The sequence below is a fragment of the Arthrobacter sp. sptzw42 genome, assembly GCF_059089685.1.
The window spans coordinates 1-55,983 of the sequence record NZ_JBNHEX010000018.1 but is presented as its reverse complement, the minus strand read 5'-3'; the positions used below and the strand labels follow the sequence as shown (position 1 = coordinate 55,983).

56 protein-coding genes are annotated in these 55,983 nt (G+C 64.5%); 40 read left to right on the top strand and 16 right to left on the bottom strand.

The window, feature by feature from the left end; translation table 11 throughout:
* Window positions 1–54 precede the first annotated feature (54 nt).
* The 15 genes from AC5RT4_RS17085 to AC5RT4_RS17015 all read left to right on the top strand — a co-directional run bounded on the left by AC5RT4_RS17085 (window position 55) and on the right by AC5RT4_RS17015 (window position 15,763).
* Window positions 55–1,383: an extracellular solute-binding protein gene (locus tag AC5RT4_RS17085; protein WP_494040286.1), complete on the top strand. Its 1,329-nt coding sequence runs from the start codon at window positions 55–57 to the stop codon at window positions 1,381–1,383.
* Complete coding sequence (locus AC5RT4_RS17080) at window positions 1,380–2,318, top strand: carbohydrate ABC transporter permease (protein ID WP_494040285.1); 939 nt, start codon at window positions 1,380–1,382, stop codon at window positions 2,316–2,318. Before AC5RT4_RS17085 ends, AC5RT4_RS17080 begins: the two co-directional genes overlap by 4 nt.
* A 1-nt stretch (window position 2,319) precedes the next feature.
* Window positions 2,320–3,225, top strand: a complete 906-nt coding sequence (locus AC5RT4_RS17075) for a carbohydrate ABC transporter permease (RefSeq protein WP_494040284.1) — start codon at window positions 2,320–2,322, stop codon at window positions 3,223–3,225.
* Between the two features lie 29 nt (window positions 3,226–3,254).
* The gene (locus AC5RT4_RS17070) at window positions 3,255–4,448 is read left to right on the top strand and encodes a Gfo/Idh/MocA family protein (RefSeq protein WP_494106542.1); all 1,194 of its coding nucleotides are present in this window, start codon (window positions 3,255–3,257) and stop codon (window positions 4,446–4,448) included.
* 28 nt (window positions 4,449–4,476) lie between these two features.
* A complete protein-coding gene (locus tag AC5RT4_RS17065; RefSeq protein ID WP_494106541.1) occupies window positions 4,477–5,481 on the top strand; it encodes a sugar phosphate isomerase/epimerase family protein in 1,005 nt (334 codons plus the stop codon).
* 52 nt (window positions 5,482–5,533) lie between these two features.
* A complete protein-coding gene (locus AC5RT4_RS17060) occupies window positions 5,534–6,232 on the top strand; it encodes a ThuA domain-containing protein (RefSeq protein ID WP_494106540.1) in 699 nt (232 codons plus the stop codon).
* Entirely contained in the window at window positions 6,217–7,344 is a 1,128-nt protein-coding gene (locus AC5RT4_RS17055; RefSeq protein ID WP_494106539.1) for a Gfo/Idh/MocA family protein, read from the top strand. Before AC5RT4_RS17060 ends, AC5RT4_RS17055 begins: the two co-directional genes overlap by 16 nt.
* 45 nt (window positions 7,345–7,389) lie before the next feature.
* Window positions 7,390–8,391 carry a sugar phosphate isomerase/epimerase family protein gene (locus tag AC5RT4_RS17050; protein ID WP_494106538.1) on the top strand — a complete coding sequence of 334 codons (1,002 nt, stop codon included), beginning with the start codon at window positions 7,390–7,392 and terminating at the stop codon, window positions 8,389–8,391.
* A gap of 80 nt (window positions 8,392–8,471) precedes the next feature.
* Window positions 8,472–10,256, top strand: a complete 1,785-nt coding sequence (locus AC5RT4_RS17045; RefSeq protein WP_494106537.1) for a dihydroxyacetone kinase family protein — start codon at window positions 8,472–8,474, stop codon at window positions 10,254–10,256.
* Window positions 10,253–10,747: a ribose-5-phosphate isomerase gene (locus AC5RT4_RS17040; protein ID WP_494106536.1), complete on the top strand. Its 495-nt coding sequence runs from the start codon at window positions 10,253–10,255 to the stop codon at window positions 10,745–10,747. The genes AC5RT4_RS17045 and AC5RT4_RS17040 overlap by 4 nt, the downstream gene beginning before the upstream one ends.
* Window positions 10,744–11,736 carry a 3-hydroxyacyl-CoA dehydrogenase family protein gene (locus AC5RT4_RS17035; protein ID WP_494106535.1) on the top strand — a complete coding sequence of 331 codons (993 nt, stop codon included), beginning with the start codon at window positions 10,744–10,746 and terminating at the stop codon, window positions 11,734–11,736. Before AC5RT4_RS17040 ends, AC5RT4_RS17035 begins: the two co-directional genes overlap by 4 nt.
* Before the next feature lie 78 nt (window positions 11,737–11,814).
* Entirely contained in the window at window positions 11,815–12,264 is a 450-nt protein-coding gene (locus tag AC5RT4_RS17030; RefSeq protein WP_494106534.1) for a helix-turn-helix transcriptional regulator, read from the top strand.
* Window positions 12,261–12,680: a VOC family protein gene (locus tag AC5RT4_RS17025; RefSeq protein ID WP_494106533.1), complete on the top strand. Its 420-nt coding sequence runs from the start codon at window positions 12,261–12,263 to the stop codon at window positions 12,678–12,680. Before AC5RT4_RS17030 ends, AC5RT4_RS17025 begins: the two co-directional genes overlap by 4 nt.
* An 83-nt stretch (window positions 12,681–12,763) precedes the next feature.
* On the top strand, window positions 12,764–15,166 hold the full coding sequence (locus tag AC5RT4_RS17020) for an ATP-binding cassette domain-containing protein (RefSeq protein ID WP_494040273.1): 2,403 nt from the start codon (window positions 12,764–12,766) through the stop codon (window positions 15,164–15,166).
* A 24-nt stretch (window positions 15,167–15,190) separates the two neighbouring features.
* Window positions 15,191–15,763, top strand: coding sequence for an MOSC domain-containing protein (locus AC5RT4_RS17015; protein ID WP_494106532.1), 573 nt, complete (start codon window positions 15,191–15,193; stop codon window positions 15,761–15,763).
* 72 nt (window positions 15,764–15,835) lie between these two features.
* Here AC5RT4_RS17015 and AC5RT4_RS17010 read toward each other — a convergent pair whose 3' ends face one another.
* Entirely contained in the window at window positions 15,836–16,321 is a 486-nt protein-coding gene (locus AC5RT4_RS17010) for a hypothetical protein (protein ID WP_494106531.1), read from the bottom strand.
* Between the two features lie 118 nt (window positions 16,322–16,439).
* On the opposite strand from AC5RT4_RS17010, the gene AC5RT4_RS17005 reads away from it, so the two are divergent.
* From AC5RT4_RS17005 to AC5RT4_RS16990, 4 genes are all read left to right on the top strand, one after another.
* Window positions 16,440–17,087, top strand: coding sequence for a class I SAM-dependent methyltransferase (locus tag AC5RT4_RS17005; RefSeq protein ID WP_494106530.1), 648 nt, complete (start codon window positions 16,440–16,442; stop codon window positions 17,085–17,087).
* Window positions 17,088–17,205: 118 nt separating this feature from the next.
* Window positions 17,206–17,610 (top strand): VOC family protein, encoded by a 405-nt coding sequence (locus AC5RT4_RS17000; protein ID WP_494040269.1) that lies wholly within the window; start codon window positions 17,206–17,208, stop codon window positions 17,608–17,610.
* 14 nt (window positions 17,611–17,624) lie between these two features.
* Window positions 17,625–17,861: an SDR family NAD(P)-dependent oxidoreductase gene (locus tag AC5RT4_RS16995; protein WP_494106529.1), complete on the top strand. Its 237-nt coding sequence runs from the start codon at window positions 17,625–17,627 to the stop codon at window positions 17,859–17,861.
* A 44-nt stretch (window positions 17,862–17,905) separates the two neighbouring features.
* On the top strand, window positions 17,906–18,163 hold the full coding sequence (locus AC5RT4_RS16990) for a DUF3072 domain-containing protein (RefSeq protein WP_494040267.1): 258 nt from the start codon (window positions 17,906–17,908) through the stop codon (window positions 18,161–18,163).
* Between the two features lie 52 nt (window positions 18,164–18,215).
* Here AC5RT4_RS16990 and AC5RT4_RS16985 read toward each other — a convergent pair whose 3' ends face one another.
* Window positions 18,216–18,428, bottom strand: coding sequence for a hypothetical protein (locus tag AC5RT4_RS16985; RefSeq protein WP_494040266.1), 213 nt, complete (start codon window positions 18,426–18,428; stop codon window positions 18,216–18,218).
* Between the two features lie 307 nt (window positions 18,429–18,735).
* On the opposite strand from AC5RT4_RS16985, the gene AC5RT4_RS16980 reads away from it, so the two are divergent.
* Window positions 18,736–20,070, top strand: a complete 1,335-nt coding sequence (locus AC5RT4_RS16980; RefSeq protein WP_494040265.1) for a glycosyltransferase 87 family protein — start codon at window positions 18,736–18,738, stop codon at window positions 20,068–20,070.
* A 61-nt stretch (window positions 20,071–20,131) separates the two neighbouring features.
* Window positions 20,132–21,355 carry a glycosyltransferase 87 family protein gene (locus AC5RT4_RS16975; protein WP_494106528.1) on the top strand — a complete coding sequence of 408 codons (1,224 nt, stop codon included), beginning with the start codon at window positions 20,132–20,134 and terminating at the stop codon, window positions 21,353–21,355.
* Window positions 21,356–21,368: 13 nt separating this feature from the next.
* Here AC5RT4_RS16975 and mptB read toward each other — a convergent pair whose 3' ends face one another.
* A complete protein-coding gene (gene mptB / locus AC5RT4_RS16970) occupies window positions 21,369–22,991 on the bottom strand; it encodes a polyprenol phosphomannose-dependent alpha 1,6 mannosyltransferase MptB (protein WP_494106527.1) in 1,623 nt (540 codons plus the stop codon).
* A gap of 319 nt (window positions 22,992–23,310) precedes the next feature.
* On the opposite strand from mptB, the gene AC5RT4_RS16965 reads away from it, so the two are divergent.
* Window positions 23,311–24,843, top strand: coding sequence for a SulP family inorganic anion transporter (locus AC5RT4_RS16965; RefSeq protein ID WP_494040262.1), 1,533 nt, complete (start codon window positions 23,311–23,313; stop codon window positions 24,841–24,843).
* Between the two features lie 23 nt (window positions 24,844–24,866).
* Here AC5RT4_RS16965 and AC5RT4_RS16960 read toward each other — a convergent pair whose 3' ends face one another.
* A complete protein-coding gene (locus AC5RT4_RS16960) occupies window positions 24,867–26,018 on the bottom strand; it encodes a GGDEF domain-containing protein (protein ID WP_494040261.1) in 1,152 nt (383 codons plus the stop codon).
* 143 nt (window positions 26,019–26,161) lie between these two features.
* Between AC5RT4_RS16960 and AC5RT4_RS16955 the strand changes: the two genes are divergently transcribed.
* A complete protein-coding gene (locus AC5RT4_RS16955; protein WP_104045598.1) occupies window positions 26,162–26,398 on the top strand; it encodes a zinc-ribbon domain-containing protein in 237 nt (78 codons plus the stop codon).
* A 365-nt stretch (window positions 26,399–26,763) separates the two neighbouring features.
* Window positions 26,764–27,903: a ribosome small subunit-dependent GTPase A gene (rsgA, locus tag AC5RT4_RS16950; RefSeq protein WP_494106526.1), complete on the top strand. Its 1,140-nt coding sequence runs from the start codon at window positions 26,764–26,766 to the stop codon at window positions 27,901–27,903.
* A 34-nt stretch (window positions 27,904–27,937) separates the two neighbouring features.
* Here rsgA and AC5RT4_RS16945 read toward each other — a convergent pair whose 3' ends face one another.
* Entirely contained in the window at window positions 27,938–28,075 is a 138-nt protein-coding gene (locus tag AC5RT4_RS16945; RefSeq protein ID WP_494106525.1) for a methionine/alanine import family NSS transporter small subunit, read from the bottom strand.
* The gene (locus AC5RT4_RS16940; protein WP_494106524.1) at window positions 28,072–29,640 is read right to left on the bottom strand and encodes a sodium-dependent transporter; all 1,569 of its coding nucleotides are present in this window, start codon (window positions 29,638–29,640) and stop codon (window positions 28,072–28,074) included. Before AC5RT4_RS16940 ends, AC5RT4_RS16945 begins: the two co-directional genes overlap by 4 nt.
* Before the next feature lie 160 nt (window positions 29,641–29,800).
* Between AC5RT4_RS16940 and AC5RT4_RS16935 the strand changes: the two genes are divergently transcribed.
* The 3 genes from AC5RT4_RS16935 to AC5RT4_RS16925 all read left to right on the top strand — a co-directional run bounded on the left by AC5RT4_RS16935 (window position 29,801) and on the right by AC5RT4_RS16925 (window position 32,318).
* Window positions 29,801–30,505, top strand: a complete 705-nt coding sequence (locus AC5RT4_RS16935) for an alpha/beta fold hydrolase (RefSeq protein ID WP_494106523.1) — start codon at window positions 29,801–29,803, stop codon at window positions 30,503–30,505.
* 73 nt (window positions 30,506–30,578) lie between these two features.
* Window positions 30,579–31,010, top strand: a complete 432-nt coding sequence (locus AC5RT4_RS16930) for a LexA family protein (protein WP_494040255.1) — start codon at window positions 30,579–30,581, stop codon at window positions 31,008–31,010.
* A 9-nt stretch (window positions 31,011–31,019) separates the two neighbouring features.
* Window positions 31,020–32,318, top strand: coding sequence for a Y-family DNA polymerase (locus AC5RT4_RS16925; RefSeq protein ID WP_494106522.1), 1,299 nt, complete (start codon window positions 31,020–31,022; stop codon window positions 32,316–32,318).
* A gap of 75 nt (window positions 32,319–32,393) precedes the next feature.
* On the opposite strand, the gene treS is transcribed toward AC5RT4_RS16925, so the two are convergent.
* A complete protein-coding gene (treS, locus tag AC5RT4_RS16920) occupies window positions 32,394–34,592 on the bottom strand; it encodes a maltose alpha-D-glucosyltransferase (protein ID WP_494106545.1) in 2,199 nt (732 codons plus the stop codon).
* 373 nt (window positions 34,593–34,965) lie between these two features.
* Between treS and AC5RT4_RS16915 the strand changes: the two genes are divergently transcribed.
* On the top strand, window positions 34,966–36,222 hold the full coding sequence (locus AC5RT4_RS16915) for a D-arabinono-1,4-lactone oxidase (protein WP_494106521.1): 1,257 nt from the start codon (window positions 34,966–34,968) through the stop codon (window positions 36,220–36,222).
* A 49-nt stretch (window positions 36,223–36,271) separates the two neighbouring features.
* On the opposite strand, the gene AC5RT4_RS16910 is transcribed toward AC5RT4_RS16915, so the two are convergent.
* Entirely contained in the window at window positions 36,272–37,108 is an 837-nt protein-coding gene (locus AC5RT4_RS16910) for an alpha/beta fold hydrolase (protein WP_494106520.1), read from the bottom strand.
* Window positions 37,109–37,142: 34 nt separating this feature from the next.
* Window positions 37,143–38,804: a 5-oxoprolinase subunit B/C family protein gene (locus AC5RT4_RS16905; RefSeq protein WP_494106519.1), complete on the bottom strand. Its 1,662-nt coding sequence runs from the start codon at window positions 38,802–38,804 to the stop codon at window positions 37,143–37,145.
* 53 nt (window positions 38,805–38,857) lie between these two features.
* Here AC5RT4_RS16905 and AC5RT4_RS16900 point away from each other — a divergent pair, with 53 nt between their 5' ends.
* The 3 genes from AC5RT4_RS16900 (at window position 38,858) to AC5RT4_RS16890 (ending at window position 40,853) form a co-directional block, all read left to right on the top strand.
* Entirely contained in the window at window positions 38,858–39,193 is a 336-nt protein-coding gene (locus AC5RT4_RS16900) for a hypothetical protein (protein ID WP_494106518.1), read from the top strand.
* A gap of 187 nt (window positions 39,194–39,380) precedes the next feature.
* Window positions 39,381–40,517, top strand: coding sequence for a baeRF2 domain-containing protein (locus AC5RT4_RS16895; RefSeq protein ID WP_494106517.1), 1,137 nt, complete (start codon window positions 39,381–39,383; stop codon window positions 40,515–40,517).
* A 33-nt stretch (window positions 40,518–40,550) separates the two neighbouring features.
* The gene (locus tag AC5RT4_RS16890; RefSeq protein WP_494040248.1) at window positions 40,551–40,853 is read left to right on the top strand and encodes a hypothetical protein; all 303 of its coding nucleotides are present in this window, start codon (window positions 40,551–40,553) and stop codon (window positions 40,851–40,853) included.
* Window positions 40,854–40,902: 49 nt separating this feature from the next.
* On the opposite strand, the gene AC5RT4_RS16885 is transcribed toward AC5RT4_RS16890, so the two are convergent.
* Window positions 40,903–41,433 carry a MarR family winged helix-turn-helix transcriptional regulator gene (locus tag AC5RT4_RS16885; RefSeq protein WP_494040247.1) on the bottom strand — a complete coding sequence of 177 codons (531 nt, stop codon included), beginning with the start codon at window positions 41,431–41,433 and terminating at the stop codon, window positions 40,903–40,905.
* A 270-nt stretch (window positions 41,434–41,703) separates the two neighbouring features.
* On the opposite strand from AC5RT4_RS16885, the gene AC5RT4_RS16880 reads away from it, so the two are divergent.
* Genes AC5RT4_RS16880 through AC5RT4_RS16870 form a run of 3 tightly spaced genes read left to right on the top strand, consistent with a single transcriptional unit; the run spans window position 41,704 to window position 43,690 of the window.
* Window positions 41,704–42,525, top strand: a complete 822-nt coding sequence (locus AC5RT4_RS16880) for a hypothetical protein (protein WP_494040246.1) — start codon at window positions 41,704–41,706, stop codon at window positions 42,523–42,525.
* Window positions 42,522–42,953, top strand: coding sequence for a phage holin family protein (locus AC5RT4_RS16875; protein WP_494040245.1), 432 nt, complete (start codon window positions 42,522–42,524; stop codon window positions 42,951–42,953). Before AC5RT4_RS16880 ends, AC5RT4_RS16875 begins: the two co-directional genes overlap by 4 nt.
* Window positions 42,950–43,690 carry a DUF3618 domain-containing protein gene (locus tag AC5RT4_RS16870; protein WP_494106516.1) on the top strand — a complete coding sequence of 247 codons (741 nt, stop codon included), beginning with the start codon at window positions 42,950–42,952 and terminating at the stop codon, window positions 43,688–43,690. Before AC5RT4_RS16875 ends, AC5RT4_RS16870 begins: the two co-directional genes overlap by 4 nt.
* A 67-nt stretch (window positions 43,691–43,757) precedes the next feature.
* On the opposite strand, the gene AC5RT4_RS16865 is transcribed toward AC5RT4_RS16870, so the two are convergent.
* Window positions 43,758–44,594, bottom strand: a complete 837-nt coding sequence (locus tag AC5RT4_RS16865) for a LysR substrate-binding domain-containing protein (RefSeq protein ID WP_494106515.1) — start codon at window positions 44,592–44,594, stop codon at window positions 43,758–43,760.
* Between AC5RT4_RS16865 and AC5RT4_RS16860 the strand changes: the two genes are divergently transcribed.
* Window positions 44,557–44,961: a DUF5997 family protein gene (locus AC5RT4_RS16860; RefSeq protein WP_494106514.1), complete on the top strand. Its 405-nt coding sequence runs from the start codon at window positions 44,557–44,559 to the stop codon at window positions 44,959–44,961. The genes AC5RT4_RS16865 and AC5RT4_RS16860 overlap by 38 nt on opposite strands.
* Window positions 44,962–44,973: 12 nt before the next feature.
* Here the strand turns inward: AC5RT4_RS16860 and AC5RT4_RS16855 are convergent, their stop codons facing one another.
* On the bottom strand, window positions 44,974–45,354 hold the full coding sequence (locus AC5RT4_RS16855) for a VOC family protein (protein WP_494106513.1): 381 nt from the start codon (window positions 45,352–45,354) through the stop codon (window positions 44,974–44,976).
* A 153-nt stretch (window positions 45,355–45,507) separates the two neighbouring features.
* Between AC5RT4_RS16855 and AC5RT4_RS16850 the strand changes: the two genes are divergently transcribed.
* Window positions 45,508–46,107: a hypothetical protein gene (locus AC5RT4_RS16850; RefSeq protein ID WP_494040240.1), complete on the top strand. Its 600-nt coding sequence runs from the start codon at window positions 45,508–45,510 to the stop codon at window positions 46,105–46,107.
* Window positions 46,108–46,180: 73 nt separating this feature from the next.
* Window positions 46,181–46,780 carry a DUF6919 domain-containing protein gene (locus AC5RT4_RS16845; RefSeq protein ID WP_494106512.1) on the top strand — a complete coding sequence of 200 codons (600 nt, stop codon included), beginning with the start codon at window positions 46,181–46,183 and terminating at the stop codon, window positions 46,778–46,780.
* On the opposite strand, the gene AC5RT4_RS16840 is transcribed toward AC5RT4_RS16845, so the two are convergent.
* On the bottom strand, window positions 46,781–47,263 hold the full coding sequence (locus AC5RT4_RS16840) for a pyridoxamine 5'-phosphate oxidase family protein (RefSeq protein WP_494106511.1): 483 nt from the start codon (window positions 47,261–47,263) through the stop codon (window positions 46,781–46,783).
* Between the two features lie 108 nt (window positions 47,264–47,371).
* On the bottom strand, window positions 47,372–48,757 hold the full coding sequence (locus AC5RT4_RS16835; RefSeq protein ID WP_494106510.1) for a flavin monoamine oxidase family protein: 1,386 nt from the start codon (window positions 48,755–48,757) through the stop codon (window positions 47,372–47,374).
* Window positions 48,758–48,895: 138 nt separating this feature from the next.
* Here AC5RT4_RS16835 and AC5RT4_RS16830 point away from each other — a divergent pair, with 138 nt between their 5' ends.
* On the top strand, window positions 48,896–49,576 hold the full coding sequence (locus AC5RT4_RS16830) for a TetR/AcrR family transcriptional regulator (protein ID WP_494106509.1): 681 nt from the start codon (window positions 48,896–48,898) through the stop codon (window positions 49,574–49,576).
* A gap of 210 nt (window positions 49,577–49,786) precedes the next feature.
* Entirely contained in the window at window positions 49,787–50,998 is a 1,212-nt protein-coding gene (locus AC5RT4_RS16825) for an NAD-dependent epimerase/dehydratase family protein (protein WP_494106508.1), read from the top strand.
* Between the two features lie 73 nt (window positions 50,999–51,071).
* Here AC5RT4_RS16825 and AC5RT4_RS16820 read toward each other — a convergent pair whose 3' ends face one another.
* Window positions 51,072–52,247 (bottom strand): aminotransferase class V-fold PLP-dependent enzyme, encoded by a 1,176-nt coding sequence (locus AC5RT4_RS16820; RefSeq protein ID WP_494106507.1) that lies wholly within the window; start codon window positions 52,245–52,247, stop codon window positions 51,072–51,074.
* A gap of 473 nt (window positions 52,248–52,720) precedes the next feature.
* On the opposite strand from AC5RT4_RS16820, the gene AC5RT4_RS16815 reads away from it, so the two are divergent.
* Window positions 52,721–54,640 (top strand): fibronectin type III domain-containing protein, encoded by a 1,920-nt coding sequence (locus AC5RT4_RS16815; protein WP_494040233.1) that lies wholly within the window; start codon window positions 52,721–52,723, stop codon window positions 54,638–54,640.
* Window positions 54,641–54,810: 170 nt separating this feature from the next.
* On the opposite strand, the gene AC5RT4_RS16810 is transcribed toward AC5RT4_RS16815, so the two are convergent.
* On the bottom strand, window positions 54,811–55,635 hold the full coding sequence (locus AC5RT4_RS16810) for an alpha/beta fold hydrolase (protein WP_494106506.1): 825 nt from the start codon (window positions 55,633–55,635) through the stop codon (window positions 54,811–54,813).
* Window positions 55,636–55,983 lie beyond the last annotated feature (348 nt).

The window sequence follows — 55,983 nt, the reverse complement described above, 5'->3', positions numbered from 1 at the left end:
GCGGAGCAGTGGCTCCGATACTTGCAAAGAAGCAAATTTCCAGATGGAGAAGCAATGAAGCAGCCCCAGACCTCCCGCCGTTCTTTCCTTGCCCTTGCTGCCCTGACCCCCTTCGCGGCCATGACGGCCACTGCCTGCGGGACGTCGGGACCAGGTACCTCCAGCGGAGGCGGGGGCGCCAGCATGTGGTACCTGTCGGGTGAACCGAACCAGACCACCATGCAGAAAGCTGTCGACGCCTTCGGTTCGGCGAACCCGGACAACAAGATCGCAGTTACGTATTTCCAGAACGACGCCTACAAAACAAAGATCAAAACCGCCATCGGCGCCGGCCAGGCACCCACCATCATCTACGGCTGGGGCGGCGGCACCCTGAAGACGTATGCAGAGGCAAACCAGGTGGAGGATCTGACCAGCTGGTTTGAAGAGAATCCGGAACTGAAGGACAAGTTCTTCCCGTCGGTATTCGGTGCAGCCACGGTCAATGACAAGATCTATGCCCTGCCCAACCAGTACGTCGCCCCGATTGTCCTGTTTTACAACAAGGAACTGTTCGAGAAGGCAGGCGCCCAGCCGCCGAAGACCTGGGACGACGTTATGTCGCTGGTGAAGACATTCAACGACATGGGCGTGGCACCCTTCGCCCTCGGTGGACAGTCCCGCTGGACCTCCATGATGTGGCTGGAATACCTGCTCGACCGGATCGGCGGATCCGAGGTGTTCACGGCCATCTTCGAAGGCAAACCCAATGCGTGGATGGACCCGGCAGTCATCGAGACCGGCACAAAGATCCAGGAGCTCGTCTCCGCAGAGGGCTTCATCAAGGGTTTCTCCTCCATTGCCGCGGACTCCAACGCGGACCAGGCGCTCCTGTTCACGGGCAAGGCAGCCATGATGCTGCATGGTTCCTGGACTTACGGCGCCATGAAGAAGGGCGGCCAGAACTTCGTCCAGGACGGCAAACTCGGCTTCATCCAGTTCCCCACCGTTGCCGGCGGCAAGGGCGACCCCAAGAACGGCGTGGGAAACCCCGCCCAGTACATGTCGATCTCCTCAAAAGCCACGGACCAGGAAAAGGAGACCGCTAAGAAGTTCTTCAAGGACGGCATCCTGACCGAAACGGTGATTGACACCTATATCAATTCCGGGTCGGTTCCCATCGTCAACGGCATCGAGGACAAGCTCGACGCCTCTCCTGACAAGGACTTCCTGAACTTCGTCTACGACCTGGCCAAGAACGCCCCGAACTTCCAGCAGTCCTGGGACCAGGCGCTGAGCCCCACCGCCGCCGAAGCACTGTTGAACAACATCGACCAGCTGTTCCTGAAGTCGATCACGCCGCAGCAGTTCGCCGAGAACATGAATGCCACCCTCGGAAAATGAGTAACGCCGTCTCCACCGCTCCCAAGACTGCCGCCCGCGGCAAGGTCGAAGGCGGGCAAAGCGGGCAGCGGAATGCCGCACTCGCGTGGCTGACTCTGCCGGCTCTGGTCTTCTTCCTCGTCTTCGCTGTTGTGCCCCTGGCGGGTGTCCTCATCCTCAGCTTCTCCAGCTGGGACGGCATCGGCGCCATCGGGGCAGCGGGCACTGACAACTGGTTCTCCGTGCTCGCCGACCCGGGCCTGTACAACGCTCTGGGACTGACCTTCCTGATCATGATCGCCTCCTGGCTCGTCCAGACTCCGATCAGCCTCCTCCTCGGAGTCTTCACGGCGGGAAGCCAGCGCTACCGGGCCGCCCTCGCGGTGCTGTACTTCCTGCCTCTGCTGCTCTCCTCGGCAGCAGTCGCCATCGCCTTCAAGGCCCTGCTGGACCCCAACTTCGGGCTGGCCACCGGGCTGGGACTGCCTTTCCTTGCCCAGGACTGGCTCGGTGTACCGCATCTGGCCCTCGGTTTGGTCATCTTCGTCATTGCCTGGCAGTTCGTGCCGTTCCATACGCTCATTTACCAGGGCGGCGTTCGCCAGATCCCCAAATCGCTCTATGAAGCGGCAGAGATCGACGGAGCAGGAACCATCAAGCAGTTCTTCCACATCACGCTCCCCCAGCTGAAGTACACCATCATCACGTCCTCCACCCTGATGGTGGTTGGATCGCTGACGTACTTCGACCTGATCTTCGTCCTGACCGGCGGCGGTCCGGGAAACTCCACCCGGATCCTGGCCCTTGACATGTATCTGCGGGGGTTCCGGGCCAACCTGATGGGTCCGGCAAGCGTGATCGCCGTCATTCTCGTACTCATCGGCCTTGCTCTTGCCTTGCTCCTCCAGCGCCTTGGAGGCAAGGACAAGCAGGGCAGCCAATTGGAAGGTATGTAGGGTGAGCACCGTCCTGAAAAGCAGCACGGAGGAAACTCCCGCCGGCTCCCCGGCCAACCCCGCCCCCGCCAAGCGCGGCTTCGGTTCCCGGATGAGGCGGCTGAACATCCCCGCAGGCCTGGGCGGCTGGATCTGGCTCGCCGTTATCATCATTCCGGTCTACTACGTGGTCATTACCAGCCTGAAGACGCAGGAAGGCTACTTCGGCCAGAATCCGCTGGCGCTTCCCACCTCACCCACGCTGGAAAACTATCAACTGGTCCTTGAGGCCGACTTTACGAAGTACTTCATGAACAGCACTATCGTCACCCTCGGTGCTGTCATCCCCACGGTACTGGTTTCCTTCATGGCCGCATTCGCCATTGTCCGGGGCCAGGGCAGGTTCCTCAAGCTGGTCAACGGCATGTTCCTGATGGGGCTGGCGATCCCGCTCCAGGCGACGATCATCCCGATCTACCTGATGATCATCCGCCTCAACCTGTATGACAGCCTGCTGGCGCTCATGCTGCCGTCCATTGCCTTTGCCATCCCGCTGACCGTACTGATCCTGTCCAACTTCATTCGGGACGTTCCAAACGAGTTGTTCGAGTCGATGCGGCTGGACGGCTGCAGCGAGTGGCAAACAATGTGGCGGCTTGCCTTGCCGCTGACCCGCCCTGCGATCGTGACCGTTGCCATCTATAACGGCCTGCACGTCTGGAACGGGTTCCTGCTTCCGCTGGTCCTCACCCAGAGCCCCGGCCTGCGCGTACTGCCCCTGGCTCTGTGGACCTTCCAGGGCGAATACAGCGTCAACATCCCTGCCGTTCTCGCCTCGGTGGTGCTCAGCACCCTGCCGATCCTCGTGCTCTACGTCATCGGCCGACGCCAGTTGCTTGCCGGCCTCACCGCGGGCTTCAGCAAGTAACGCCAGGATCTCCACGAAAGGACACTCGCATGACCACCGCAAAACCCCTGCGGGTCGGCATGGTCGGCTACGCATTTATGGGCGCCGCCCACTCCCACGCCTGGCGCACCGCACCACGGTTCTTCGACCTGCCGCTGCAACCCCTGCTCACCGCCGTCGCCGGCCGGAACGCCGACGGCGTGCAGGCCGCAGCAGCCAGATTTGGCTGGGATTCGACAGAGACCGACTGGCACCGGCTGATCGAGCGCGACGACATCGACCTGATCGACATTTGCACCCCGGGCGACACCCACGCCGACATCGCGATCGCCGCCCTTGAGGCCGGAAAGCATGTGCTGTGCGAAAAACCCCTCGCGAATTCCGTGGAGGAAGCGGAACGGATGACCCTCGCCGCGGATACCGCCGCCAAGCAGGGCGTCTTCTCGATGTGCGGCTTCAGTTACCGCCGGACTCCGGCCCTCGCCCTGGCCAAGCGGTTCGTGGAACAGGGCCGGCTGGGCAACCTCCGGCACGTCCGGGCACAGTATCTGCAGGACTGGCTCTCCGACGAGAACGCCCCCATGACCTGGCGGCTGGACAAGGACAAGTCCGGGTCCGGCTCCCTTGGCGACATCGGGGCGCACAGCATCGATGCCGCCCAGTGGGTCACCGGGCAGAGCATCACCGGCGTCTCCGCGCTGCTCGAAACCTTTGTCCCGGAACGCCCGCTGGCCGGTGACATGATCGGCCTCGGTGGACATGGTGACCTCAGCAGCGACGCACCCCGCGGTACGGTCACAGTTGACGACGCGGCGATCTTCAGCGCAAAGTTCGACGGCGGCGGTACCTCCAGCGGCGCCGTCGGGGTCTTCGAGGCCACCCGCTACGCGCTGGGACGGAAAAACGCCATGCGCCTGGAAATCAACGGCACCAAAGGCTCCCTCGCCTTCGACTTCGAGGACATGAACGTCCTGTCCTTTTACGACGCAGCCGAGTCCCCTGACGCCGGCTTCCGCCGGATCTTTGTCACCGAGCCGGAGCACCCTTACGTCGGCAACTGGTGGCCAACCGGCCACGGCCTGGGCTACGAGCACGGCTTCACCCACCAAGTAGTGGACCTCGTGACCGCGATCGGCGCAGGCCGCCAGCCGGAACCTTCCTTCGCGGACGCACTGCAGGTCCAGCGGGTACTGGCCGCCGTGGAGTCCAGTGCCTCGAACTCCAGCCAATGGCAGAAGGTCTAGGAACGTGCGCACAGGACAAGGAACCCCAATGACACGACCCATCACCCTTTTTACCGGCCAGTGGGCTGACCTTCCCTTTGAGGAGGTGGCCCGGCTCGCCGGAGAGTGGGGCTTCGACGGGCTGGAGATCGCCTGCTGGGGCGACCACCTGGACCCGCGCCGCGCCGCGGAGGACGATAACTACCTCCAGGGCCGGCTGGACATCCTGGAAAAGAACCACCTCCAGGTCTTCGCGATCGCCAACCACCTCACCGGGCAGGCTGTGTGCGATGACCCCATCGACGAACGCCACCAGGGCATCCTGTCAGCGGAAATCTGGGGCGACGGTGAAGCAGAAGGAGTGCGCCGCCGGGCCGCCGAATCGATGAAGGACACCGCGCGGGCTGCGGCCCGCCTCGGGGTGAAGACCGTGACAGGTTTTACCGGCTCTTCCATTTGGAAGGCGGTCGCCATGTTCCCGCCCGCCCCCGAGTCAATGATCGACGCCGGCTACCAGGACTTCGCCGACCGCTGGAACCCGATTCTGGACGTCTTTGAGCAGGAAGGCGTCCGTTTCGCCCTGGAGGTCCACCCGTCCGAAATCGCCTACGACTACTGGACTGCCAAGCGCACCCTGGAGGCCATCGGGCACCGCAAGAGTTTTGGCCTGAACTTTGACCCGTCCCACTTCATTTGGCAGGACCTGGACCCAGTGATGTTCCTGCAGGACTTCGCGGAGCACATCCTCCACGTCCACGTAAAGGAATCCGTCCGGCAGCTTGACGGCCGCAACGGACGCCTGGGTTCCCACCTTGCCTGGGCAGATCCCCGCCGCGGCTGGGACTTCGTCACCGCAGGGCACGGCGACGTGCAGTGGAACCGGATCTTCCGGACCCTGAACGCCATCGGCTACAGCGGCCCCACCAGCATTGAGTGGGAGGACGCCGGAATGGACCGCCTCATTGGCGCACCGCAGGCCCTCGCGATGGTGCAGGAACTTGCCCGGATCGCCCCGCCCGCAGCCGCCTTCGATGCGGCCTTCGCCAGCCACTGACCCAGATTTTCCGGCCCCTACCGGCCGGCAGCCAAACAAAAGGAAAGCTCACATGACAGAACGCAAGAACGCCCTGGTGGTCCGCGGCGGCTGGGACGGGCACCAACCGTACGAGGCCACCGAACTCTTCATCCCCTACCTCACGGACAACGGCTACGACGTCCGCGTGGAGGAGTCCCCCAAGGTGTACGCCGACGCCGAATACATGGCAGGGGTGGACCTGATCATGCAGTGCATGACCATGACCACCATTGAAAAGGACGAATTCGCCGGGCTGCGCACGGCAGTTGAAAACGGTACCGGCCTGGCGGGCTGGCACGGGGGCATCGCCGATTCCTATCGGAACAACTCTGACTACCTGCACCTGATCGGCGGCCAGTTCGCCTGCCACCCGGGCAAGCACCCGGACGAGTGCACCGGCGAACAGTCGGATAACTACGTGCCTTACACGGTGAACATGCTGCCTGCCGCGGCCGGGCATCCCATCACCAAGGGCCTCTCCGACTTTGACCTCGTGACCGAGCAGTACTGGGTCCTCTCTGACGACTACATCGACGTGCTGGCCACCACCACCCAGAAGGTCCGCGAGTGGGACCCGTGGAACCGCGAAGTCACCTCTCCCGCCATTTGGACCCGTCAGTGGGGCAAAGGCCGCATCTTCGTCGCGACCCCCGGCCACCGGGTGGAAATCCTCCAGGACGGGAACGTCCGCACCATCATTGAAAGGGGCCTGCTGTGGGCAAGCCGTTGAAAGTAGGCATCGTTGGCTGCGGAGCCATCATTGCGCAGTACCTCACCAATTTCCGCAAGCTCATTGACATCGAACTGGTGGCCGTGGCGGACCTCGATCCGGCGCGTGCCCAGGCCGTCGCCGAGCAGTACGAGGGCGTCCGCGCCGTCAGTGTAGAAGAGCTCCTCACCGCCGACGACGTCGAACTGGTCCTGAACCTCACTATCCCGGCCGCACACGCCGAAGTGGCGCTTAAGGCAATCGCCGCGGGCAAAAGCGTCTACGGCGAGAAGCCCCTTGCCGCCACAACTGCCGAGGCACGCCAGGTGCTGGAGGCAGCACGGGAGGCAGGAGTCGCCGTCGGCTGCGCGCCCGACACTGTCCTGGGCACCGGCATTCAAACCGCCCGCAAAGCCATTGACGACGGACTGATCGGGGCACCAATCTCTGCCTCCGCCACCATGGTGACGCCCGGACACGAGCGCTGGCACCCGAATCCGGACTTCTACTACCAGCCCGGCGGGGGCCCGCTCCTGGACATGGGCCCTTATTACGTCACCGCCCTCGTTACCCTGCTGGGCCCGGTGGTCTCGGTCATCGGCGCCGCAAGCCACACCCGTAGCGAACGCACCATCGGCTCCGGACCCCGGCAAGGCGAAAAGGTTCCCGTAGGCATCGATTCCCACGTCACCGGCGTCCTTGTCCACGCCTCCGGCGCGTTCTCCACCCTCTTCATGAGCTTCGACGCCGTCAAGTCCAAGTCCCCCAACATCGAGATCCACGGCGAACGCGGGTCACTGGTAGTGCCGGACCCCAACCACTTCGACGGCGAGGTCCAGCTGTTCTCCCTGGGTGCGGACGACTGGGAGACCCTTCCCGTGTCGGCCGGTTATGTCGACGCCGGCCGCGGTTTCGGCATCGCCGACCTTGCCTCCACCGCCCCGGGCGCCGAGCCGCGCGCGGGCGGCACCCTGGCCTACCACGCGCTTGAGGTCATGGAATCAGTCCTCGAATCGGCACGCACAGGCGCTGCGGTGGCAATCAGCAGCACGGCAGAGCGGCCGGAGAGCGTGGAGCTGACCGTCCTGACCGGCGACCTGGACGAGCTCCAGGCCCAGGAAGCCGCGTCCTAGGCGCCGCTGCATAAGGCGTTTCCCTCTTCAGACATCGGAGCATCTATGGCCTACACAGCCGCCAATTGGCCCATCGCTGCGGCGATGCTGCCATTCCCGGGCACCACCGGCCAAGGAACGCACACCAATGACGCGGAACCGTCCGCCTGGGCCGAGGCACTTACCGAGGTCAGGGACGCCGGTTTCGCGAACGCGGACCTGACGGACAGCTGGGTTCGTCCCGGTGACCTCAGCAAGTATCGCCTCGCCGAATTCAAGCAGACCGCGGAGGACGTTGGAATTGGCCTTCCGGCCATCTCCGCCATTCGCCGCAGCATCATCGATGAAGCCAACTGGGAAGCCAACCTGGCCTACAGCCACCGCACCATTGACGCGGCTGCAGAGCTCGGCTGCGAGGTCGTCTCCGTCGGCCTGCACCAGGCCATCACGCCCGAGCAGCAAAAACAGCTGTGGTTCTGGACCGTCGAGGGCCACAAGGACCCGGCGGCTGACAAGGACACGTGGGGCAACGCCGTGGCCCGCCTGCGTGAACTCGGCAGGCATGCCGCAGAGGTGGGGGTCCTGCTCTCGCTCGAAATGTACGAGGACACCTACCTCGGCACCGCCGAATCCTCGGTGAGGCTGGTCCAGGACATCGGACTGTCGAACGTGGGACTCAACCCGGATCTCGGGAACCTGATCCGGCTCCACCGGCCAGTTGAGGACTGGCGTGAGCTCGTAGCCAGGACCCTGCCCTTCTCCAACTACTGGCACATGAAGAACTACTACCGCGACGAGGACGTGGCCCGGGATATGTACGCCACCATGCCGGCTCCGATGCAAAGCGGCCTCATCAATTACCGGGAGGCGTTCAAAGTGGCCCTGTCAGTGGGCTTCCAGGGCATTCTTTGCACCGAGCACTACGGCGGAGACGGGCTGAGCGTTGCAGCCGGCAACCAGGATTACCTTCGCCGGCACGTCCTTCCCAAGAGGGAGGGCTACGCGCTCGGCGAGAGCCAGGTTGCACAGGGGCGGCAACAGCCGACGGCGGATCTCGCCAGGGTGTAACGGCGCCAACGGCGTCAGGCAACAGGGCGCGCCCGCTGAGGGCACGACTTTTCCAGCAGCAAGGATGCATTGAGGAAACCATGACCCAGATCTTCGACAATCCGGCCGACTTCGTGGACGAGGCGCTGGACGGCTTTGTGGCCGTCAACCGCGCCCACGTTGCCCGGGTGGACGGCGGGGTAGTCCGTTCCACCGAGTTGCCCGCAGGCCAGGTGGCGGTGGTGGTGGGTGGCGGCTCCGGCCACTATCCCGCCTTCGCCGGCCTGGTGGGTCCGGGCCTGGCTGCCGGTGCCGTCTGCGGCAACATCTTCACCTCGCCGTCCGCCGGGCAGGTGTACCGGGTGGCCAAGGCCGCGAGCGCCGGCGGCGGGGTCCTGCTGAGCTACGGCAACTACGCCGGGGACGTAATCCATTTCGGCGAGGCACAGCAGCGGCTCAACGCCGAAGGCATTCAGACCCGCACTGTCCTGGCCACGGACGACATCGCGAGCGCTCCCCTCGATGAAATCGATAAGCGCCGCGGGATTGCCGGCGACCTGACGGTCTTCAAGGTCGCCGGCGCAGCGGCCGAAGCGGGACTGGAACTGGACGACGTCGAACGGCTGGCTGTCCTCGCCAACTACCGGACCCGCACCCTCGGTGTGGCCTTCGACGGCTGCACCCTTCCCGGCGCCGCCGAGCCGCTGTTCCACGTCCCGGCCGGCCAGATGTCCCTGGGACTGGGCATCCATGGCGAGCCGGGAATTTCCATGCATCCTCTGCCCACGGCGTCCGAACTCGCCGATCTGCTCGTCTCCCGCCTGCTGAAGGACAAGCCCGATGATGCCGGGGACCGGGTGGCGGTAATCCTCAACGGCCTGGGGAGGGTGAAGTATGAAGAACTGTTCCTGCTGTTCGGCAAGGTGGAGAAGCTCCTCACCGCAGCTGGCCTGACCATCGTGGAACCGGAATGCGGGGAACTGGTCACCAGCCTGGACATGTCCGGTCTGTCCCTCACGCTGCTGTGGCTGGACACCGAACTGGAACGGTACTGGTGCGCCCCGGCGGATGCTCCCGGATACCGCAAAGGCAGCATGGCCGGGCGTGAACGCCGGGCACGACGGGCCCTGGATCCGGCAGAACCCGAGGGCGCGCCGCCTGCTGAAGCGGAAGAAACGACGGCGGCAGCGGCTGATTTGGGCCGGCTGGCAGCCGCGGTCCTCGCCCAGGTGCGGGGCGCCGTCGTCCATCACGAAACCGAGTTGGGCAGGCTGGACGCCATAGCCGGCGACGGCGACCACGGCATCGGCATGCGGCGCGGCGCGGAAGCGGCAGCGGCAGCCGCCCGGGACGCCACGGCTGCCGACGCTTCCGTGCAGCGGGTGCTGGCCGCAGCCGGGGAAGCCTGGAGCGAACGCGCAGGCGGAACGTCCGGGGCACTCTGGGGATCCGCGCTGCAGGCAGCCGGGCGGGCGCTCGGCAACAAACACGCATACAACGGTGGGGACGCGGCGGCCGCCGTGACCGCCTTCGTGGACGCCGTCACCAGCCTGGGCAAGGCTGATATGGGCGACAAGACAATGGTGGATGCGTTGCTTCCCTTCCGGGACGCCTTCGTGGCGGCAGTGGACGACGGGGCAACGGCGACCGGGGCCATGGCCTCCGCCGTGACCGCCGCCCGCCAGGCAGCCGATGCCACCGCATCCCTGCGCCCGCGGAAGGGGAGGGCTCGGCCGCTGGCCGAAAAGAGCCTGGGCCACCCGGATCCCGGAGCGGTGTCCTTTGCCCTCATCGCGACGCGGGTTTCTGATTACTTCGATTCCTCAGGGCCCCTGCCCTATCCCAGGGTGGCTGCATTGGTGGCCGGAAATGGAGCACAGTCATGACCACGGTTACCGGAGCAGGATGGCGCATCGTCATCGGAAACGACGAGGCCGGCGTCGAATACAAGGAAGCGCTCAAGGCGCTGCTCGAAGCTGACAGCCGCGTTGTATCCGTTGTGGATGTCGGTGTTGGTGCCGGCGACACTACCGCCTACCCGCACGTCGCCGTCGACGCCGCCCGCAAAGTAGCCGAGGGCCAGGCCGACCGGGCCCTGCTGATCTGCGGCACGGGACTGGGCGTGGCCATCGCGGCCAACAAGGTCCCCGGCATCCGTGCAGTCACAGCCCACGACGCCTACTCCGTGGAGCGCTCGGTGCTGAGCAACAACGCGCAGGTCCTCACCCTGGGCCAGCGCGTCATCGGCCTGGAACTGGCCAAGAAACTGGTGGGCGACTGGCTCGGCTACCGGTTTGACGAAAACTCGGCGTCCGCCGCGAAGGTGGACGCCATCTGCTCCTACGAGCCCGACTACACGAAGGCAGCCTCATCATGACCGGACCAGCAAGCACCTCCAACCCTGTGGACGCCAACGGCGGCAGGAAGATTGCCGTCGTCGGCTCCGGCTACATGGGCGGCGGGATCGCCCAGGTCCTCGCCCTGGGCGGAGCGCGCGTGGCTCTCGCCGACGTGTCCGCGGAGGTAGCCGAAAGCAACTATGACCGCCTCCTCGTGGAGTCCGACCAGTTCGTGGCCGACGGCCTGTTTCCCGCCGGCTCCACGGAAATCCTGAAGCAGAACCTCTGGGCCGCCAAGGACATCGAGGAAGCTGTGGCAGACGCGGACTTCATCGAGGAGGCCGTTCCCGAGGTCATCACCATCAAGCACCAGACGCTGGCCCGCATCAGCGCCGCCGCCCGGCCGGGCGCCATCATCGGCTCCAACACCTCCACCATCTCCATCGCAGAATTGTCCGGGCCGGTCTCCAACCCTGAACGGTTCCTCGGTGTCCACTTCTCCAACCCCTCGCCGTTCATCCCCGGCGTGGAAATCATTCCCCACGCCGGCACATCGGCCGCCACCGTGGGCACTGTCCGCGAACTGGTCCACGCGGCAGGCAAACAAACCGCCGTGGTGAAGGACGTCACCGGGTTCGTGCTCAACCGCCTGCAGTACGCGCTCTTCCACGAAGCCGCGCAGCTTGTGGAGCAGGGAATCGTGACGGCGGACGACGTGGACACCCTGGTCCGCACCACCTTTGGCTTCCGGCTGCCGTTCTTCGGGCCGTTCGCCATCGCGGACATGGCCGGGCTGGACGTGTACAACTTCTGCTACACGTCCCTGCAAAAGGATTTCCCCGAAAGGTTCGCCACCCCGAAGATCCTCAGCGACCTGGTGGATGCCGGAAAGCTCGGCACCAAGACGGGCGCCGGCTTCCTCAACGTCCCGGCCGACCGCACACCCGAGCTGATCGCCTACCGCAACAAGGCCTACGTGGCCATGCAGAAACTCCTCGATGAGCTCGGCCCCGCGCCGATCAGCTGAGGACGCTTCCACCGATGCTTCCAGAGACGGGATACCCGCCTCTGGACAACTTCCCCGCCAAGTAGCACCATCGGAAAGGTGACCTCCAGCCCCGTCTCCGATGCGCGCCTGCGCGAGTTGAAGGAACTTCGCCGGGTCAAGGACCGGATCGACCGGGACTACGCGCAGCCGCTGGACGTCGAGTCCCTGGCCCGGGGCGTCCACATGTCCGCCGGGCACCTCAGCCGCAGGTTCCGGCTCGCCTACCAGGAATCGCCCTACAGCTACCTCATGACCCGGCGCATTGAAAGGGCCATGGCGCTGCTTCGCCGCGGCGACCTTTCCGTCACGGAGGTGTGCTTCGCCGTCGGCTGCTCCTCCCTGGGGACGTTCAGCACCCGCTTCACCGAGCTGGTGGGCATGCCGCCCAGCACCTACAAACAGGAGGCGGCGGTGTCGACGGCGGGCATTCCCGCCTGTGTAGCCAAACAGGTGACAAGACCGGTCAGGAATCGAGAAGCACCGGTTCCGGAACCGCAACTAGCATGACTGCCATGGACATCAGCATCAGCTCAAGTTTCCTCCCGCACACCGATCCTGACGCCTCCCTGGCGTTCTACCGCGACGCCCTTGGCTTCGAGGTCCGCAACGATGTTGGCCGCGGCACCATGCGCTGGATCACCGTAGGTCCCGCCGGACAGCCGGACGTCTCCATCGTCCTGTACCCGCCGGCCGTGGATCCCGGAATCACCGACGACGAACGCCGCGTCATTGCCGAAATGATGGCCAAGGGCACCTACGCCACCGTCATCCTCTCCGCCCCGGACGTCGACGCCGCCTTCGCCCACGTGGAAGCGTCGGGGGCCGACGTCGTCCAGGAACCGGTGGACCAGCCCTACGGTATCCGCGACTGCGCCTTCCGGGACCCGGCAGGCAACACCGTCCGGATCAACCAGCAGCCCTGAACTGGGAGGATGTAAGCCAGCGACGCCCGGGAGGCTGCGAGCGTGGTCCCCCCGGGCAAGGAAGCCCAACAGATGGAGACCCGATGAGCACGGACACCAGCACCGCCACGAGCACCGGCCCCCGGGCCAACGGGTTGCACCCTGCCGACACGCACGACCTCATCCGCGTGCAGGGTGCTCGGGAGAACAACCTCAAGGACGTCAGCGTTGAGCTGCCGAAGCGCCGGCTTACCGTGTTTACGGGCGTGTCAGGCTCGGGCAAGAGCTCGCTGGTATTCGCCACCATCGCCGCAGAGTCACAGCGGATGATCAACGAGACCTACAGCGCGTTCGTCCAGGGGTTCATGCCCTCGCTGGCCCGTCCCGAGGTGGACTTCCTGGAAGGGCTGACGACCGCGATCATCGTGGACCAGGAGCGCATGGGAGCCAACCCGCGCTCCACCGTGGGCACCGCCACTGACGCGAACGCCATGCTCCGCATCCTCTTCAGCCGCCTGGGCTCCCCCTACGTCGGCCCGCCCACGGCATACTCCTTCAACGTTCCCACCCGCAAGGCCAGCGGCGTCATGTCCACGGAAAAGGGCGGGCGGGTGGAGAAGGCCGTTGTCCAGCAGGCCGTCTATCTAGGCGGGATGTGCCCGCGGTGCGAGGGCATGGGTGCCGTCAGCGACATCGACCGGACAGCGCTGTACGACGACGGCAAGTCCCTTGGCGAGGGTGCGCTGCTTGTACCGGGCTACTCCATGGACGGCTGGTACGGGCGGCTGTTCGAGGGCATGGGGCTGCCCATGGACAAGCCAATTTCGAAGTTCACCGCGAAGCAATTGGACACGATGCTGTACGCGGAGCCCACCAAGATCAAGGTGGAGGGCGTCAACCTGACCTTCGAGGGGATCATCCCGAAAATCCAGAAATCCATGCTGTCCAAGGACCCCGAGGCGATGCAGCCGCACGTGCGCCGGTTCGTGGAGCGGGCCGTGACCTTCCAGACCTGCCCCGAATGCGCAGGTACCCGGTTGACCCGGCAGGCCCTGTCCTCCCGGATCAACGGCAAGAACATCGCGGAGCTGTGCCAGATGCAGATCAGCGATCTCGCGGGGTGGGTACGGGACCTCAAGGACCCGTCCGTGGCTCCCCTGCTCAAGGGCCTCCAGCACCTGCTGGACTCGTTCTCGGACATCGGCCTCGGCTACCTCAGCCTCGACCGGCCCGCCGGCACCCTCTCCGGCGGCGAGGCCCAGCGCACCAAGATGATCCGCCACCTCGGGTCCTCCCTCACCGACGTCACCTACGTCTTTGACGAACCGACCATTGGGCTGCACCCGCACGACATCGAGCGCATGAACCAGTTGCTGCTGCAGCTGCGGGACAAGGGCAACACCGTTCTCGTGGTGGAGCACAAGCCGGAAACCATCGCCATTGCCGACCACGTCGTTGACCTCGGTCCCGGGGCGGGCAGCGCGGGTGGCACGGTCTGCTACGAAGGCAGCGTCGAGGGCCTTCGCGCCAGTGACACCATCACCGGACGCCACCTCGGCGACCGTGCAGCTCTAAAGGACTCGGTCAGGAAGGCCTCCGGCGCGCTGGAGGTCCGGGGCGCGGCCACGCACAACCTGCAGGGGGTCGACGTCGACATTCCCTTGGGTGTCCTCACGGTGGTCACCGGGGTGGCCGGCTCGGGCAAGAGCTCCCTGATCCACGGCTCGGTGGCCCAGCGCGACGGTGTGGTGGTCATCGACCAGGGCGCCATCCGTGGATCCCGCCGCAGCAACCCCGCCACCTACACCGGCCTGTTGGAGCCCATCCGCAAGGCATTCGCCAAGGCCAACGGCGTCAAGCCGGCGCTGTTCAGCTCGAACTCCGAGGGCGCCTGCCCCACCTGCAACGGTGCCGGCGTCATCTTCACGGAACTGGGCGTGATGGCCACCGTGGAGTCCCCGTGCGAGGACTGCGAGGGCCGCCGCTTCCAGGCGTCGGTGCTGGAATACACCCTGGGCGGCAAGAACATTGCCGACGTGCTGGCAATGTCCGTCACGGAGGCGGCCGCCTTCTTCGCCGACGGCGATGCCAGGACACCGGCCGCCCGGACTGTCCTGGACCGGCTTGAAGACGTGGGTTTGGGCTACCTGAGTCTGGGCCAGCCACTGACCACGCTTTCGGGCGGCGAGCGCCAACGCCTCAAGCTCGCCACCCAGATGGCCGAGAAGGGCGACGTGTACGTCCTCGATGAGCCCACTACCGGCCTGCACCTGGCGGATGTGGAGAACCTGCTGGGCCTGCTGGACCGGCTGGTGGACTCGGGCAAGTCCGTGATCGTCATCGAGCACCACCAGGCGGTGATGGCGCACGCCGACTGGGTCATCGACCTGGGTCCGGGAGCAGGGCACGACGGCGGACGGATCGTTTTCGAGGGCACGCCGGCTGATCTTGTGGCCGGCGCCTCAACCCTCACCGGCAAGCACCTTGGTGCCTACGTCAGTGCCTGAGCCTGCCTGCCCTACGGTGGGGGTATGAGCGAAAGCTACCGCTACGACGTCGAGATCCTGCACCTGCTCGTATCCCCGGCGCACGCCTACTTTGGCCGGGCACGGGACGGTGCTGCTGCTGTGCCCACTTCCGATGCCGAAACGGCGGAAGTGGTGGCGGGCAAGGGCATTGCGGGCGACCGCTTCTTTGGCAAAGCCGCCCACATGGACGCTGCGGTGACCCTGTTCGCCGTCGAGGCTTTAGAGGCGATGGCTGCGGAACTGGGTGCCGGACCGTTTGATCCGTTGGCGACCCGGCGGAATGTCATCCTTCGGGGAGCACACCTGGCTCCACTGCTGGGCCAGGACTTCGTGCTGGAATCCGGCGGCTCGCGGGTGGAGTTCCACGGCGGGCGCCCCGCACACCCGTGTGCGTGGATGAACGAGGTGCTCGCCCCGGGAGGCCACGCCGCGATGCGGGGCAGGGGCGGAATCCGCTGCCGGGCAGTCTCCGGCGGCATCCTTCACCGCGGCCCGGCAGTGCTGGTCAGTCCCGTTGCGCTGGATCCCGCGCAGGCGGGCGTGCCAACCCTGCTAAGGCCGGGCAGGCTGCCGTAAGCGGAGGTACGGTGACATGACATGGCGTTTCAGGGCAACAAGCCGGTTGTGGGTTACGCCTTTTGCGTGCGCCTATATCCGGCCTGCGGCAAGGTCTGCTGCGTCGGCTGCGGGATCGGCGCCGGCACGTTCCGGTGCCGATACCGACGGCGCCGGCTCTTCGACGGCCGCCTGCAACGAGCGCCGAACCGCAACTCCTGCTGCAAGGATGCCCAGCAGCGCGCCTGCCCACCACCATTTCCGTGGGGCCGGGCGCGGGGCTTCCACCCGATCCAGGGTCCCTGCCGCGGCTCTCGGTGCAACACGCTTCAATTGCTCCTGGACCCGTGGAGAAAGTGTTTCCACACCACCGGCAACCTCGTCGGCAAGCCGGCGCAGGACCGCCTGTAGCCGTGGGGAGGCGGTTTCTTTTCCGGTATCCAGCCCGGCCACCGCTCTTTGCAGCGCGGCCTGTACGCCAGGTGTTGCCCATTCCTTACCCCGGGCAAAATGTGCCGTGAGGTTTTCGGAAAAACGGTGGACCTGCTCGGTTTCGGTGGTGGATCCTGCCGTGCGCATGGTGCCTCCTTGGTGTGATGGTGCTCATAGCCTACGGCGGGCAGCACCTCAGCAATAGGCCGCACTTCGCCGTCTGTCTACGGTTACGATCAACGAACAGGTTTTCCGGGAGGTCGACATGCGCGGAACCAGCAACGAAGACATCAAAAAGGCGTTCAATAAGAACGCCGGCATCTATGACCGCTGGATGGGCCTCTTTGAGCGCCATGTCGCCGTCGGCGCCCGCGACTGGGCCGTGTCGATGGCACGCGGGGCTGTCACGGAGATAGGTGTGGGTTCGGGGCTCAACCTGCCGCTGTACGGCCCGGACGTGGAACACGTGACCGGGATAGAACTTTCCGAGGAGATGCTCGCCATCGCCCGCAGGCGGGCAGCCGAACAACGGATCGAAAGCGTCGAGTTGCGTTACGGCGACGCACAGGCTTTGGACCTGCCGACCCAAAGCGCCGACACGGTAGTCTCCACGTTCACGTTCTGCACCATCCCGGACCCGGCGGCGGCCAGCCGCGAGGCCTACCGCGTCCTCCGGCCCGGCGGGGTATTCGTCCTGGCTGAACACGGGCGCTCCACGCACCCGGCGGCGCGGGCTGTCATGCGCGCACTTGAACCACTGTGCGTCCGCCTCAGCGCAGACCACATCACCCGCGATCCTTTGCCATACCTGACCGGCGCGGGCTTCGGCATTACGGAATTGCACCGGGAAGGCCCGGGCGGCATCATTTTTCGGATACTTGCCCGGAAGCACGGCTCTGACGGAAACCAGTGAGAGTTTCTGGTGGCGGCCGAGGCCAGCGCGGATGACTTCGGTGCAGGCCGTTCCGCGGCGTTCTCCGGCAGCAGATCACGGCCGTTGCGGGCGGGCCAGATGAAGGTACTGTGGGCGCATGGAGATGCGCCTTGAAGTTGTGCAGGTACCTGTGTCCGATGTGGACAGGTCGAAGTCTTTTTACACGGAGAGGCTCGGGTTCGTGCTTGACCATGATGTTGAGCACATCCCGGGAATGAGGGTCGTGCAGCTGACACCGCCGGGCTCTGCCGCTTCAATCGTCATCGGAACGGGGATGACCTCCATGGCGCCCGGAAGCCTGGAAGGCCTGCAGCTCGTGGTCCCGGATATGGGCGTCGCGCGCGCTGAGCTCCTCCGCCGCGGCGCTGAGGTCAGTGACGTCCAGGATCTGGGAGGCGTGGAGTTTGCCTTCTTTGCGGACCCGGATGGCAACCGCTGGGTTCTGCAGGGTGCTACGCCGTCCAGTGTGAGGCAGTCACATCAGGATGGGCAGCCCGCGTAGCTCCGGGGCCGGCAGTGGCGCGGATCTTCATCACGGGCTCAGCGGACGGGCTGGGACGGGCTGTGGCGCAGTCCCTGCTCAGTGACGGCCACCAGGTGATTGTCCATGCGCGCAGCGCCTCCCGCCTGGCTGCCCTGCAGGATCTACCCTTACCGGCGAGCACCTGGCCTGACTCCCCCGAAGGTGCCGGCCGGCGGAAACCCCTCCCAACCAGGCGGCGCTTCAGGAATGCCTGGATCGGCGGCATCTGAGCGGGTGGTTCATCCTGTCAGTCCCTGCACCTAGACTTTCTGGCATGGACAACAACCAGGAAACACTTGGCAGCCCCACTCCTGAGCCGGATGCCGGCCTCAACCGGGATCCCGAAGACTGGGTAACGGGCGACGAGCCCATGACGGCAGCGCAGCGCAGCTACCTTGACACCCTTGCCCGGGAAGCAGGAGAAGAGCTCCCGGCGGACCTCAGCAAGGCGGAGGCTTCAAAGCACATCGACCGGCTGCAGCAGCGCAGCGGCAGGGTTTCAGGAAACGACTCCGGCAACACCGAAGGCTGAAGCGCCGCCACGGGCAGTGAGCGGCGCTGAACCGAAACAGGGGTAGGTGCGCTTACCAGGCCTGGTGTTCGCGTGTCAGCCCGAAGGGCACGGTTTCACTCAGATCCACGGTGAACTTGTCCATGCTGTGCCGCGTGACCAGGATGCCGTGGCGCTTTTCCGCGAGCGCATGGGCCTTTGCGGCGGTGACGGCGGCATCGATAGCGCTGTCCATGCTGTGGCGGTCGGCGACGGTCAACGTCAAGGGAAAGTTAGCAGCGGTCATGGTAAAGCCTCGAGAATTTCAGTTCAGGTGGTGGGTAGGCGGCCTTAATTTTCCGATTGGAAAGCCCGCCGGACATCTTAGTGCCTGGATCATGGTCCCCCAACACTGAACCGCCAGCAACTTGAGAAACCTACTGGGAAGTAGCCGCAGGTCAGCGGGGAGGGCCGCCGCCGCAGCTGACCATAATTACGGGGCCTGATCCGCAACACTTAGAGTTAAGCCCGGGCGAAAGCCGTTTCCAGGCGCTGCAATGCGCTTGCACGCCCGCCCCGGCATAACCCCGCACCACACCGCAACGACACTTCGTATGCCACGACCCGACAAGGATCCCGCCATTTCCACGGACGCTATTTTCGGCAATCTCACCCGGATCCGCAACGTCATTCTTCCCGCCGCCGCCCGGACCCGCCTGAACAGCGGGCGTGGACTGCTGGCCGGGTTCATCGTGGTGCACCTGGTCTTCCTCATCTTCGCCGCCTCGCTCTCAATGCGCGGTGACGCGTTCAGCGACACGTTCATTTACCGTGAGTGGGCCGTGGCCGGCTTCGACGAAGCCATCCTCGCGGGCCGCGTCAGTCCCTGGGTCTACCCAATCCTCGCGCTGGTCCCCATCGCGCTTGCCGGCCTAGCCGGTCCCGCGCCCTTCTTCTTCCTGTGGGTCCTGATGACCACCCTGCTTAACGCCTGGGCCCTCCTGAAGCTCACCGAACGGGGCCGCAACCGCGCCGCCATCCCCGCCGCCTGGTGGTGGCTGGTCTTCACCTTCCTGATGGGCTGGCTCGGGTTCGCGCGGGTGGACGGCCTCACCGCCCCGCTGGTCCTCGTAGCCCTTGCGTACGGAGTGGGCCGGCCGTTCATCGCCTCCGTCCTCCTGGCCATCGGCACCTGGGTGAAGGTCTGGCCCGCCGCCGTCATGCTGGCCCTGTTCGCGGTGGTGAAAAACCGGATGCTGGTGGTACTCGCCGGAATCGTGACGTCGGCGGGCGTGGTTGCGCTGGCCGCTGCGGTGGGCAGCCTCCCGAAACTCCTGAACTTCCTCACCCAGCAGGGCGACCGCGGCATGCAGCTCGAAGCCACCTTCACCACCCCCTGGCTTTGGCTGTCCGTCCTGAACATCGGCGATTCCCGGATGTACATGAACACGGAGATCAACTCGATGCAGGTGGACGGCCCCGGCACGGCCGTGATGTCCGTGCTGATGCAGCCCCTCCTGATCCTGGCTGCCCTGCTCGTGGCCGGCCTGACGTTCTGGGCACTGCACAACGGAAAAATCAGCGGCGGCGTGGACCGCACCGAGCTGCTCCTGGCAGGCGCCCTGACCCTGGCAACCGCGTTTGTGGTGTTCAACAAGGTGGGCTCACCACAGTTCATGGTGTGGCTGGCCCCGGCCGTCGCCGTCGGACTGGCCCACAGCTGGCGTGAGTGGCGGGTCCCGGCCGCCATGCTGATCGTGATCGCAGTGGCCACGTACTTCGTCTATCCGCTGTTCTACGACGCCCTCAGCCACAACAATCCCTGGATGGCGCTGGTGCTGACCATCCGCAACGTCCTCCTGGTGGTCCTGTTCCTGTGGAGTGTCCGCCGGCTCTACCTGCTGGGCAGGAAGACGGCCGCACCCGCTCCCGCGCTGAAGGAGTCCTAAGATTTCCACGAGCTTCTTCGACCGGCTGGTCAGCATCCGCACCAAAGTCCTACCGGCGAAGGTGGTGGATTGGTTCGCGCGCCCTTCCAGCGTGTGGTGGGGCTTCGCCGTCGTGCACCTCTACTTCCTGGGCTGGATGGCCTCCTTCTTCCTGCACGGCGATACCTTCAGCGATACCGAGCAGTACCGCCAGTGGGCGATGGACGGCTACAACCCCCAGGACCTCGAGGGAAAAATCAGTCCGTGGGTCTATCCCGTGCTCGCCCAAATTCCCATATTCCTTGCGAACATTGCCGGCCCGGGCCTGTACCTGCTGGTCTGGTTCCTGATCATCACAGCCCTCAACGCCGTCGGCCTGCTCTTCCTCACCCGGGGTCCGCGGAAAGCCAGCGGCGTCGCCCCTGCCTGGTGGTGGCTGTTTTTCACAGTATTCATGGGCTACCTCAGTTTCGCCCGGGTTGAAGGCATCACCGCTCCCATCGTGCTGATCGCGCTGCTGTATGCGGCGCAGCGGCCGGTGGTGGCGGGGATCCTGCTCAGCGTCGCAACCTGGATCAAGGTATGGCCGGCCGCCGTGCTGGCGCCGATTGTGATTGCCAGCGGGAAGCGCGTCCAGGTGGTCCTGTCCGGCGTTGCCGTAACGGCGGCTGTGGCGTTGGGAACGTGGCTGTCCGGCGGGCTGCAGCACATCATGGATTTCCTCACCAACCAGGGCGAGCGCGGGATGCAGCTCGAGGCCACCTTCTCCACGCCGTGGGTGTGGCTGAGCGTCTTCAACATCGCGGGCTCAAAGATGGCCGACAACACCGCCATCAACTCCACGGAGGTGTACGGTCCCGGCGCCGGCACCGCAGCTTTCCTGATGCAGCCGCTGCTGATCCTGGCCGCGGTGGGCGCTGCGGTCCTGCTGGTCCGCGCATTGAACCGCGGCGCGGAGAGGGAGGAACTATTCCTCGAGGGTGCCCTGATGATGACCACCGCCTTTATCGTGTTCAACAAGGTGGGTTCGCCGCAGTTCATCATCTGGCTGGCCCCGGTGATCATCGCCGGCCTCACGCACGACTGGAACCGGTGGAAGGTCCCGGCAGCACTGCTGATGGGGATCGCCATCACCACGTTCGTGATCTATCCGCTGTTCTACACACCGCTGATCCATGCCCATCCAGTGATGGCGGCGATCCTCACCACCCGCAATGTGCTCCTGGTGGTGCTGCTCTGGTGGTCCGTGAAGCGGACGGCAGAACTGGGCCGGAAAGCCCCTGCTGCAGTACCGGCCGGCGCCTAGTCCGACAACTGCCTCAGCGGCTGCCCAGCTGCTGGCGGCCGGGTTCTTCCGCGCGAAGGCGGCGGGCTTTCCGCCGGGCGAGCACCCAGTTCCAACCCCGCTTTGCCAGGTCCACAGGCTTGCCTTCAAAGAGCAGCTTCCGTGTATGCACATCGAGGAATAAAAGGTAGAACGTAAACGCCAGTGCGGTCACGAACGCCAGGGAGGACGCATCGATGGGCAGCTCCACAAAGGACCATACCGAGAGCTGATCCTGCGCCCCGAACACCACAAAGAACGTCACGCCCACGTACAGTGACCGGATCTGCCAGTCGTCCCGGATGCCGGTGACAGCCAGGAACGGCAGGAACCACAGGATGTACCAGGGCTGGATGATGGGCGAGAGCATCACGACGGCGGTGAACGCCAGCGCCATCCGGCGCACCGCGCGGGAGTAATCGCCGCGGAACATCAGCAGCAGGACCAGTCCGATGGCGGCATATTTCATGCCGGCCCGAAGCCAGGTGGCGAGCGTCCCGCCCGGGAGTCCCAGCGCGTTGGCAAGCATCTCCACCTGCTGGCCCAGGAAGCCGGACGGCGAATAGCCTGTGTAACCGGGCGTGGGGTCCATGATGGCCCAGGTCCAGCCGATGCCGAGGTTGTACGGGATGCCGCTGAGGGCCAGCGTGGCGAAACTGATGCCCGCCGTCGCACCCCAGATCAGGAACCTGCGCGGCCAGGACGCCGAGGGGCCCGCCCACATGACACCGATAAACGGCAGCAGAAGCACGGTGATGGGTTTGATGCCGATGGACGCGGTGACCAGGAGGATCCCGAGGACGTAGCGGCGGGTAGCGGCGAAATAGACGCCGGCGACGGCGAGCCCCACCATGAGGGCGTCATTGTGGGCGCTGGCGATGAAGCTGATCAGGAACAGGGGGTTGGCCACGGAGACCCAAAGCGCCCGTGCTCCGTTGATGCCGTGCAGCTCGGCCAGTTTTGGCACGTAGATGACGCAGAGCAGCACCCCGGCCCCGGCCAGGAGGCGGAAGAGCAGCACGGAGATGTCGGGCTGGGCCCCCGTCACGCCCACCACGGCGCGCGCCAGCCACAGAAAGTATGGGCCGTACGGGGTCCTGTTTTCCGCCCAGGCAGGGTCTGCGCCCAGGGAGAACCAGTTGCTGAGGGTGGAGATGCCCACCTCGTAGGGGTTCTGGCCCTCCTGGACCAGACGGCCCTGCCCGGTGTACGCATACACGTCGCGGGAAAAGACTGGCACGCAGAAAAGCAGCGGCAGGGACCAGGCAGAGATCGCGATGACAACGGACCGGAGTGAGGATTTGCCCCAATCAGACAGCCGCTGCCCCAAGCGCAGCCACGAACGCATCAGCACCATGGCGCCCACTGTCAGCAGCACCGTGGAAATGGCAACACCCCAGCCTTCGGTGCGGAGGGCGATGACCACTGGCTGGCGGATCATGGGCGAGCCGTTGGCGATCCAGCCGGTGCCGATGGAGCCGACGAACATCATGAGGGCACCGACGAACCCCTCAACGATTGCTACATAGGCGCGGCGTTTTGCGGGTTCGGCGGCAGCGGCTACCTGCCGGCCAAGCCGGCTTTCCGACGTTCCAAGGTGTGCACCGCCTGCCGTCATGATTGTTGGTCCCCTACTTCGTTACGGCGCTGGTTGCACCAGCGAAAAGCCGCCCTGCAACCCGGCTATTTTACCAGCAGGCCTTCCTGCCACTCCCGGATGACGGACCACCGGAAGGCACGGTTTCGCAACAGGCGCCGGTGTGGATTCACGTGGGGCTGCGGGTAATGTTGGAGAATCCGCCCGCGGCAGTTCGCCCGCACCCGGCCGGCCTTTTACTCCGGCGCAAGGAAGCGCCCTTCTTCCTGACTACGCACTTTCCTGCGAAGGCGCGAACCTTCCTGCTGCCGCCCCTTCGACGCCCGATTGGAGCCGGACCATGGCTGTTTCCACCGCCGAAAACAAGGCGCCGTCACCCCTGCAACTGCAGTCCGTGCGGGCCACCCTGCGTTCCCCACGCAGGCTGAAGACGGAAGCCCTGGCCGGGCTGGTGGTGGCACTGGCCCTCATTCCCGAGGCCATCGCCTTCTCCGTCATAGCGGGCGTGGATCCGCGGATTGGCCTCTTTGCCTCGTTCACCATGGCGGTGACCATCTCCTTCGTGGGCGGCCGGCCCGCCATGATCTCCGCCGCCACGGGGGCCGTGGCGCTGGTCATTGCTCCCCTGATGCGCAGCCACGGGCTGGACCACCTGATTGCGGCCGTCATCCTTGCCGGCGTCTTCCAGATCCTCCTGGCCCTGGCCGGTGTCACCCGCCTGATGCGGTTCATCCCGCGGTCCGTCATGGTGGGCTTCGTCAACGCCCTGGCCATCCTGGTTTTTATGGCCCAGCTCCCGGAACTGATCGGCGTTCCCTGGCTGGTCTACCCCCTCGTGGTTGCCGGTCTGGTGATAGTGGTGGGACTGCCGAGGATTACGACGGCGGTGCCCTCGCCTCTGGTTGCCATCGTGGTCCTCACCGTGGTTGCCGTCCTGGCAGGACTGGACGTGCCCACCGTCAATGACAAGGGCCAGTTGCCGGAGAGCCTGCCGAACTTCTTCCTTCCCAATGTTCCCCTGACCTGGGAGACCTTTGAGGTCCTGGCCCCGTTTTCGCTCTCCATGGCGCTGGTGGGCCTGCTCGAATCCCTGATGACCGCCAAGCTGGTGGACGACATCACTGACACCCGTTCCAATAAAACCCGGGAATCATGGGGGCAGGGCGTTGCCAACATCGTCACCGGCTTTCTCGGCGGCATGGGTGGCTGCGCGGTGATCGGCCAGACCATGATCAACGTCAAGGGATCCGGGGCGCGCAGCCGCGTCTCCACCTTCCTGGCCGGCGTCTTCCTGCTGCTCCTCGTGGTGGTGCTCGGTGACGTGGTTGGCCTCATCCCCATGGCAGCGCTCGTCGCCGTCATGATTTTCGTCTCCGCCATCACCTTCGAATGGCACTCCATTGCCCCCCGGACGCTGCGGCGGATGCCCAAGTCTGAAACCGCCGTCATGCTGATCACGGTGGGCGTAGTGGTGGCGACGCACAACCTGGCCATCGGCGTCGGCGTCGGAGTACTGGCGGCGATGGCCATGTTTGCCCGGCGGGTGGCCCACTTCGTCACCGTTGAGAGGACGGTCCTCGAGGTCAATGGTAAAAACGTTGCCACGTACACCGTGGACGGCGAGCTGTTTTTTGCCTCGTCCAACGATCTGTACATGCAGTTCGAGTACGCCCTGGACGCCGAGCCCGGGATCAGCCGCGTGGTGGTGGACCTGCACGCCTCGCACCTGTGGGACGCCTCCACCATCGCCGTGCTGGACGCCGTGACGGAGAAGTACCGCCGGCACGGCCGCGAGGTGGAGCTGCTGGGCCTGAACTCGGCCAGCGTCCAGATGCGGGAACGGCTGGCCGGAAAGCTCACCGCCGGCAGCTGAAACCCTGCAGCCGGCCGGCAGTGCTAAAGCATCCGGTCGCTGCGGGCCACACGGTTCCGGCCCAACGACTTCGCTGTGTACAAAGCAGCGTCCGCCGCGGCGATGAGGCTGTCCACATCGGTTGTGCCGGTGTCGTACGTGGAGATCCCGTAACTGACTGTCGGCATTTCCATTGCCTCCCCCGCCGGCGCTGCCGCCAGCCGCCTGCTGATTTCTTCAGCGATCATCTCTGCCCGCTCAACACTGGTACCGGGCAAAAGCAGGACAAATTCCTCCCCGCCGTACCGTCCTACTAAATCGGTGGAGCGGACGGTACCGGTGCAGGCCTCGGCGAAGGCCTGCAGGGCGCGGTCCCCTGCTGCGTGGCCGTAGGTATCATTCACGGATTTGAAGTGGTCCAGGTCGGCCAGGATCAGGGCGCCGGAGCCACGGGTGATGGCCCGGTCCGCCAACTGCTCCGCCGCCAGTTCAAGGAACGCCTTGCGGTTGAGCAGACCGGTGAGGTCGTCCCGGGAAGCCACCACCCGGAGGGCCCTGGTCTGCTGTTCGCTGCTGAGCGCGGCCATGCTGAATGAGACCACTACCAAGAGCACCATTGTCACCATAGTGGTGACGGCAGACCCGAAAACGGTGACGAACGTGGGTCCGTCCTGGCCCTCCAGCAGGAAGGCAACCCAGCGCAGGAAGTAGAAGACCGACATGCCGCCGGCAGCCACGGCCATCGGAATCCGCACGCGCGAATAACCCGGCTCCAGCCGCCAGAGCTCGTGGGAGGCCAAGCCGATGGTCAGGGTCATGGCTCCCAGGAACACCGGCCCGCCGGACCACGTGTTGGTGGCCGGGCTGTCCAGGGCCGAGGCGACCAGGGTGACCAGCGGTATGCCTGTGAAGGCCCACTTCGGCGGCGGTATGGTCCGCAAGGAACGTGCACCTGCCCAGACCGCAACGCCGCCGTGAACGAGCAGCACGTTGCCCAGCGGGTTTGCCCATACCTGATGCGGGGTACGGTCCAGCAGGAAGCACGCGGAGCCGGCGAGGAAGAATATCAGCGCCAGGCACCACCATCCGCTGTACGGCGAGCGTGTGATCCGGTAGGCGGAAAAGTAGAAAAGGAGGACCAGAACCAAGGCCATCAGGCCAAACGCGATTCTTAGAGTCGCGGTATCCAGAACCATGTAACCGTCGTCCCCCCGATGCCGAAGTCATGCCGATCCCCAGTATTGCACCGGTCAGGGTGCCTGTCAGGGTAACGGCATCGGCATGTGCAGGGCCTACAGTTGCCAGACAGCCCGCAGGACAACCCCGAAAGGCACACCACATGCTCCTTCTTTTTGGTTTCAAGACAGTGCTTAAGGCCCTCCCCGGCAAGGCGGCCACCTGCCAGTACTGCCGCTCGTTCGTGCACCACCACCTTGAGGAGCGTGCCACCAAGTTCACGCTGTTCTTTATTCCGGTGTTCACCACGTCGCGGTCCTACCAGATCACGTGCACAAACTGCGGCTATGTTTCGAAGATCTCCGCGCGGGAAAAGCGGGCGCTGGAGCTGCAGCGCTGACCAACCGGGACGCCGGGCCGCAGGCGGCCGGGCACTGGTTTCCAGAGTTCCCGGTGCCAGCGGAATGTCCCAAAGCTCTGGTGGAAGCCGCCGCCTGCAATTACAGTAGGACCGGATCCGCACCCCGAAACGGGAGGTGCCGGACAGAGCCGGAAGCCATGGGGCCGCAAACCTCGGGACCTGAACCGGCGCCATGCGGGAAGGGAGGTGTTTTTGATGACTGTCACAGCCGTGCGCCCATTGCGCTCCGCGACCATCATCCAAACGCTTCCCCTGTACCGCACCGGCCCCGCCTGACCTCGGCGGAGCGCACAACACCCAGGCCTGGACCGGCAGTGGGCAGGGGCTTTCCCCGAGGTACCACAGTGAACATATCTTCAGGCACCGCCCTGGACAGCACCTGCACCCCAGTCAACGGCCCGCTCCTCTACGGCTACACCCCCGCCGTCGCCCGGCACTTTCAAAACCATCCCCTCCCGGACGCAACTGAAGCGGGCCGGGTGGTCCGCGTGGACCGCAACCTGCTGCTCGTGGCGGCCGGCACGGACCTGCTGCACCTGCCCTATCCGTTGACGGGGGAAACGGCAGTCACGGGTGACTGGGTCTGGATCGGACCCAACCGCGCCGGTGAACGCCAGATCCTGGGGGTCCTTCCACGCCGTTCGGAGCTCAGCCGCAAGCGGGCTTTCGAGGACTCCTCGGCGGCGCAGGTCCTGGCCGCGAACATGGACATGGTGGGGGTGGTGGTGCCGGTGGACCGGCCGCTCACGCACAACCGCCTGGAGCGCACCCTCGTCGCGGCGTGGGACTCAGGTGCCACTCCCCTGGTCATCATCACCAAGGCGGACCTCGCCCAGGTGGCGGACGACGTCGTCGGCAAAGTCATTTTGCAGGCGGCGGGCGTGGACGTGGTCACCACGTCGGCCGGGAACGGTGACGGCATCGACGCGGTGCTGGCGCACATTCCGGCAGGCGGCACCATCGTCCTGCTTGGCCCCCCCGGCGTCGGAAAATCCACGCTCATCAACGCCATGGTGGGCCGCGACGTCCAACACACCGGTGAGGTGCGCTCCGGCGACTTCAAGGGGAAGCACACCACCACGGCGCGGGAACTCGTGCCGCTGCCGAACGGAAGGGTCCTGATGGACACTCCAGGGGTGCGGGGCTTCGGATTGTTCGACGCCGAGGACGGCATTGGCGAGATGTTCGGCGACGTGGAAGTACTGGCGGGCCAGTGCAGGTTTGCGGACTGCGCCCACCAAAGCGAGCCCGGCTGCGCGGTGCAGCAAGCCCTTGCCGACGGCGGGCTGGATGAACGCCGCTGGCACAACTACCTGAAGCTGCAGCGCGAGCTGGCCGCCCTGGCCCGCCGCAGCGACGCCGCCGCCCAGCGCGCCCATCAGCGGGAGTGGCATCAAAAGGTGGTGACGGCGGGCAAGTCCCAGCGGTGGGCGGAACGTGAGACGGCCGAGCGGAAGGACAGGTCGGGACGCAAACGCCGCTGAACAGCCGGCCGGTAAGGTGCCGTCCGCCGGGCAGTTACAGCTCCGGGGCATGCTCCCCGGGCAGCGCGCCCTCGTCTTCCGGGTGCCGCTTCAGGTTCAGCAGCGCCAGCGCCAGGCCGCCCCATACCGAGAGGATGGCGATGATCATCATTGTGATGGCGATGGGAGTCATCGTGACGTCTCCTCCTTCTCCTCGGCCACCATGGATTGGTACTCCGGGTCGTGGTGCGCTTTCGAACTCCGGCTCCAGGGAATGAAGGTCAGGACCAGCGCCAAGACCACCAGTCCACCGGCCATGCCCCAGCCGAACAAGCCCACGAACCACTCGGGATAACCCTCATAGGTGGCCGATATCTTGCTGATGAATTCGTTTGACACCATGTAGATCAACGCGAGCGGCACCACACCGGCCACCAGTCCCATCCACGTCCGGCGCATCTTGATGGTTGATACAGCGTTGAGGTGGGCTGACAGCAGCGGCAACTTTCGCAGGAACCATGCCAGTACCACCACGGTCACCAACGCGCCGAGTGTGATGCCGAAGCTGTTGACGAACGCATCGGAGGTGTCGAGGAGGTACAGGCCCGTTGCGGTGGGGAAAAGCGCCAGGGAAACGGCAGCTACGAGGCCGCTGACAACCACTGAAGCTTTGACCCGCCCCCACCCGAGCTTGTCCTGAACCGCTGCGACAATAACCTCCAGCACCGAAATGAGCGACGTAACTCCCGCGAACACCAAAGATCCGAAGAACAGCACGCCCATGGCAGCGCCGAAAGGAGCCTGGGAAACAATGGTTGGAAAGGCGACAAATGCCAGGCCGATGCCTTGGGTCACGACGTCGTTGACCCCCGCCCTGGCGGCCTGGGCCATGAACCCCAGGGCGGCGAACACGCCGATGCCTGCCAGAATCTCGAATCCCGAATTTGCGAAGGCAACCACCATGCCCGAACCCGTAAGGTCCGTCCTGCGCTTCAGGTAGGAGGAATAGGTGACCATGATGCCGTAGCCCACCGAAAGTGAAAAGAAGATGTGGCCGTACGCCGCAGCCCAGACGGACGGATCGGCCAGGGCAGACCAGTCCGGGGTGAAGAATGCGTTTAGTCCTTGTGCGGCGCCCGGGAGAAACAGTGATTGGACCACAAGCAGTACAAACATCACCACCAACAGCGGGAGCAGGATCGAGTTCGCACGTGAGATGCCCTTACGGATTCCGGCCACCATGATGATGATGACTGCCATCCAGATCAGCAGCAGCGGGAAGAACACGGACGGCACGTAGCTGAACCCGACTCCCGGCGCGTCGGCTACCTGAAGGAAGCTTCCGAAAAAGTAACCCTCGGCGTCGTCGCCCCATGCCTCCGTAAAGGAAAAGAAGGTGTACATCAGGGACCACGCGATGATCACCGCGTAATACGCCGCGATGACAAAGCACACCAGAACCTGCCACCATCCCAGCGGCTCGGCAACGCGGTGGAGCCGGCGATAGGCAAGGGGTGCTGAGCCGCGGAACTTATGGCCCACGGCATAGTCGAGGAACAGCAACGGGATGCCTGCGGTCAGCAAGGCCACAAGGTACGGGATGAGGAAGGCGCCGCCGCCGTTGTCGTAGGCAATATACGGAAACCGCCAAATGTTGCCTAGTCCCACTGCTGATCCGATGGCAGAGAGGATAAAGAGTCTCCGGGTTGAAAAGGTCTCGCGCTTCGCTGGTTCGGCGGAGGTTTCTGGCCGGTTCATGGAAAGCTCTCTCTCACGTGGAGGTGGATGTCCGGTTCAGTGGGCTATGCGGGGACTTTACTGCGGATGTCTCCCTCCGGGAAGCCCCTGCGCAAGTCCCACCCGGAAGGGGGGAAACGGCGGCGGGACCTTGGTCCTGCCCGGGGAGTAGGGTTCCGTCATGGACATCATCCTGGTACCCGGTTTCTGGTTGGACGCCTCATCCTGGGAGGAGGTAACGCCGATCCTGGACGCTGCCGGCCACCGGACGCATTCGCTCACCCTTCCCGGCCTCGAATCCGTGGAAGCCAACCGGGCCGGGGTGGGGTTGCAGGACCATATCGACGCCGTGGTGTCCGCCATCGATGCCCTGGAGGGCAAGGTTGTCCTCGTGGGGCATTCCGGCGGCGGTGCCATCATCCACGGTGCCCTTGATGCGCGGCCGGACAAGGTGGCGCGCGCCATCTACGTGGACAGCGGCCCGCTTGGCGAAGGGGGCGTTATCAACGACGAACTGCCTGCCGACGGCGACGACGTGCCACTTCCGCCGTGGGACAGCTTCGAGGAGGCGGACCTCGTGGACCTTGATGACGGGCTGCGCGACGCCTTCCGTGCCCGTGCCATCCCCCAGCCCAAAGGCGTCGCCTGCGACCAGCAGCACCTGGGCGACGAGCGCCGGTACGGCGTTCCCGCCACTGTGATCGCCTGCGAGTTTCCTTCCTCAATGCTGCAGGAATGGATCGACGCGGGGCACCCCTTCGTTGCTGAACTGGCCCGGATGCGGGACGTTGAGTATGTGGACCTCCCCACCGGACACTGGCCCCAGTTCACAAAACCGGCGGAACTGGGCCGTGCCATCCTGGCGGCGGTGGAGCGGACCCGGTAACGACGCCGTCGTTATTGTCGCCCCGCCGCTGTACACTCGAAGCATCGAACGTATATTCGAATAAGGGTGTGTTGTGGGCGTTATTGTCGGTCCCCGCGTGATAGACGCGGGCCTTTCTTTGCAGCTGGCATGGGTGTCCCCGGTGCCCGTGGCGGCGGGCTATCCCTCGCCCGCCCAGGATTACTTTGACGGCCGAATAGACCTGAACGAGCACTTGATCAAGGACATCACCAGCACCTTCGTGGTCCGGGTCACCGGCGACTCCATGGAGCGCGCCGGCATCAGCGACGGCGACGAACTCATCGTCAACAGGGCCCTTGAGCCGAAAGACGGCTGCGTGGTGATCGCCGTCCTTGACGGGGAACTGACGGTCAAGCGGCTCCGCGTCACGGCAACGGGCGTGGTGCTGCAGGCCGAGAACCCTAAATACCCGGACATCAAGGTTTCCGCGCTGAGTGAGCTGACCATCTGGGGCGTCGCAACCCGATGCCTGCACCATGTCTGAGGGGCATCAATGACCAGGCCAGCCATCATGCGGCAGATGCCGGAGATTGCGCACGTGGACGTGAACTGCTTTTACGCCAGCGCCGAGCGCGCCTTTGATCCCTCCCTCGAGGGAAAACCGCTGATCGTACTCTCCAACAATGACGGCTGCGCCGTCACCCGCTCCCCTGAAGCCAAGGCCCTCGGCATCGCGACCGGCGAGCCCTGGTTCAAGCTCGCCCCGCGTGCGAAGGAATGGGGCCTGATTGCGAAGTCCAGCAATTACGAGCTCTATGGCGACATCAGCGCACGCGTCATGGAACTGCTGGGCCGGTACTCCGCCTGGCTGGAGGTTTACAGCATCGACGAAGCCTTCCTGGGGGTCAAAGGAACCCCGGAATACCTGCTGGAGCTTGGCCGGACCGTAAAGGCTGCCGTTGCCCGGAATATCGGTGTCCCCGTCTGTGTAGGCATCGCCCGCACCAAAACGCTGGCCAAGCTGGCTAACCAGTGGGCCAAGCACAACCCCGCGTTCGGCGGCGTCTGCCGTTGGGATTCAGTGCCCGCGGAGCAGCAGGAGGCACTGATGGCGAGGCTCTCCGTGGTGGAGATCTGGGGTGTGGCGGCGCGGATCACCAGGCGCCTGAACACCATGGGCATCCATTCCATCCTGGACCTCAAGCGCGCCGATCCCGTCCTGATCCGCGATCGTTTCTCGGTGGTGATGATGCGTACAGTGCTGGAACTGCAGGGGACACCGTGCATCCCCATGGAAGAAGCACGGGTGGGCCGTGACCAGCTGATTTTCTCCCGCTCGTTCTCGACCCCCATCACCAAAGCCCAGGATCTGCGGCAGGTGCTCAGCATCTACGCCCAGATGGCCAGCGGCCGGCTTGCCAAACATGGTCTGCAAGCGAAGATACTCACCGCGTTCGCCGGAACGTCCCAATTCAATCCACAGGGTACGTCCTTTCCCTCGGTGTGCGTTCCGCTTCCCATGCCGACGGCGGATCCCGTCATCCTCACGAAGGCTGCCCACGCACTGCTGCCCGCCGTCATCGACGGCACCAAGTACGCGCGCGCCGGAATCATGGTCACGGACCTGCGGCCAAGCGGCAACCAAAAACCGCTCGAACCCTTCGAGAACCCGCACGAGGAAAGGCACATCGGGCCGCTGCTGGAGGACATCACCCGCCGGTACGGCCGGGGCTCCATCGGGCTGGGCCACGCCGGAATCCGCGGCGGACCGGACTGGGCCATGAAGAGGGGCATGCGCTCCCCCAGGTACACCACCCACTGGGACGAGCTCCCACTCGTTAAAGCTGCCTAGCGGCGCATACGCCTTCGGTTGATGCTGATGCCTGGTGCGCGCCACCCGGGAACCACTCCGGGTGGCGCATAAACCCTACGCGTCGTCCTCTGCGCTGACCGGATCCTCGATCAACAGGGCGGTGCCCTGGTACGCACCAAGTTCGATGAAGAAACTGTGCAGGTCATCCACCTGGCCCACCGTCTCCTCGGTGAAGAGGTCCTGCACCTGGGCGCCGGCCTCCAGGTGGGTGGAGTGGACGCTGCCGGTGATGCTTTCGCCGGAGAAGTTCAGGACGGTCACCTGAATCTGCCCGGATGCCAGGCGGTGCACCATCACCAGCAGACCGCGGTGTGAAACGTCCGGAACATCCAGGAGCAGGCTGGTGGCAATCCCCCACTCCTCACGCACTTTGAGGATTTTTTGGAGCCGCCGGGCGAAGGACTGGTCGTCCTTAAGCTGCTCCGGAAGCGGGCCGTACAGGCTGCGGGCCCGCGGCATTCCCGACGCCGAGACGGTGGCTTCGGCGTTGGTGCCCATCAGGTCGTGCGCACCCCGGTTGATCCACCGAGTATCGCCTTGGGCCGTAAGTTCTGCGACCTGCGCCCGGTCAAGCGTAGTCATGCCCACCATGTCCCAGCCGGAGAGCGCGAAGACCCCAGGCTGGAGCGCGTTATACATGGCCAGGAGCAGGTGGGCTTCCCGCACCGTCTCAATCTGCTCGTCGGTAAGCGCGGAAATGTCCTTGATGCCCAGGGCCGCTGTGATGACGCTGACGGTTGTGCAGGCGATGCCGTTGGTGGTGAACACGGCGTTGTACGGGCCGTTCTCCCCCGTGAGCGCGTTCCGCAGCGTCTCCTGGACATGTTCGGTCAGCTCCGTGCCGGTCAACTCGGAACCACCCAGCTCAAAGACGTCATCCTTGTGCCGGGTAGCAAAGTGCACCAGCTCGTAGGTCAGTTCGTCGTGGTTCTGCAGCGCGTGCACCAAAGACGCCTGGTCCACGCCGATCTCCATCGCCAGCTTCAGGGTCAGGCGCAGGAATTCGGTGTCCTGCGTGACCAGGGCGTAGTGGTAACCGGGCCGGGTGATGAAGTCGTAGGACAGATCCGGGCCGGTTTCCGAGGTCGCCTTGATGTCGTCGATGGTGAGGTTCAGCTCCTGGAACGTGAACCCTCCCACCTTGCGCACCATGCTGCCGATGAGCTGGTTGGCTGCCTCGGAGAGCGGGTGTCCTTCAGACCAGCCGGGCTGTTCCTCGGCGCTCTTCTCCACGCCAAGGAAGCCGTTGGCATCCAGCCGCAGCGCACCGGTGCCCAGGTCCAGCAGCGAGTGCAGCGCGTCGCCCACCACCAGGCGCATGCCGGAGAACGTTGGATCCAGCCAGTTGATGGAGGGCTGCCCCGCCTTGAAGTAGTGCAGGTATACCCACCGGCGCTTCTGCCCGGTGGTATCCACGATGGCCCGGGTGGCGCTCCAGTTGGTTTCCTTCACGCCGGGCTCGTAGAAGATGACACGCTGCAGCTTCCCGATGATGTACCCGGCCTTCTGCAGGGCCTGCTCAGCGTCAGGGCTGATGTTCACCGAGTCCTCGCCGGGCGGAACGTCCGGCAGCAGGTGCCAGTCCGATTCGGGAATGTCGATCATGTGGTAAATCCCGGGATAGTCCCGGTAGTTCATCTCGGCGAGGCGGAAGTCTGCGCCCTTGCCGGTGTGTCCCGGAACGATGTCATCGATGATGGTGCCGTCATGTTCGCCGGCCACCTCGCACATCCGGCGGAACTCGTCCTCCGAGCCGAACAGCGGGTCGATGGCCATGCTGATGCGGTCGAAGTGGCCGTCTACGCTGGGCGTCTCTGCCCACCCCTGCAGCCCGCCGGCCTTTTTCACCGGCCCGGTGTGGATGGCGCGGATGCCGATCTCACGGAAGGTCTTCCACAGTTCCGGGTCGCCGAGCGCCCCCAGGAAGGATTGTCCCGGCGTCGTCATGAAGGACAGCGGATAGGCTGTGAACCAGACCGAGGCGCGTTCGACGGCGGACCGGGGGTTGGGGTGCGCGAAGGAGTGCTGCCACATGCTCGCCTGCCCTGACAGCTGCCGCGCCATGACGTTGGCGTCGCCAAGCATGGCCTGGTTCCGCAGCCACTCCACATACGTCTTGTTGAGACCGTCGAGTTCCAGCGACGGCGCATTGGCAAAGTACTGCCGGCGGCGGGCCACAGGCCGCAGCGCCTTGGGACGTGCAGGGTAGAACTTCTCATCGAAGGTGATTTCCGGCGCCTCGTGGGCCTCCATGAGCTCTGCAGCTTCGGCCGCCTCCAATTCAGTCACACCGCCGGCCTCCTCCGCTGGCTCCACTGCATCCCCCTCAGAGACACTGGCGGTAGCTTTTCCCAGTTCAGACACTGAGTTCCTCCCTCAACTCGACTTCATTCCACTCTGCCATGATTCAACCCCCGGCCGAACGGCGGCGGGCGATGAATTTCGGTGAGCGGCGGCTTAGGGAGTCCGTACCCGGGAAGGCCCATGGACATGCACCGGACGCAACGGAACCGTCAAACGTGTTGCACGGGCCTGCGCACAGCCGGCGGCGAGCGTCTTGACTTGCCGGTTGTGAGCGCTGACAGTTGAGGAGGCCGTCACCCATCCCCACCGGAAGTTGATTTAGTTGAAGAACTGGGCAGGAAACCTCGAATACTCCTCCGCCGCCGTTGAACGGCCGGAGTCTGTGGCGGAGCTGGCACGTATTGTGCAGCGGGCGGGCCGGGTCAAGGCTTTGGGATCACGCCACTCCTTCAACCGCGTGGGCGACACTGACGGCGTGCACGTGCTGCTTGATGCCCTGCCCCGTGACATCAGGCTGAATCCCGGGAACAACACCGTGAAGGTCAGTGGAGGCGTCAGCTACGGCACCCTGTGCCGCACCCTTGAGCAGTCGGGGTTCGCCATTCACAACCTGGCATCACTGCCTCATATCTCCGTGGCAGGTGCCGTGCAGACGGGAACCCACGGCTCGGGAGTAAACAATCCGTCGCTGGCCGAAGCGGTGCAGTCCCTGGATCTGGTCCGGCCCTCGGGCGAATCGGTCACGCTTTCGCGCGGGGACGGCGACGAGTTCCTGGCCAGTGTGGTGGGACTGGGCGCGTTGGGGATTGTTACCGGGCTCGAATTGGCCGTGCAACCCAGTTTTTGCATGCGCCAGCGGGTCCTGGAGAACCTGCCGTGGGACCGGGCGCTGGCGGACTTCCCGGAACTCATGTCCAGCGCGTACAGCGTGAGCCTTTTTACGGACTACGCCGGTGACACGATCAGCCAGGTGTGGCTCAAGGCGCTGGACTCGCAGCCCGCGTTGGAAGAACTGTACGGCGCCACTGCCGCCCGGCGGGCCAGGCACCCGCTGCCTGACATGTCAGCCGAGAACTGCACCATCCAGCTTGATGAGCCGGGGCAGTGGCTGGACCGGTTGCCGCACTTCCGGCACGAGTTCACCCCGAGCAAGGGCGAGGAACTCCAGAGCGAATTCATCCTGCCGCTGAAGCACGCGCCGGCAGCCCTGCAAGCGGTCCGCACCCTTGCGGACCGGCTCGCACCGCTGCTGTTTGTCTCGGAAATCCGAACCGGAGCCGCGGACGAATTCTGGCTGAGCCCCTTCTACCAGCAGCAAAGCGTTGCCCTGCACTTCACCTGGAAGCCCCTGCAGGCCGAGGTGGAAGCTGTCCTCCCGGAACTCGAGAACCTGCTCAAGCCCTTTGGCGCCCGTCCGCACTGGGGCAAGCTCTTCTCCCCCGACGGCCACGACTGGGAGACGCTGTACCCCCGCTTCGCCGACTTCCGCACAATCGCCGCCGGGCATGATCCCGAGGGCAAGTTCCGCAACGGCCTGCTCGATACGATCCTCAGCGTCCCGGCTGCTAGCGCCCGCTGACAAAGGGTCCGACGGCGGGCGTCCACCCGCCGTCGGGCCCTTGGGTTGATTACTGGTCCTGCCAGCCCGCAGGCAGCGGCCCGTCCAGGAACGTGGTGACTACGTCCAGCACCAAAGCCGTCCTGGAGAGCCCGAAAAAATGTGTCGTACCGGGAAAAACCGCCAGCTGGGACGCCGGCACGCCCTCAAAGTCGCCGTTCACATCTCCCCCGCGCAGCTGCAGGAACCGCACAGCGTGCTCGAGCTTAACCATGTCGCAATCACCAACCGTGATCAGGGTCGGAGCGGTGATGCCGCGGATCTCGTCGTCACTCCATCCGCTGGCGCCGGCATCGTAGCCACCGAGCTTGTCCAACAGCCCCTGCAGGTGCTCGCGGTCCGGATGGGGAGAAACGGCCAGGTAGCGTTGTTCCATCGGGGTGCCGGCGATCATGTCGACCGTCATCGAGGACACTTCTCCGGCGTTTTCCCCCCTGTCGCCCTCGGGCCGGAAGGACACGGACGATGCGATAAGTTTGCGGACGCGTTCCGGGTGGTTAACCGCCAGGTGCAGCGCCACCGCTCCCCCGACGCTGAAGCCGAAAACGTCCACCTGCGGGACGTCCAGGTAATCCAGGAGTCCGAGGACATCGGAGGCCAGGTCGCGGGTGTTCAGTGGTCGGTCGGTGTCGTTGGTCCGGCCGTGACCCTGAAAGTCCGTGGCGATAACCCTGCGGCCTTCCGATAAGCCCGGCAGCAACGCACCGAATTGCTGCTCGATGTCGAACAGCCCGCCGTGCAGGAGCAGCAGCGGCGTGCCGCCGGCCCCGTGCAGCTCGTAGTACAACTGCAGTCCGTTGACCGGGGCAAACCCTGTATCGGGCGCTGCCGTCACTTGCTCAGACATCTGGTCCTCCGTCCGTTGTCGGGCCATCCCAGCCTCAGGTTTCCACCCGGCGGAACCGGATGCGGGCACCGATGGGGACCTGCCCCGCGAGATCCAGCTGGTGGTCCACCACCACGCCAATGACGGGGTATCCCCCGCTGACAGGGTGATCGGCAAGGAACAGGACCGGCATGCCCTCCGGCGGAACCTGGAGGGCGCCGGACACGGTACCTTCGCTGGGCAGCTCTCCCTCCCGGCTCCGTTGAAGCGCATTGCCCGCCAGCCGCATCCCCACCCTGTTGGACCGCGGAGTGACCTCCCACTCCTGGCTATAGAACGATTCCACCTCGGCGGCGTCGAACCAGTCCTCCCGCGGCCCGGGCACCACATCGAGCACGGTCACACCCTGACCCGGGAAATCGGGTTGCAGCTCCGGACTGCTGACGGCCTGGGACACGGTGGCGTTGCCGGCAGGGACGACGTCTCCTGCCCTCAGCGGAGCGGGACCGAGGCCGGACAATGTGTCGGTGGAACGGCTACCAAGGACTTGCTCCACCTCGATGCCACCACGGACGGCAAGGTAGCTTCGGAATCCCCGTTCCGGTGGGCCGATCACCAGTTCTTCACCGTCAAGCAACGCAAAAGGTTCCGCGACGGTTATATTCCTTTGCACGTACAAATTCTCTTCCTGGGAGTCCTCATTGGCCCGGCGCCCAGTGACAGAGATTTGCCCGGGCGCTCCTGTAACACCCATGATCAGGTCGCCGACAGCCTGCACCGCCAACCCCCCTGCCACGGTTTCCACCACCGCGGCCGACGGCAGGTTACCCACCAAGCGGTTGGCGCGGCGCAAGGAGGAACGGTCCAGGGCGCCGGAAGCACCAACCCCCAAGCCGGCACGCCCGGGGCGGCCGAGGTCCTGGACAAGGCTTTGCAGCCCCGGTGACAGAATGCGCAGCCCTGAGGTCGTGGCCTTCCCGGCAGCGTCCCCGCCCCAGGCAGCAGCGGTGGGGGCAGCAGCCCAAGCCGCCACCTCAATCAGGTCCCGGACGGGCCGGAACTGGACCCGGTTCCCCGGAGCGGCAAGCGCGGGCTGTTCCCGGCCCAGGTCCCACATGCGGGCAGATGTTCGGCCGATCAGCTGCCAGCCGCCGGGTGACTGCCGCGGATACACCGCGGAATAGATTCCGGCCAGCGCCACCGAGCCCGCCGGGACAGCCGTCCGGGGCGAGGGTTGCCGCGGGACCTCAAGCACCTGGTTTTCGCCCACCATGTACCCGAAACCGGGAGCGAAACCACCAAAGGCCACTGTCCATACCTGTCCGCTGTGCGCGGCAACAACCCCGTCCGGTCCCAGCCCGGTCAGCGTGCCCACCTCGGCGAGGTCTTCACCGTCGTACACAGTATCGATGTCCACCAGCCTGCCCTCCGCCCGGGCCTCCACCGCCAGATCCAAGGCCAGCAGGAGCGCCGGCATAGCCCGGGCCATGCATGCAGATTCCGCCGTCACCAGCACTGTTTCGGCGGCTGCCAGGACATCCACCTGGCCTGGCAGCGGCTGCTTCAGCAGTAATGCCTGCAGGGCCAGCACCGCCGGAAGTTCGGAAAGCTCGGCGAGGACCGCGGCCGTGCCCACGGCCCGCACGGACAGCACCTTCAGTCCCGTGGACTGGGCGGGGAAAGCCGGTGGACCGGAAGCAGACGGCGATGGCTCCATAGGAACCTCATAGTACGCGGAACGCCGGCGATGGCGATTGCTAGGCTGGAGGCATGAACCGCCGCCTTGCCGCCCTGTCCGCCGTCCCCTTCTTGCTGCTGCTTGCCGGCTGCGGTGCCGTAGAGGAAGCCGCCGGCAATGCTGCCAGCGACGCCGCCTCAAAGGTGGCTACGGCTGCCGCCGACGAGGTAAACCGGCAGGTTTGCGAGGTGATCCAGGACGGTGTTGTCAGCGTGGAGGACAAGAGGGTGCTCGGCGGCCTGGTGTCAGCTGCCCGTACGGCCGGTGTCCCGGCAGAAATTACGACGCCGCTGGGCCAGATTGCAGAGGCCGGGGACCAGGTGCCGGCGGAGTCCGTCCAGGCCCTGAAGGATGCCTGCGCAGCCTAACCGCGGATCCCTCCACACCCCCTTTTAGCCGCCGCGTCCTGGTGCTACGGTGAATTGACGAACTAGTAAGCCTGTGATACTAATCACGTGCGAAGGAGATCGTCATGGCTGAACAAGCTGACCCGCACCCCAACATCCTTAAACCCGCTGCAGCTCCGCGCTTCACCCGTAAAGGGGAGGCGGCACGATGACCGGCAGCATGAAGGAGTACGCGGACCTGTACAGGATGGCAGGCCCCTGGTGCACTGCATACGTGGACGCGGGAACCGGCACCGTTGACACCCTCGAGGCGGCCGACGTCCGGCCCGGCAACACCAGGGCCGCGCTGGAAGCTGCGGGTGCAACCGAAGCGGACCTCGACGCCATTGCGCAGGCCCTGCAGCCCGAACCAGGGGTTCCCGCCCCCGTTTCCAGGTTCGTCCTGGTCCACCAGGGCAAGGCGGAGCTTAACGAGGTCCTCGCAGGAGACCGCATAGGGGCAGAGCGCATTTCGGTGGATCCCGTCCCGGACCTCCTGCCCCTTATCAAGCACCGGCCCGAGGAATTTCCCTATGTAGTGGCCGAAGTGAGCCGCGAACACGGGGAGATCCGGCTGCATTACGCCGGTGCCGGCGCTCCTGCCAGCACCCAGGAGGTGCAGGGCGAAAGCGAACACGTCAGCAAGTTCCAGGGCGGGGGCTGGGCCCACCTCCGCTTCCAGCACCACACCGAGGATGTCTGGCGCCGCAATGCCGACCAGGTGGCTGAAGAGATCGACCGGGTGGTGGGCAGCAGCGGTGCCCGGCTGATAGTCCTCGCAGGAGATATCCACGCCCGCAGGCTGGTGCAGGAGCAACTTTCCAAGGCGAGCCAGGCCCTGGTGTCAATGGTGGATTCGCACACGCATACAGCGGGTGCCGACCAAACCCTCCTCGAGGACCAGGTCAACCAGCGGGTGGCAGAACAGTGGGCCGCCGAACAGCAGGACATCATGGAGCGGCTGGCCATGCAGGAGGGCCAGGCGAATCCTGAGTCCGCCACCGGAATCGGCGCAGTGGTGCACGCACTGCAGCAGGCACAGGTGGACGTGTTGATTCTGGACGACGCCGCCCTCTCGGAACGGACCTTGCTGGCACTTGACGCAGAGCCGTGGATTGCCACTGCCGAGGAAGAATCGCTGAACGCCAATGTCCTGGGCAGCGTCCCCGCACCGGCAGCCCTGCTCCGGGCCGCTGCGCTCACCGACGCCCGGATTCTGCTGGTCCCCGGCCCCGTCCTGCCGGACGGCGTGAACGTGGCCGCCCTGCTCCGGTGGCCCACCGGCCCAACGGTGCCGTCATCCTGAACGCAAATAACGCAAGCGCGAGGAAGGTGAATCATGGCAACTTCTAATGAAAACCAGGACCCTGTCCCCGGTGGTGTCATCATCCCTCAAGAGGACGCACTGCCGAACCCCACCCGGACGGGCCACGGCAAGATGCCGGAAGACATAGACGACGACGTATACGAAGCAGCAGCGGACCAGGAGCGCGTTGCGGCCGGTCTTGCCGACTACGCACCCAGGGATGTCCCGCCGGCTACCGATCCGCTGCCGCCCGAAGCATCAGCTGCCGCAGACCTTGCCCAGCGGGGGCTGTTGGACAACAACGATGCCACTGGGAACCAGGAGAACAACAAATAGAGAAGAGCGAGGAGGGCGGGGCCGAACAGCTCCGCCCTCCTCGTTGCTGTCACTGACGCGGCTGGTCCAGGCCGCGCACGCCGGCGGCCCGTCCGCCGTGGGGGCGGCGCATGTTCCTGTGCTCGGGGGCAACGAAGGGAACCACTTCCGGATCCCGGCCAGCCGGCAGCGCGCGGATAAATTTCGACAGCTCCTCCTGCAGGACCGCCCAGGAGATATCCGGATCATCCGGGTAGGCATCAATCTCCGCCTGTCGCGCCGCCTCAAGTGCTGCCTTGCCGGCCTGGGTGAGTTCGACCTTAAATTGCCTGCGGTCCGCCGCATGGCGGTTCCTGCTGATATGCCCGGACGCCTCCAGCCGGGTGAGCACCCGGCCCAGGGTTTGGCTCTGCACCCGGACCACTTCTGCCAGCTGCTCCTGGTTCAGTGGCCCGGCGGCCAGCCCTTCCAGCGCTATGACAGCCGCCCGGGTCAAACCTAGGGGCGCCAGAGCATCATCCTGACGCCGCTGAACCAGACGCGCCGCCAGCGTGATAAGGCGGTAGCTGTTCCGGGCATCCGGATCAAGATTGCTGGTCATCGGCCGCGGCCTTCCTGTAGGTGGCGAAGTGCGGGTGCCATCACCCCTTCATGCGTCGCTACCTACCTACAATAAGCATGCTTAGCATCCGGTTCGCAAGTAGGCTTACTATCGCCTCCATCAGGAAGGCCATATGCCGGGCCCAAAAACACACCCCTTGCAAACCAAATGGAAAGTGTGCTTAGTATCTAAGTAGTAACCCTGCTTACTAACGACAGCCAGCATCGCTGGTTCTTGATCGCAAGCTGAGCCTTTCTGAAAGAGAGCATGATGACAGAGAACCAATGGCCCCAGACCCCCAACCCTGCTGTTTCCGATCCGTACGGCGCATCAGAGGTTGGCGCTGAAGACACCTTCGCCACCACAGGCACTCAGGATTCCGGCACCAGCTCCAAGAAGCAGGCCGCCAAGGAAGAGGCGTCGAATGTGGCCGGCCAGGCAGCATCGGCGGCGCAGGGTGTGGCGCAGACCGCGAAGGAAGAAGTGGCCAACGTCGCTTCCGAGGCGAAGTCCAGTGCGCAGGATCTGCTGTCGCAGGCCAAGTCCGGGCTTTCCAGCCAGGCCGGCACCCAGCAGCAGAAGGCTGCCGAGGGGATCCGCACCATTTCCAGCCAGCTGCAGAGCATGGCTGATGCCCCGGATCAGCCGGGCATTGCCAGTGACCTGATCCGCCAGGCCGCGGACCGTACCTCCTCTATTGCTTCCTGGGTTGAGAACAAGGATGCGGCCTCGCTGTTGAGCGAGGTCCAGACCTTCGCCCGCAACAAGCCCGGCACTTTCCTGCTGCTGGCCGCAGGCGCCGGCATCCTCGCAGGCCGCCTCACCCGTGGGCTCACCGCCGGAGCTGCCGGTTCGCAGAGCGGGTCCGCGCAGTCCCTCCCGGCCCAACGGCCGGTCGGGGTTCCGCAGGCAGCGCCGCTCCGGCAGGAGACTGTGTTCGCCGCAGGAACCAGCACAGACCTCTACGACGAGCCCGTTGTAGGTGCCGGAGCGCCGGTCTCTACAGCCTCCCTGCCCTCGGGCACCGCAGAGGACACGCCCCTTCGGTTCGAGGATGACCCCTACCAGACGAGGGAAGGACGCCACCTGTGAGTAGCCAAATTCCGGAGCCTGCTCCGAGTGAGGCGCATGTGAAGGCGGACAACGCGTCCCTGGGTGAGTTGCTCGGTGATGTCACCCGGGACCTGTCCACCCTGATGCGCCAGGAAGTCGCCCTCGCCAAGGCCGAGCTGAAGCAGTCCGCCACGAAGGCAGGCAAGGGCGGCGGGATGCTCGCCGGCGCCGGCGTGGCCGGGCACTTCGTCCTGGTGTTCCTGTCCCTGGGGCTGATGTTCGCCCTGGGCGCGCTGATGCCGCTGGGCTGGGCCGCTGTGATCGTCGCCGTGATCTGGGGCATCATCGCCGCGGTCCTGGCCTCGATCGGCCGCAAGGAACTCAAACAGATCCAGGGCCTGCCCCAGACGGGCGAAACACTTTCTGAAATTCCCCCAACCCTAAAACCAGGTGAGGTAAACCGATGAGCGATAACCCGGATGCAATCCGTCAGGAAATCGAAGAAACCCGTGCGCGCCTCGGCACCAACGTGGACGCGGTCGCGGACAAGGTCACCCCGGCCAACGTTGTCCAGCGCCAGACCGACAAAGTCAAAGACACCGTGAAGGACGCAGTCAGCGGGGCTAAGGAGAAAATCATGGGAGCAGCAGACACCGCCACCTCCACCGTCCAGGACAAGGTCACCTCGGCCACCTCCACCGTCCAGGACAAGGTCACCTCGGCCACCTCCACCGTCCAGGACAAGGTCTCCTCCGGGACCGGGCACACCGGGAACGCCCTGCACAGCACCGGCGACACCCTCCACGGGGCCAAGGACAACGTCAGCGCCAAACTCTCCGACGCCGGAACCGCGATCTCCCACGCCCCGGCACAGGTCAAAGCCCAGGCCCAAGGCAACCCGCTGGCCGCCGGGCTGATCGCGTTCGGCGCCGGGATGCTCATCTCCTCCCTGATCCCGGCCAGCCAAAAAGAACGCGAAGCGGCCCAGCAGCTCAAAACCGCTGCCGAACCCCTGGCCGGAAAGGTCACCGACGCCGCCAAAGACGTCGTCCAGGACCTGAAGGAACCAGCCCAGGAAGCCATGCAAAGCGTCAAGGCCACCGCCGCTGACGCCGCCCAAAACGTCAAAAACGAAGGCCAAAGCGCCGTCACCGACGTCAAAGACCGCGCCACCGACGCCAAAACCAACGTCCAAAACACCTAAGAACGTTTAGGTACCAGAAAGGCCGGCTCCGTATGGAGCCGGCCTTTCTGCGTCTCCTGGGCAGGTGCTAACGTTTGCCCTTCTTCCGGGAACCTTTGCCCCGGCCCTTGTCCGGGTTGGGCGCGTAGCGCCGGGCCACCTTCGGAGCTTTCTTGGTACCGCTGCCACGCCGGTCCGGCTTCGGCTCCTTCTTCGCCTTAACAGGTTGGGCGGAGGGCTGCCGGGAACTCTGGGCAGTACGCCCGCGGACAATTCCAATAAATTCCTCGATGACCTCATCCGTGGAATCAACAGGCCAGGCAACAGCTATCCCGGTGGCGGGTGCGCCCGTAAGCCGCCTCGCTACAGTGTCCTTGACGTTGAAATGCCGGGCCACTGACATGGGTAGACTTACCAGGCCGGCGCCGGTGGCCACCACCTGCAGCGCAGCCTGCGGGCCACCCAGCGCGGCAACATCGAGGAATGCCTCCTGGTCCAGGTCCTCCAATGCCACTTCCTCGAACACCGAAATCTCGTGTCCCTTGGGCGCAACCACCACAGGTTGCTCCTCATACAGCGGAATCACGTTCAGGCCTTCGCGCTCCACCGGGAGGCGGACGAAGCTGAGGTCCGCTGAACCGTCACGCAGCACCTCAACCTGCGCGCCGTCGTCGGACATAAATGCCTGCAAGGGAACGTCCTGCACCCGTTCTTCCCACCGGCGGATCCACTTGCCGGGGGTCACTCCCGCAACGTAGGCGATGCGGAGCACGCGGGGGGCGTCCGGTTCAGCCGGGTGGGCAGAGCCTGCAGGACCGGCGTCTGTCTGGGGAGTGTTGTCGGTGGGCACGTCTTCACAGTACCGTCCGCCCGGATACCCTTGAAGCATGACCTCTGCAAACTCCCAGTCCATGAAGCCGGCCACCGTTGCCAAGAAACTTGGCATCTACCTGCCCGCAACACCGCAGGAGTTCCAGGATTCAACCATCACCCGCGCCGAGTTCGCCGAGCTTCAGGCCAACCCGCCGGAGTGGCTGGCCGAGCTGCGCCGCAATGGCCCGCACCCCCGGCCCGTGGTGGCCCAGAAGCTGAACGTGTCCATCAGCGGCCTGGCCCGCGGCGGCGTGGAGGAAGCGTTGACGACGGCGGAAATCACCTCGCTGCTCCAGGCTCCCCCCGCGTGGCTGGTCAGCGAGCGCGCCACACACGCAGCAGTCCGGGCCGAAGCACAGCGCGTGAAGGAAGAATCCGCGAAGAAGGACGCCAAGCGGGCCCGCGCCCAGGCCGAGTAATTCAGCGGAAACTCAGTCCTGGTGCAGCTGGATGAAGTTGCCGCAGCCGTCGTCGAACACTGCGCTGATTCCGGAGGGGTCTTCGGCCGGTCCGCTCTTGAAGCTGACTCCCGACTTCACCAGCCGCTCGTACTCCGCCTGAACGTCCGGGACGCCAAAAACAATTGCAGGCAGGCCGGCTTTGTGCAGCCCGTTCATGTAGTCCGCGGCTATCGGGTTGTCGCTGGGTTCCAGGAGCAGACCCACTGATCCTGCGTCCGCGCCGGGGTCCTTGATGATGAACAGGTTGTACTCGGGCATGGCCATCAGCGTCTCAAAGCCGAGAGTCTCCGTATAGAAGGCATGGGCGGCCGCAGGGTCCTGGACGTGGATGCTGCACATTTTGAGTCTCATGGTCCCAAGGTACGGCCCGGCGGGCAGGCCGGATAGCCCCTTTGCTTCCCCTGCTTGGGACTTCCGTGGCCATTGACCGTGGCGTGGTGAGGCGCTGGAATGGAAGGACCAGCCCGGCGTTTCCCGCCGGGCCTGTGGACGTGGAGGTGCAACGTGGCGGCGGTCGCAGAATCCCTGTTCCAAGGGGCGTGGATCCTTCTGTTATGCGGATCTGTGCTGGTCACCAGTGTCGCGGCCACCGTTTTCCTGGTACGACGGCGGGCTTTGGCCGCGCCGGAGGCAGAACCTGGGCGTTCGGACCAGTTGTTTTGGGACCTCTTCCTCGGCTCGGCTGTTGCCCTGCCCGCGCTGCTCATTCCCGCCCTCACGTCCGCCTGGGCGGGACTCTTCCTCGCCGGCGCGGCCGTGGCCGCCGGCGCCGCCGCCTACCGGGGAAGCCCAAGGCTGGCGGCCTGGCTGTCCGTTCGCCGGCAGCGCCGGGAGTACCTGCCCCTGCACACAGCCGCGCAGGCTGAACACGGCGTGCTGCTGGAACGCTGGCGCCGGTACGAGCTGGATCCTGCGTACTGCATTGACTACCCCGGGATGACCGATGTTCGGCTGCCGGAGACGGCCGCCGTCATTAAAGCGATGCGGGAGGCGGAGCAGCTCCGGGCCGCGGGACAGCAGGGGTACCCTCCCGCCGTCGAACGCCTTGGCCGTGCCCTCGCGGAAGCTGAACGCGCGGCAGGAATCCCGGCAGCCGGCCCCTAAGTTATCCTCCGGCGCGTTAACTGCTGTGTCGCGGCCGCTGGAGTCCGGCGGCGGAGCCCCGTAGCATCCGAGGATGGAGCCTGGAGAAACAGAAGACCGCGACCGGTTCGGCAGGCGGCTGGAGGACCGGGGAGCCTGGCGGCAGGCCACCACCCTCGCGGCCGCGGGCGAACTGACCGCGCGCTGGCTCGAAGGGCGCAGTGAATTTCAGCCAGCCACCTTCACGGCCAGCTTCGACGCCGAGACCGCGACGATCGCCGTCGCGCTTGCGGAACTGAACCGGAACGGCCTGTTCACCAAGGAATCGCAACCTGGACTCCGTTCCGCCGGCCTTGCCCAGCGCCAGTACGTGACGGGTTTCTGCAGTGCGGAGGTGGCCGCCCAACTTCTGGCCCTCTCCACCCGGTCAGAACTCGTCACCGTGGTCCACTCCCCCGGCGAGTCCAGCAACGCCGCCATCCCCGTGACGGTGGATGGCGGCGAGGTGGTGACAGTCCTTGGGTCCAGCGAGAACCCCGTCACGGAGGAACAGATTCAGGACTGGGCCGACGAAACCAACGATACGCTGGCGCTGCTGCTGGCCGATTCCTGGTACGTCGAGATCCTGGACCCGTTCTGGGGCCGGGATGACGTGCTGCTGCCCGCCGTCCTCGGCGCCCTGAACGGCTCGTAGCTACAGTTCGACGGTGCCGCTTTCGCCCACGCTCATCCGGCTGTGGGTGACCTTGGACTTGACCCACTGCAAGACCGTCGCGGCCGTGCCGCCCGGGCTGGTCCAGTACTCGGCGGAGTCGGAATCGATGCGCAGCAGGCATACCTCAGGGGTGTCGGGACCGTCCGGGAACCATGCTTCAACCGCCTGGTTCCACAGCTCGCGGACCTTTTCCCGGTCCGTAACCACCTCGGCGGTCCCTGCCACCGACACCCATTCGGTGTTTTTTCCGAAGGAGACGTTCACGCGCGGGTCAGCCCGGACGTGGGCAACCTGTGAAGTGCCAAGGCCCGTGAAGAACCACATGTCGCCGTCGTCCTTGACATCCTGGACGGCCAGCGGGCGGCTGACGAGCGCGCCTTCTTCGTTGACGGTGGTCAGCATTCCGATGTGGGAATCGTTAATGATGTCCGTGACCTTGCTGATGCTCTCGGCGTCAGTCATATTTCACCTCGTTCGTCTGCGTGCGGGGACGCTCCCCAATGCAATCCAGCCTAATAGTAAGCATGCTTAGAATCCACCCCGCCGGACTTTTCCTGCGTCCCACAGCGCTTAGGCGGGCACACCTACCCTGGCTGCTTCGAGGATGCGGAAAGCCGTGTGGCGGCCCATCCGGATGGCACCGTCGACGTGCTGGTAGCCTTCGGCGGCCAGGTCGGAGGAGGACCAGTAGATGGGCCCCACCGGGGCATGCTGGTCCTTGCCGTAGCGGTGGAGTCCGCCGAGGTCGTAGCTGGCGGCGTAGGCTCCGCGGGTCCACTCCTCCGAGCCCCAGTCCGACTCGTAGTAGACCACAGGTTCCAGGGCTTCTGCGCCGAGGAACCCGGCGATTGACTTCAGGACGGCGCTCTTGCGTTCCTCGGCGCTGAGCTCGAAGACAGCGTCGGCCTTTTCGTCCGAAATGAAACCCACCAGGGTGCCGCGGGTGTCGCCGTAGTTGGTGTTGTCGTAGACCTCCTGGACAAGGGACCCGGCGCCGAAGCAGGTGCCGGACAGGCCGGAGTTCCGCCAGAACGGGCGGCTGTAGACCGCGTGGACCTTGATGACCAGGCCAAGTGACTGGTGCTGGTGCATCTGGTGCTGGCGGCGCGGCAGCGGCGGGTTGAACGACACACGCGAATAGAGGTTGGGCGGCACGGCCATGATCACGAAGCGGGCGTTGACAGTGGCCCTATCGGAGATGACGCTGACGCGGTGCCCGCCGTCGGCGTCAGGTTCCCAGTTGATGGTGCGCACCGGGGAGTTGACGACGACGTCGTCAGCCAGTTCCTGCCCGAGCAGCAGGGAGACCTGCTGCATGCCGCCCACTACCCGGCGGTCGAGGATGAAGTCCTCGTCCGTGAGGTGGGTAAAGGAGCCGGCGGAGGCGGCCATTAGCACTGCCTGCAGGGCGGAGAACGCGTGGGCGGGCTTGGTGAGCATGCCGCCGGCGATGAACAGGCCAACGTTGTTGCAGGCTTCTTCGTTGGCGGAGTGCTGCCGGAGCCAGTGATGGAAGGAGATGGTGTCCAGTTCCCGTGCCTTGGGGTGGGCCCAGGGTTCGGTGGGGCCGATTTCTGCGGCAAGTCCGTCCAGCAGTGCGGTGAGCTTGTCCATGTCGGCTTGAGTCTCCGCGTCCACCGGGAAGGAGTCGCCGGAGTAACGGACGGGGACGCCGTCGTTGCCGATGTACATCGAATCGCCTTGGCGGTACCTCGGGTAGGTCTTCAGGCCCAGTTCCTGGAGGAGGTCCAGGAGTACGGTCTGGTCCGGGGAAACCCACTGGCCGCCAATCTCCAGCATGGCGCCGTCCACGGTGTCGGTCCAGGTGCGGCCGCCGACGCGGTCCCTCGCTTCGAGGACGGCGACGGTCAGTCCCGCCCTTTTTAGTTCCCGGGCTGCGGTGAGTCCGGAAGGCCCGGCTCCGACGACAACGACGTCGCGGTTCAGGTTCAGCATGATGTCCTCTCTGCGCTCCCTTCCGTATCGGGAGCTAATAAATGAACGGCATTCATTTATTAGAACTATAGCTTCTGGGGGCCGGGACCGGAAGTGCCGGGTGGAATAATGCTGGAGACCACCAGAGGAAGGCCAAGAATGCCGGCAGTACCAGCCGTACAGGGACGCGCCGCCGGAAAAGCCGGCGCAAGAAGGCGTGCGGGGCGGCCCTCGGCAGCGCTGCTGGATAAGGCGGGCATCACCGCGGCCGCACTGGAGCTGATCAACCGTAAGGGCTATGACGGACTGACCATGGCGGGCCTGGCCAAGGAACTCGATGTGGCGCCGTCGGCCCTCTACAACCATGTAGCCTCGAAACGGGACGTCCTGCTCTTGGTGGAGGACCACCTCACCTCCCTGGTGGACGTTTCCGATTTTGGCGCCGCGCCGTGGGAGGACGCCGTCCGACGGTGGGCATGGAGTTACCGCAATGTCTTCGCCGAACACACCCCATTGATTCCGGTAATCGCCGTCCTTCCGGTGACAGACGCGCCGCAGACATTGGCAATGTACGAGACCGTGAGCAAAGGCTTCCTCGACGCCGGGTTCCCCGAGTCCCGGGTCGTCTCGTCCATCGTGGCGCTTGAGTCCTTCATCTTCGGTTCCGCGTATGACGTCACGGCGCCGGAGGACATCTTTGACTCGGGGTCGATGGCGGAGTCAACTCCGAACTTCACAGCGGCGGTGCGGAGTGCTTCCGGGGGCCCGCGTTCGGCGGACGTGGCGTTCGAACTGGGACTGGAAGCGCTGATCTCCGGACTGGGCGCGCTGCGGGGGTGATTCGAATGGATACGCCCTCTCCCGGTCATTTCCAAGGTTGAGGGCTATCACTGGCAGCGTCCAGGCGCGACGGCGAAGCTGTGCACGTTTATCCGGCAGGCTACTTTTGGTCAGCATTGACTTCTGCTAATGACTCCTCTAAATTCGCTGATTACAGCATCTGTATATATGGCATAAATGCAGAAGCTCCGTCTTAGATGGGGTTGAACAGTGAATGAGCTCAACAGCAATACCTGCATGATTCTTGGCGGCGACGGATATCTGGGCTGGACGCTTGGATTGGCCATGGCGAGCCGTACCGGCCGGCACGTTGTCTTGGTGGATAACCTCATAAAACGCCGTTGGGAAAAAGAAGCGGGGGCCAAGGTCCTGGTGCCCCTCAAAAGCCCCCAGGCCCGCATCGCCGAGTATGAGCGGATTTTCGATAAACGGAACCTGTCGTTTGAGAAGGTCGAACTTCTGGATTCCGATGCTGTAGAGAACGTCATTGCCAAGTATCGGCCGGCCGTTGTCATTAACGCGGCCCAACAGCCCTCCGCGCCCTTCTCCATGAGTAGCGCCAAGAATGCCGCCGCTACATTTTCGAACAATATAGTCGGCCACCTCAACGTGATTTGGGCAATAGCGCACGTCAGTAAAGCCACCAAGTACATCAAACTGGGTTCCGGCGGCTGCTACATGGCAACTGACACCGACTATGTCCCCCTTGGTAAGCAGGACTTTACCTTTGAGCATGGGGGCAAGCAGCACAAGGTCCTGCAGGGCTTCATTCCGATGCAGGCAACGGACTTCTACCACCAGTCAAAAATTGCCGACCTGTTGATTGATGACCTCTGCTCCCAGATGTGGGACCTGAAGGTCATCACCGTCCAGCAAGCGACAATTTTTGGTGCGACGATTCCGGAGAATCACCCGAAGGAGTCCAGCGGCCTGGCGGCCCGGTTCAACTACGATGCCGTTTTCGGCACTGTCTTCAACCGATTCGTCTGCCAGATGGCCATAGGCCACCCTCTCACGGTCTATGGCGACGGCAGCCAGAAAACCGGTTTGATCAGCCTGGCGGATACAACCGAGAAGTTCCTCGAATTGGCCGATCTGGACGTTAGTCCCGGCGAACACACTATTGTGCATAATTACACGCACCGCCTCAGCATTGAGGAAATTGCGCGAAAGCTTGCAGATATCGATCCAACAACCAAAATCGACTATTTGGTTAACCCCCGTCAGGAGCCCGCCGGCAAGCGTGAAACCCAGGTGGAATTGCATGAGGTCATTAAGGCCGCTCAAACCAACAAGGAAGCGCGGCTGCAGGCGGAAATGACAAACATGCTCGAGTTCACGCGCCGCTACAAGGACAACATCGATAGGTCCATCATTCTGCCTGAGGTTCAGTGGTCGGCAACGGAGACAAATACCCACTAGCCGGAGTCGCGTTCAGAGGGCGTTTCAGGTGTACCTGGCGGGCGGAATTGAATTTATTGCGGCTTTTCCAGCCCTAACGGCAACCGTTGAGGAATTCACGGGTACTCCGGGCAAGGACTCCGACGTCCTCGAGCGTGGACTCATGGAAGAATGACAACCGGGCCACGTCCTGAACGGCTTTGACGTAGATGCCGCGATTCATCAGGAACTTGAATAAGGAGTCCGGATCAGGGGTGGGTATCGAGACGATGTTGCTCTGGCGCGTGCCGTGGTCGATGAAATCAATCATGTTCTCGTGAAGAATAGCTTTGATCCCCATAAGAATCTCAAGGTTTTTCTGCTCGATGCAGTCCATGCCAACGGTATTGATCTCCCGGAGCGCCGCGTGGAGCGCCGCTAATCCCGTGATGTTCTGCGTACCGTCCTGAAAGCGGGCCGCCGTATTTTTCAGCACATACGAATCCTCATCGAAATGCTCGGTGCTGCGGATGCCCACCTTGCCGTCCCGCAGGGCGGGCATGAGGCTCCTGTTGACGTACATGAAGCCGATGCCCATGCCGGCGCGCAGATACTTTTGGCCGCCGCACACCACTATGTCCACTGGCGTCGTGGCTAAATCCAACGTACGCGCACCGATGTGCTGGACAGCGTCGATGACCAGGAAGATGCCCATTTCACGGCACACTCCTGACAGCAACGTCAGGTCCGGCATAAACCCGTCGTACCGTTGGGCCGAGGACATGCTTATGGCCTTGGTCTGCGGGCCGATGCTTTCGAGCAACCGCAGAAAGGCCCCTTCACTGTCGCAGCCGGTTATGACCTTGACCGTGACGCCGTCTTGCCGCTTGCGCAGCCAGGGAAGAAGGTTGGCAGGATATTCGTTTCCGAGCACCAACACCTCGTCCCCCCGCATCAGGGGGAGCGCCTCGCTCGCCATAATGATGCCCTCGCTCGTATTTTTCAAATACGTGATTTCATCGGGCACGCAGTTGAGTAGGCGGGCAGCTTCAGTAGCCACGTCGTCTGCCAGTGAGTCGTAACGGTAAAGCACCTCCGGCGGCCCGTACTGGTAAAAATCGGCCATGCAAGTGCGCGCGGCTTCGTAAGCGGTCCGGCTCATCGGCGCGACGGTCGCATAATTGAAGATGATTTTTTCGGACAGGGGCGTCATCTCGCTGCGGACCGGGACCTGGAGCGCGTCCACCTCTACTACCGGCGGCGTGATGGCGTGGGCTGTAGTGTACGGCATGACTGCCTCCCGGACTGGCACTTTGGCGAAAATGCGATAAGTGGCGCCAAACTACCAATTCCTCACGGGCACCGTCACGAGTAGTGGGTACTCGAAAACTTGCCACTGCAGGACGCAGTTTTACGTGCTACTCGAAACCAATGCGGGCTGCAAAACAGCGGCAGCATCCACGATCGGTGTCCTGGGTCGCCCTGTCTGCCCCAACTTTCCATAAGGTATCCCCCGACCGCTGGTGTTGATGAATTTCTGCACCCCCGGATCAGGCATTCGACAAGGTTTTTGCAACCTGGGATTCCAGCGTTTCTCCAACTCGGGTTCATAAGAGTGGTTGTTACCTCGCAGGCGTCCGATCTGCGGCTGAACTATTTCGGGGCCTGAGCGCTCCGCTTAGGAAAGGGACTCGAATGAGCTTTCTAAGGCACGTTTCTCCCGGTACGCCTGGTAACTCGTCCTCACGCAGACGTATCACGGGCTTGCTTGCAGGAACCACCACGCTGGCACTGGTGGGAGTTGGTACGTCCGCTGTAATGGCGGCGAACCCTCCCGTTGGCCCCGGCAACATTGAAATTTTTACCAAGCGCGACATGGTCGCCATAGAGGGATACGCTGCCCAGGCGGGACAGGACGCAACCATCCGCGTAACCCGGGGCGGAACCCTCATCGGGGTCGCACGCGGCGTGGTCGATGCCACGGGCTTCCTTGAGGTCAATCACCCGGGAGGTTCCTGCTGGGATGTGGTCACCCCCAACATCACCGGAGGTGACGAGGTCACCGTGGAGTTTGAGGACGGCAGCAGCGACGGAGCGCTGGCAGGCACGGCCGTTATCACCTCAGTTGATGCTGTCGACGGCACGCACACTCCGGACACCGCCGGTGACGTCGAGGGCAAAATTGTGGTCAAGGGCAAATACGGCGCAGACGTCGACATCGCCCGCATGGCCGTGGAAATCGTCAACCCTGACATGAGGGACATGGGCATTGGCGAGCGGGCAATTGGCTGGCCGGACGATGGGGTACCTGCCGGCTACAGGGTCGAAGGTAACGCGGCAAACGGCGAGTTCACCGTGACGTATGGGTTCTTCTCGGCAGCCGAGCGGGACGAAGCTCTTGCCGGTGACCCGTCCGTGGCCAGCTGGCAGGCAGAACCGGTTGGTGTTGAAGCCCAGCTAGGCCTGACCATCTCCGAGTTCAAGGAAATTGACGGCCCGGGCTTCGGCGGATGCCCCGCGGGGCCCTCCGGGCAGGCACCCAACCAGCCAACTGAGGCGTTCGCCAGCACGGCAGGAAAGAACAGCGTCACCGCCACCTGGTCACCCGCCACTGTTCCCGCGGACGCTCCGGCCATCACCGGCTACGAGGTAATCGCCGAGGACACGGTTCTGGGCCAGGAAGTAAGCATCAAGGTCGGAGCCGAAGCAACAAGCGCAACCATCCGCGGCCTGGTGGACGGCCAGGCGTACCCGGTCAAAGTAGTTGCATTGAACGGACAGGCAAGCATCCCTGCGGGGGCCGGCACGGTTACCGTGACGTCCGCTGAGCTGCCTCCCCAGGCCACCGCACCCACAGCTCCGGGCAGCGTGGCCGTAAAAGACGGTTCCCTGCTTGGTTCAGCGGATGTCACCTGGACTGCGGCCGCTGCCAACGGTGCGGCTGTAACCGGGTACACCGTTGAGGCGCTGTCCGGAGGTGTGGCAGTCGCTGCGGCTGAGGCAGGAAGCGGCGCCACTTCAGCCAGGCTCGAAGGGCTGACCCCTGGAGCGGAGTACAGCTTCATCGTCACTGCTAACAGCAGTGCGGGTAAAACCACAGCCGAACCGGTGGTCTTCTCCGTCAAGGCAGGGGCACTGACTGCCCCGGCCGCCCCGAACGTCGTGCGGGTGACCACGGGCAACGGCAGCGCGACTGTGGAATGGCAGGGTGCAGCCGCAGGCAATACGCCGGTGACCGGTTACGTCCTGACGGCCACTCCGGCTGGAGGAACACCGGTTGAGGTAAAGACAGACGCGGCAGCGCGCAGCGCAGTGCTGAACGGGCTGGCCAATGGCACCACGTACACCCTCAAGCTGGTCGCTGCCAGCGCAGCAGGCGATAGCGCTCCGGCAACCTTCGGGACCGGCGCTTCGGCCACCGTCACTCCCGCGGACCAGCTCACTGCCACGGCTGAGTTCCGCGCTGACAAGCGGGAATGGCGCGTTGCCGGAAGCGCCAGCATCACCACCGGCAATACGATCACGGCCACCAACGCCAGCGGTGTGGTGATCGGCACTGCAACGGTCGCCGCGGACGGCACCTGGACCATCCGCGGCCGTAACTCGAACGCGGGATTCACGTCGACCGTCAAGGTGACGTCTTCCGCGGGCGGATCCGTCACGGGATCCGCCAGTTCAAGGTAGGCGACTCCGCCAAGTAGGACCGCATTGTTAAACTGCTCCCCGAAAGCCGGACTGAAATTCAGTTCAGGCTTACGGGGAGCAGTTCCATGTTAGAAGGCCGCCCGGCCGGCTCGCCAAAATCAGCGAATCCCGGCCGAACCTGGCTGCCGCAGCGTCTGCCGGCGGCTCTGTTACGAGCGGGTGTGGAGGTAGTGCAGGATCGCCCGGGCTGTTTCCTCCGGCGCGCTGACATGCGGACAGTGCCCGGTGGCCTGAAGTTGCACTAGGGTGCTGTGTTCCAGGTTCTGGTGCAGGTAAGCGCCCACTTCCGGCGGGGCAAGCCGATCATTGGAGCACTGCAGAATCAGGGAGCGGGTGTGTAAATTTTTCAGTTCAGGGCGGGTGTCGGAAAAGAACGTTACTCCGGCGAAGTGCCGTGCGATGGCCGGATTCGTCCGGCAGAAGCTCACGCGCAGGTCCTCCGCTAATTCCGGTTCCTGCGGGTTGCCCATAACCAGGGGCGCCAAGGCAGCTGCCCAGGCGAAATAGTTGCTGTCCAGAGATGCCAGCAGGCCCTCGATGTCTTCCCGCGAAAACCCGCCGATGTAGCCGTCGTATGGGTCATCCGTGTGACGGGGTGAAGGAGCAAGGAGGACCAGATGGGAGAAACGGTTGGGTTCCTGCACAGCGGCGATCACGGCGATCATCGTACTGACACTGTGGCCCACCAGGATGACGTCCTCAAGGTCAAGCGCGGCGCAAATCTCCAGCAGGTCCGACGCGTACCCATTCAGGGAACCGTACTTCTCCCAGTCGTAGGCGCTGATGTCGGAGTGTCCTGCACCAACATGATCAAAAAGCACCAGCCGGTAATCATCAACGAAATAGGGCAGCAGCTTCCGCCACATGGCCTGGTCACAGCCGAAACCGTGGGCAAACATCATCACAGGCCCATCATCCCGGCCGAGTATGGTGACATTGTTTCGGCCGATTACCGCAGCAGCTGCTTCGATCACGTTCTCCCTGACCCTCGCGTACGGTGGCGTCCTGTTCCAGACTATCGACGGGAAATCGAGAATCCTAGGGCTCCTTCCACTATGACCTCTAAGGTGGGTCGATTCAGACCGTTGCGTCCGGCATGGATTCTGCGACTCCTGCAACAGGAACCATGATGGGGATCAGGATGTTGTTGCTCGCCTTGGGCGATCTACTTCTGCGACCCACATTCACCTTGTCAGGCGGCAGCAACGAAAACACCAATGGCTTCCTGGACTGGTCCCTAAATGTTGGACTCCTAATTAAACGTTACGCGCTGGCGAGGTTGTGAGCGAGGTATTCGTCGGGGCTGAGGTAGCCGAGTCTCC

Bases quoted from the DNA above. Each gene is read 5' to 3' on its own strand.
- AC5RT4_RS17085 (WP_494040286.1), top strand. From the start codon at position 55: ATGAAGCAGCCCCAGACCTCCCGCCGTTCTTTCCTTGCCCTTGCTGCC.
- AC5RT4_RS17080 (WP_494040285.1), top strand. From the start codon at position 1,380: ATGAGTAACGCCGTCTCCACCGCTCCCAAGACTGCCGCCCGCGGCAAG.
- AC5RT4_RS17070 (WP_494106542.1), top strand. From the start codon at position 3,255: ATGACCACCGCAAAACCCCTGCGGGTCGGCATGGTCGGCTACGCATTT.
- AC5RT4_RS17065 (WP_494106541.1), top strand. From the start codon at position 4,477: ATGACACGACCCATCACCCTTTTTACCGGCCAGTGGGCTGACCTTCCC.
- AC5RT4_RS17060 (WP_494106540.1), top strand. From the start codon at position 5,534: ATGACAGAACGCAAGAACGCCCTGGTGGTCCGCGGCGGCTGGGACGGG.
- AC5RT4_RS17050 (WP_494106538.1), top strand. From the start codon at position 7,390: ATGGCCTACACAGCCGCCAATTGGCCCATCGCTGCGGCGATGCTGCCA.
- AC5RT4_RS17045 (WP_494106537.1), top strand. From the start codon at position 8,472: ATGACCCAGATCTTCGACAATCCGGCCGACTTCGTGGACGAGGCGCTG.
- AC5RT4_RS17040 (WP_494106536.1), top strand. From the start codon at position 10,253: ATGACCACGGTTACCGGAGCAGGATGGCGCATCGTCATCGGAAACGAC.
- AC5RT4_RS17035 (WP_494106535.1), top strand. From the start codon at position 10,744: ATGACCGGACCAGCAAGCACCTCCAACCCTGTGGACGCCAACGGCGGC.
- AC5RT4_RS17025 (WP_494106533.1), top strand. From the start codon at position 12,261: ATGACTGCCATGGACATCAGCATCAGCTCAAGTTTCCTCCCGCACACC.
- AC5RT4_RS17020 (WP_494040273.1), top strand. From the start codon at position 12,764: ATGAGCACGGACACCAGCACCGCCACGAGCACCGGCCCCCGGGCCAAC.
- AC5RT4_RS17015 (WP_494106532.1), top strand. From the start codon at position 15,191: ATGAGCGAAAGCTACCGCTACGACGTCGAGATCCTGCACCTGCTCGTA.
- AC5RT4_RS17010 (WP_494106531.1), bottom strand. From the start codon at position 16,321: ATGCGCACGGCAGGATCCACCACCGAAACCGAGCAGGTCCACCGTTTT.
- AC5RT4_RS17005 (WP_494106530.1), top strand. From the start codon at position 16,440: ATGCGCGGAACCAGCAACGAAGACATCAAAAAGGCGTTCAATAAGAAC.
- AC5RT4_RS17000 (WP_494040269.1), top strand. From the start codon at position 17,206: ATGGAGATGCGCCTTGAAGTTGTGCAGGTACCTGTGTCCGATGTGGAC.
- AC5RT4_RS16990 (WP_494040267.1), top strand. From the start codon at position 17,906: ATGGACAACAACCAGGAAACACTTGGCAGCCCCACTCCTGAGCCGGAT.
- AC5RT4_RS16985 (WP_494040266.1), bottom strand. From the start codon at position 18,428: ATGACCGCTGCTAACTTTCCCTTGACGTTGACCGTCGCCGACCGCCAC.
- AC5RT4_RS16980 (WP_494040265.1), top strand. From the start codon at position 18,736: ATGCCACGACCCGACAAGGATCCCGCCATTTCCACGGACGCTATTTTC.
- mptB (WP_494106527.1), bottom strand. From the start codon at position 22,991: ATGACGGCAGGCGGTGCACACCTTGGAACGTCGGAAAGCCGGCTTGGC.
- AC5RT4_RS16965 (WP_494040262.1), top strand. From the start codon at position 23,311: ATGGCTGTTTCCACCGCCGAAAACAAGGCGCCGTCACCCCTGCAACTG.
- AC5RT4_RS16960 (WP_494040261.1), bottom strand. From the start codon at position 26,018: ATGGTTCTGGATACCGCGACTCTAAGAATCGCGTTTGGCCTGATGGCC.
- AC5RT4_RS16955 (WP_104045598.1), top strand. From the start codon at position 26,162: ATGCTCCTTCTTTTTGGTTTCAAGACAGTGCTTAAGGCCCTCCCCGGC.
- AC5RT4_RS16945 (WP_494106525.1), bottom strand. From the start codon at position 28,075: ATGACTCCCATCGCCATCACAATGATGATCATCGCCATCCTCTCGGTA.
- AC5RT4_RS16940 (WP_494106524.1), bottom strand. From the start codon at position 29,640: ATGAACCGGCCAGAAACCTCCGCCGAACCAGCGAAGCGCGAGACCTTT.
- AC5RT4_RS16935 (WP_494106523.1), top strand. From the start codon at position 29,801: ATGGACATCATCCTGGTACCCGGTTTCTGGTTGGACGCCTCATCCTGG.
- AC5RT4_RS16925 (WP_494106522.1), top strand. From the start codon at position 31,020: ATGACCAGGCCAGCCATCATGCGGCAGATGCCGGAGATTGCGCACGTG.
- treS (WP_494106545.1), bottom strand. From the start codon at position 34,592: ATGGAGGCCCACGAGGCGCCGGAAATCACCTTCGATGAGAAGTTCTAC.
- AC5RT4_RS16910 (WP_494106520.1), bottom strand. From the start codon at position 37,108: ATGTCTGAGCAAGTGACGGCAGCGCCCGATACAGGGTTTGCCCCGGTC.
- AC5RT4_RS16905 (WP_494106519.1), bottom strand. From the start codon at position 38,804: ATGGAGCCATCGCCGTCTGCTTCCGGTCCACCGGCTTTCCCCGCCCAG.
- AC5RT4_RS16900 (WP_494106518.1), top strand. From the start codon at position 38,858: ATGAACCGCCGCCTTGCCGCCCTGTCCGCCGTCCCCTTCTTGCTGCTG.
- AC5RT4_RS16895 (WP_494106517.1), top strand. From the start codon at position 39,381: ATGACCGGCAGCATGAAGGAGTACGCGGACCTGTACAGGATGGCAGGC.
- AC5RT4_RS16890 (WP_494040248.1), top strand. From the start codon at position 40,551: ATGGCAACTTCTAATGAAAACCAGGACCCTGTCCCCGGTGGTGTCATC.
- AC5RT4_RS16885 (WP_494040247.1), bottom strand. From the start codon at position 41,433: ATGACCAGCAATCTTGATCCGGATGCCCGGAACAGCTACCGCCTTATC.
- AC5RT4_RS16880 (WP_494040246.1), top strand. From the start codon at position 41,704: ATGACAGAGAACCAATGGCCCCAGACCCCCAACCCTGCTGTTTCCGAT.
- AC5RT4_RS16870 (WP_494106516.1), top strand. From the start codon at position 42,950: ATGAGCGATAACCCGGATGCAATCCGTCAGGAAATCGAAGAAACCCGT.
- AC5RT4_RS16860 (WP_494106514.1), top strand. From the start codon at position 44,557: ATGACCTCTGCAAACTCCCAGTCCATGAAGCCGGCCACCGTTGCCAAG.
- AC5RT4_RS16855 (WP_494106513.1), bottom strand. From the start codon at position 45,354: ATGAGACTCAAAATGTGCAGCATCCACGTCCAGGACCCTGCGGCCGCC.
- AC5RT4_RS16845 (WP_494106512.1), top strand. From the start codon at position 46,181: ATGGAGCCTGGAGAAACAGAAGACCGCGACCGGTTCGGCAGGCGGCTG.
- AC5RT4_RS16840 (WP_494106511.1), bottom strand. From the start codon at position 47,263: ATGACTGACGCCGAGAGCATCAGCAAGGTCACGGACATCATTAACGAT.
- AC5RT4_RS16835 (WP_494106510.1), bottom strand. From the start codon at position 48,757: ATGCTGAACCTGAACCGCGACGTCGTTGTCGTCGGAGCCGGGCCTTCC.
- AC5RT4_RS16830 (WP_494106509.1), top strand. From the start codon at position 48,896: ATGCCGGCAGTACCAGCCGTACAGGGACGCGCCGCCGGAAAAGCCGGC.
- AC5RT4_RS16820 (WP_494106507.1), bottom strand. From the start codon at position 52,247: ATGCCGTACACTACAGCCCACGCCATCACGCCGCCGGTAGTAGAGGTG.